Genomic DNA, 57,671 nt, shown 5'->3' on the forward strand with positions numbered 1-57,671 from the left:
AAAATATAATTAGCAATTGGTATGAAGTACAAAGGAATCTGTTTACTTCTGTTGTCCGTGAGCATATTTTTGCCAACCTTCGCAAGGATGCCATTATCTAGACTACATAGATGATATTTTTTGTCAATGCGTAAGTCCTAATATCTTTCTATTATATTTAGATGAAATAGAATCCCTGGCTCATAAAGCAGGATTAACACTTATTGAAACCAGAATATTCAATAATTCACTAACAAAGGGGGCATTAAACTTAGAATCTCTGCTCAATTTACTACCGCGTAACTGGGTTGATGCTATTGAACTATTCACTCAATCTCTTCCTCTACCTGTCAAAAAGAAGCTAAACGTTGCTCTAATTTCTTTATTAAATCGTCCATTGGGTTAAATTACAGCAGATTGCAGGTAAATGAGGTATAAATATGAATTATAAAACTCTTGTGGTGTGGGCCGGACAGCCCGCTACAGGTGTACCTCACTCAGATGAAATCCGCTGTATTTCCAAGATATTTTTCGCCATATTATCCCAACTATAACCTCGTAATTCTTGGGAAAAAGACAATACTAACTGACTATAATCATCTTGATGCGATTGCCATTTTAGCAGCAGTGTTGCTAAATTAACAGCATCATTAGGATTAAGAAGCAACAAGTCTTGTAACTCCTCTGGATAGCGTTCAGCCACCCCGGCATTAGCACTGACTATAGCAGGTATTCCACAACACAAGGCTTCATGCACCCCTAAACCATAAGCTTCATAACGAGTTGGAGCAACTAAACAATCAGCAGCTTGCAACAATTTCGGCACATCAGCACGAAAACCCAAAAAATGAATATTAGAAATACCAGCATCAGCAGCGCGACGTTGCCATAGTGGTAGTTCTGCACCAACTCCAATCACTACCAATTCAGCATCCCAATTAGGGGATTTACATAACTGTTGCCATGCTGCAAATAGAGTATCAAATCCTTTGCGGCGATCGCTCAAGGCACCAATAAATACTACAATTGCTTTATCTTCTGGCCATCCTAGCTGCTGACGTAGTGCTATTCTTTCTTCTGGAGTTGCTGGATAAAAGATTTGCGGTTCGATTCCATAGTATACTGTGTGCAGTTTTTGCTCAGGAATCGCTAATTTCTCAATCAAATCTTGTTTAGTACGGTCTGAATTCACAATAATTACCCGCGCAGAGTTTAATGCTTTTTTTTCTGCATCTAAAAACATTTGACGTGAAACCGAACCTTTCAACTGACGCAATAACCCAGCTTTATTATCAGGTTGGTAAGCTGCATGAACATAATGCACCCAGTTCACATCTGGCCATTGACAATTACCACCATTGACCAAAACTCTACCACCATTTGCAGCTAATCGCTGTGCTAAGATGCGTCCCCTTCTATTCAGTAAAGGACTGCTGAGTAGATAAGAATTCCTTAGCTTTGGTACTCGATGGAATTTAACATTAGGATAAGCTAACAACTCACTAGCTACCCGATGAGCTACTAAATGTACTTGTTCACCTTGCCTTGCTAAGTAGTCAGCCAAAGCAAAATTGGCTCTGTCCATGCCACCAGTTTTAACAAAGTCACCTGTTACGAGCAAATAAGACTTCATAGACCAATCCTTTCAGGAATTCTTTGACATTGAATTGGCGATCAGTATTGCAGTGGAATTGATCAACTTTCAGAAAGGTCACTTTTCTTCTCTGCTACAATTAATACATTATAGGCTAATCCCATACCCCAATCACAAGACATATCCCATTGGTGTAGCTCACTGATTGTTTTATATAAAATATTATTCATGCGATTCATTCGATAGAAAGGCCACTCTAGCCAATTACAAATTGGGCTAAAAAAGCAGCCTCTACCTCGAATATGATAAATATTAAATAGCGGTTCGAGTAAAGCTTTAAGTTCAGGTATGGTGAAGTGATGATGCCATACTATATCGTGTTTCTGTTCAGCATATCCTAACTCTCTTCCACTTCCGCCCACAAGCTTGCTCACAGTGTTAAAAAGGGACGGAAACATCAGTCGAAAATTTGCTGGGTCTAAGAAATGAAAAAGACCCCTTGCGGGTACAGTTATGAGCAATTTTCCATTATTTGCAAGAACTCTGTGAATTTCTTCTATCAGACAAGGACGAAGATCAAAGGGAATATGCTCTAAGACTTCAGTACAATTAACTGCGTCAACACTTGCATCTCTAATGGGCAGTCTATCAGCTGAATGATGATACAATTCAACTTCATCAATATCTTTGAGATTATCTTTTGCTAACTCAATTGCGTGGGGATTGATATCGATACCATAAAGTTTTTTAACCCCCAACTCGCTGGCAAACTTGAGACCCAGCCCTACATTACACCCTACATCAAGGATACTTTCTGTATGTTCTGGCAAATAGTGCATTGTCAGATGAGGAGGTAGATCTGCAGAACGGGAATTTGTATTGGTGTGCTTTTTGAATTTGAACATATATCCAGGATTTTGTGTGATTATATAAATGTTTAGCTACTACAATTCTGGACTAATCAAAGGCAAAATGACAATTTACCCAATCAATGCCACCAGTTTTGACAAAGTCACCTGTTACGAGCAAATAAGACTTCATTACTGCACATCTAAGGGTTTTTGATCCAAAACATGATTAGCAGCTACAAATAATGCTGTATTCAGTAACCAAAACTCCATACCGCCCTGACTCATAAAAATAGGGTAGTTGAAAGTTAGCGCCACCACCCCAATATCATATGCAAAAATTAACCCTCCCCACAGTGCAAAATCTCCCAATTTGCGATTGATAGCAATATTCCATGCTGTCTGACAAGCCCAATAAAGGGTAAAAATGTAAGCAAATATTAGTGGCACTCCCCCATCTAGCAACCATGCTGTCCACTGAATCTCTACCCAAATGGGTTGAGATACCAGGTCGGCATTGTCACCGAAATAGCCATTTATCATCCCCCAACGCCCCAAACCTGCGCCCAAAGGATATTTAGGTAATAAAATCTCAAAAGTATTTTGCAAAAACCCCCCTCTGTTTTGTTGGTAAATTTCTTGAGGAGAAGCAGCAAATAAGCTATTTATGCGTTTTAGTGTTGATTGTCCCCCAATGGCTATTGCCCAAAAAAATGTCCCTGCAAACAAGCCCGTCACGCCTGATATCATCGCTGTGGCACGGGCAACTTGACCTGTTCTGATTAAGACCATTGCCAAAACAACCATAGAAATAGCAGCCAATACCAAAATAGAACGAATTTGTGTTAAGTAGATACAAAATAAACCAATACCAGCACTACTAATACCAGCAATTCTTAAAATCGGGTTTTTATTTCTGAGCGCAAATGCAACCCCGAATAAAAGAGCATATAAACCTGAATTGGCTGCACCTCCCGGTATATCAGTTAAACCCATTGGTCTATATACCTGTGCGCCATTAGCTAACGTGATTAATAAGTCCTCTCCACCAAAGGCGTTGTTTGTAATCCCAGTGGAAACAGCTAACTGAAATTTATCCGGATAGTATACCTGTAACACCCCAACAATGGTACTCAATGTGTTAATTCCCCACATCAAAAACATTAAGCTTTCAAAAGCCTTGGGTGTAATTTTTAACCCTCTGACCCAAAAAAGAGGACTGAGAATAGCAAGATACATCGCTCCTTGAGCTAATCCTGCCGTTACCGAATTAATATAAGGATTTAGGCAGAACTGTAGCAGCATGATTGCTAGGACTATAATTGCTGGCTCAGTTGCTGGATGTTTTTGTTTTTCTGCTGTAGGTAGCCGCACTAATAAAAACAAACCAAGGGAAAAAGAAGCAATTCGCACGAGTACTCGGAAAACCCCGATTGGCGGAAATAAGAGTAATATTTGCAGGGAAAACTGTAACAAGATGAAGGTGTGCGCCCATGTCCAGTTTAGTTTTGCAATTATAGGAGATGAAAGGGGTAAGTGCTGATCTGTTTTTAGAGCCATGTAATTAAGTAAAGTTATTTACTTTCTGAGGTAAAACAGGCATTGGTTTACGGCGAAGTTGTTTGAATAACTTCAAAGTCTGGTTTTTTTACAGGGAGATGATTGGATAATGCAAAAGGTAAAATAGGATTAGTCAAACTGCATAATAATCCAAAAAAAACCTGCCCAATCGTTAGCTATTCTGCCAAATTTTATAACTCAGAATTAATTTGACATTCATAAATTATGGTATCGCATAAATATTCAGGAGCTAATCCAATTTTTGCACCTAATTTCTTAATCAACTTCCCTTTCCAAGTTCTGAGCGGGACTAAAACTCCTCTATATCTAACCAAAGCCAAATCATTACGCTCCGCTAGTTCAGCAATACCAGAAGGAAAATGATAACAAACATGATCTACATTTTCATTTTGCTGATTTTTCCAAAATGAATATATTCTTTGAAAATAAAATGGATTAGGCGTGGTTAAAATTAAATAACCTTCTGGAGTTAGATGCTGTTTGGCAAATCTAAATATAGCTCCAATATCTTCTAAATGTTCAATCACCTCACCAGCAACAATCAAATTAAATTTTTGCTCAAGTGAATTCTTTGTGATGTCACAAATTTCCACGTTATAACCTGCTGCTTTTAATTTTTTTACCTCTTCTGCAAGTATATCAATACCCAAACAAGAAGCTGATGCATGACTAAGATTTTTATGTAACCAATTTGGTTCGCTTTCACTTTCAAGCGTATGGTTAACAACTCCAATATCTAATATATCCTTACCAGATGCAGCTGCAACTAAGTAAGCAATTCTATCTTCAATTGGTTCATGCCAAGCATTTTTAAGTGTCTGTGTTCTCAACAGATGCGCTTCCGCTGAATTGGGATCTTTAGCATAGTCCTGCCAATGTTTCATATAATATGTCCTCACTACTAAATTATATTGTTCTCACTAACGCGCAATATAGAGCTTCAAATTCTTCAACCAATCTTTGGGAATTAAATTTTGTTAAAACCGTTTCCTTTGCAGCTAATCTCATTTCTGAAAGGATTGAATTTTGCAAAATAGCCTTAGTGATTACCCCAGCTAAATTTTTACTACTAGTAGGGTCTTCTATGAATCCATTATTACCAGAGGTAATCATCTCTGTAACTCCTCCACTATTGGAGCCAATAACAATTTTTTCCTTAGCCATTGATTCCAGAATAACTACTGGAAAAGGATCATTTTCAGCACAATGTACAACAATATCCATTGCTTCTAAAAATGACTCAGATTCTACATAACCAAGAATTTTGATGCGTTCTCGATCAGGATGGATTTCATGCATTTGTTTTAGTTGATGAAAATATTCCTGTCCCCTGCCTAAAGATGGTTCACCAGCTATAAAAAAGTGAGAATTAGCTATAATATCTGGTGGCAGGTAGGATATAGCATCTAAAAAACAGTGCTGTCTTTTCCATTCTTCAATCCGTCCTAAAATACCAATAGCGAATTCCGTATCAGCCAATCCCAATTCAGCACGTTTTGCAGTTCTTAAGTCTGGACGTTTCTCAAACCAATAATTTTCCAGCCCTAAAGCTATTGTGTGTGGCTTGGGGCTGAAAGTGAAGCCTTTATGTTGTTCAGCAATGAATTTTCCTTCCACAACAACCGCATCTGCGGGAAAAGTATGTGCTACACCTTTCCACCAACGCGCTGAACAGGGACCGTGATTAAACCAGAGGCATTTTACACCAAGACCACGGCTCGCCAACCAAGCAAATTGATGGTAGTGAGCCATAGTAGTATGTATCAGACGGATTTTGTTCGCTTGAAGATATAGCCGTAGCCATGCAACGCTAGAAAAAAGCGACCTAAGACGCATTTGATGAATTTCTACAGGAATACTATCTGTCCTTAGCCCTTGACTAAATTTGCCATCAGTCCCACAAATTACCTTAGGCTGAAAGCAAACTGTCTCTGTCTTTAAGTGTCCTCGAATCAAGGCATCAAGCATCCTCTCAGCACCAGCCCTATCACCATGAGGACATAAATATAGTATGGGGATTGGGTTATGAATTTCACTAATCATAAAATTAAATCATGAAAAAATGACCACAAATTAACAACACAAATAAATTTCAAAGCCCTGAACAATAATTAGATAAATTCATGCTGCTACCTCCTGCTTAACAACTTGAGAAAGCAAACTATACAGCCGATTTAATTGCTGTTGCGGATTGCAAAGATACTCAGCCCGTGCTTTACTCCCAGATGCTAAAGAGGCTCTTTCATGAGGACTAGAGATCAGTGTCCCTACAACCTGACTCAAAGCATCAATATCATTGGCTGCAACCAAACGCCCACAGGAATCATCAACAATATCCAAAGGTCCACCCAAAGCAGTTGTCACCACTGGCAAACCTGCATAAAGGGCTTCTATAAAAGCAATACCAAATGGTTCTGCTCCCGTATTCGGTTGACAGTGAATATCAGCAGCAGCTAACAAGTTTGGTACATCAGATCGTTGTCCTAAAAATAGCACACGGTCGGCAATACCAAGTTCCTGTACTTGTACCTTTAGTTCTTCTAAATATTCAGCCTCATGGGAGCGTTGTACTCCCCCAGCTATCCAACATATCCAGCCAGGGATGTCACGTAATTGCCCCAAAGCTGAGAGTAACATACTTTGTCCCTTCCAGCGTTCCAAACGAGAGACTTGGATAATCACTATCGCATCTTCAGGTGTATTGAGTTCGGCTCTCACCGCATGACGATTTGAGGCATGATTATCAATATTTGGACAGGCTACAGGGTAGTAAAGGATATCGCTATAGGTTGAATAGAGTTTCGGCACAGATGCTTGAGTGTAACAACTATTCGCAATTACTAAATCTGGCGGTACTAACTTTGCCCAACGTTCCAGAGGGTGTTCACCATTAGGCACATCATGACACCAAAAGACTAATGGTAAATTGTTAGCTCTGACAACGGACCCAAAAATCGCTTGCGGCCAGCAAGAATGACAAATAACTAGATCAAATCCTTCTTGCTTCAATAGTTGCTGGAGTTGCTCCCTAGCTCGCCACACCGTCCAAGGACGACTTATTCGGACTTTGCCCAACAGATGCACCTTTGCACCTAAATTTTGCAATTCCTTGGCCAATCTCCCCTCAAAGCATAGTGCAAAGTGATGCTGCATCTGTGAACATAAACTTTGCTCTTTTGCTAATGTCACCAGCAGCGTTTCTATCCCGCCAAATAAATTTCCCGCATAAACGTGCAGAACTTTCATAACAAATTCACTGATTTTGGTATACCTGCATAGTTGCGTTCTTGATGCAAAACTTCTTCATAAAATTTAAAACTGCGTTGTGCCATAGTTGTGTGGTTAAAATATTCTGCTCGTTTGCGGCTTGCTGCTGCTAATCGATTACGCAAACCAGGTTCAGAAAGCAGACGTTGTGAAGCTTCAGCTAAAGCTATTGGGGTGTTAATGGGTACAGTTAAACCTTCTTGTTCATGCCTACTCACCCAAGGTACTCCACTACAGGGAATATTGGCATTAATTACCGGACAACCACTAGCCATTGCTTCTACTTGCACTAATCCAAAACCCTCACTGCGGACATTAGAAGGAAACCAAAGACTGGTTGCAGCATGATAAGCACCGACAAGTTCATCCTCGTTTACATGACCTAACCAAACAATACGCTTGTCTACTCCCAATTTCTTAGCCAGACTTTTTAGTTCTTGCTCTAAAGACCCAACACCAATTATTACTAGTGTTCCTGCTACCATAGTGAGAGCTTCAATTGCTACGTGGAATGCTTTGTAATAGACTAATCTACCAACTGCCAACCAAATTGGCCCAGGATATTGTTTCTTGAGATTGTGACTAAATGCGATCGCTCTTTGATTCGGCTGACTATAATTATAACCATCTAAACCAAGCGGCAGATAACTCAATTTATCACGATAAAAACGTAAAAATTTTGAGCCTTGAATATAGGGTGAACTGGTGGTTAAAACCTGAGAGCTTCTACTGTAAACTAGATGTTCAAATGGACGTAATCCATATTTCAAAACTTTCTGTTTAATAACGTCGCTGTGGTGGGTAATTACCAAAGGTACACGCCTATGCAACATTGTTAAAGCCATCAGCATTGTCGGATTGGGTGTATGCAGATGCAGTAAGGTATTTGGTTGTTTAGCTAGTTGACATACTTTTTTGGGAAGTTCTGGACAGACATCAAATCTGGCTAATGATAACAGCCTACCCATCCTTGTCACACTAACATTACCATCCATCTCCTTTACAGTCTGGGTGCTGCTAGATAACTGTCCTTGCTGATTAAAAGCATTCACACAAACTACATGGACTTCTGCACCTAAAGCAGCCTGAGTTTGCGCTAGAGTTTGTACGTGTGTTTCTATCCCACCTCGGTCTGGAGGATAATATTTAGACAAATGGATAATCCGATAATTTGCTGTTTTCGGCATGGTTTTAACATTAAAAGCAAAACGCCTGGTTAATAAAGGAAACACGATCACGAGTCACTCTAGTGGAGTCCAGATAAACTGATTTATACTCTTCTGTATTTATGGAAATTCTTTAATGAGCAGCTAATGATTTTTGAAAAAGTATAAATAAGATTGTCGTACTTTGATAAAGTATCGACTTTCCACCCTGAAATTTACACAATCTGATAATTTATGAATTTGAACAGATTGATATGACGTAGAGATAGACAGACTAGTACCGCAGGGCGGAAGTCAAAAGTCAAAAGTCAAAAGTCAAAACGAAGACAGCATAAGATTGTTGGAGATTTAGAATGGTTGGTTTATTTACGCCGTGCTGTACTAGCCTACGTAAGTCGGATGATCAGTATTTTGTCATAAATAGGGTTTGCCAGGTAGCATAATTATCATTCCAAACCGATTCTAACACCGTATAAATATCAGTGGCAAGTAATCCATTCAAGGGAACAGATAATTGCGTCCATATACAGCGGTCATCTCTGAGAACGTCCTGACCCAAAACCCAAGGTAGTAAACGGTTTAAGGTAAGATCGTATTTATACCGATTCTGCATAAATTGAGATGAAGTCAAAGTACTACCTCCACGGGGATTAATACAGGCTGTCAAATAAGCTTGTTTGCTGTCACTATAAAGTGCATAGTAACCAACTCCTTTTAGCTGTCTCCGGTTGTTCTGACTATCTTTAATTAAGTCTGGACTTAGCTGGAGCAAAAAGGGGTTTTGATCACCTCTAGTATTGATCACATAACGCATCTGCAATTCCAATTTCTGACCATTTTTGAGATAACTATAGTCTGTTGCAGATTCCACCAATACGAACTTATCAGTCATCGCAATTTGATATTTCTGCTGACCCAGAGGCTTAATTTTGACTTGTTGCCAGTTATTCAGAGGAATTGCATCTGGAAAAATAGCAGCACTTAGGGGTCTTCTGCTGGCTATTAAATAAATAGCAGTCAATATAATTCCCACCCAGGTAGCAGCAAGTAGAAAGCGTCTTTTTGGCTCTAGGGGAACCGTGGTAGTTAATGGGGTTTCTGTCGAAACTAAAACATCTACTGGCAGTATCCAGTTACATAAGGCGGCAAAAGTAATAGTTGCAAATCCCATAAAAATAGTTCCCCCAGACTGTCCGTGCCAATAGTCAAACTGGTTGCGGTTATTCACCACCACAGCTAACAAAGCTACACGAATACAGCCAACTAAAAATCCCGTACCGACAGCAGATATAACTAATCCCCATCTCTGTTTCCAAGATAGGGTAACAACTACTATCATAATCAGTAGAGTTAGCTGTATTAGCCACAAAATTAATGCTCCACCAGTGCAGGCATAAAGAACTTCAACTTGGCCTGTTGGCAGTTTTACTAAAGTTCCAGAGTGAGTAGCACCAAAGCCTAGATAGTGGAGTAAGAAAGCGGCTATAGTTGCCGTGACTCCATTAAAATTTAACCGGGAATCGAAAATTCCATTGATAAAATTAAAGGGAAAAAGCATTAAGCACAATAACAAAAATAAGCGCCAATAATGCCTGATTCCTAAAAAGCCAAAAGATAGTAAACCTAAACCCAAGCCAGCTAAAATCGGACCGAATCTAAATAGCATTAGGTCTAAATGCCATAGATTTAGCGGTCTAATTATGACTACAAATAGCAATCCTAAACCTAAGCAGCCAGAGAACAATGTTGGAGTTGTTTCTTGTTGCTGGTTTTGCCAAAGTAAATATAAAATACCTCCCCAGTAAACTGCATAAAATGTAATTTGTTCACCTTCAAGGGGGTGGTTTCTAATTATATCTAAATGCAAAACAGCCAAGGTTGTAAAAATACCAAGCAAGTAAAATCGCTGGGTTTGCATTAAAGGTTTAAATCGGAGCAAAAATGCTTGTTTAGCTTGGTTCAGTTTTTGGCTACTGATGAACATTTTTATCTCCATTCTTATCCAAGATTTTTATCGATAATGCGTATCCAACGAGTCAGAAATATAAATGTTAATCCCAGCAAGATAGACCAGACGTGATCTACCATTTGTCCAATGGCTTGAAATTCCCATGCTGGCTCTGTCAAGCGTGGGGGTATGAGGATAGCCAGGTAGTCAATGAGAGAAAATATGAGCAGAATATAGCCAAGCAACTGCAACAAGGAGAAAGACAGATTTTCAATACTGTCTGTTATTTCTATGGGCTTTTTTGGCAGTCTTTCTTGTTTCTGTTTTTTCATTTCCTATTATTATAGAACTTCTGTGTTTGAAGGAGATATCTGAATGTATAGTACAGTGAGTAGTCTGTAACTATAATTTATACAGCTTTATTGCGCTCATTGTGTTTTTTCTAAGCACGTACTTAATATTACTAAGTTATAAGCGAACCTTTACTTATAAGCAAGATTAGATAAACAATTAACCATGACAAAAGATTACACAAGTGTTATCTCTTATTACCAATTTTGCATTTGAGACAACTTATGTCAATGATCTTTATCTAAATTTTACGTATTTATCCTGATAATAAAGAAATAGTTCACAAATTTCTGCCTAAATCCCGTTGTAAAGTTTAATGGAGTAATCTTGACTAGTGTATTGACAAACACATTGATTTTAGGCAAACTAAACATCTATACTATGGGATGTATCTATCAAAAAGCTGTGATATTTTTTACTTGGCTTTGTTTTTTTCTGTAAAGTGGGCATAATTGGTCAAATTAAAGATTTACTCTAAAACGCAATTTGGCGCTGCTTCACAAAGAAACGGTATAAGATTCAATATGGGACTTTGTAAAAGATAGTCTTTGCTGAGTCTATAAGAATAGAGAAATCAAAATCTGAGAACCAAGATCATAAAATTCAAACTCGATAGAAAAGAATATGGAAGAATATTTGCGCTATTGGTCAATACTTAAGCGACGTTGGTTGCCCACTTCTATAGTTTTTATAAGCCTTTTGGCATTAAGTGTAGTCAAGACGGTACTAGAAACGCCTATTTATCAGGCAGGAGGCCAGTTAGTACTGAAAAAGAACTCTACCTCCACCCTCACAGGAGTAGGTAACCAATTAGGACAATTAGAGAATTCAGTCAGTGGTAGACCATTAGGAACAGAAGTAGCCGTTTTGCGTTCTCTGCCCTTAGCGGAAAAGACAATCAATGCCATTCGCCTCAATATTAACCCTCTAGTGTTTTTGAAAGACCTGCAAGTAAAAAATATTGAAAATACAGATATTCTGGAAGTATATTATACAAGTACAAATCCCAGAATAGCGGCTTCAGTTGTAAACACTTTAATGAAAGTCTATATAGAAAATGATATCAATGCGAACCGCGCACAAACCAGGTCTGCTAGAGACTTTATTGCCCAACAGTTGCCCGTGAGGAAAGCTGCATTACAAGCATCTGAACGCAGACTACAATTTTTTAAACAGCAGAATCGAGTTTTAGACTTGAAAGCTGAAGCCACGGCCAGCGTGGGAATTTTGACTGATTTAGATAGACAAGTAGCTACAACTAAATCCGATCTATCTTCGCAAACTGCCCGAATGGAATCAATCCAGAAACTGTTTGGTGTTAGTTCCCAAGAGGCTGTGATTGCAGGTTTTGTGGGTGAATCGCCATCAACAGTTGCAGTTCTGGGACAATTGCAAGATGTCCAGCAAAAGATACAAGTTGTCGGTTTGCGGTTGACAGATACTCATCCCACAATGGTTGACTTGAAAAAAGAGGAAGTGATTCTCAGAAAAGAACTAAAGAAGCGAATAGAACAAAGTTTTATCGGTAAAGCAGGGCGTTTAAATACAACCGTAGAACCTGAAAGAATTGTGCAACTAAGAGGTCAAGGTTTACAACAAGGAATTTTGAGTACTTTTGCCAACGCCGAAGCAGAACGCCTGAGTTTACAGGTACGACTGAAATCTTTAGCTGGAGTGATTGAATTTTACAGACAAAGGGCTAATACCTTACCGCAGCTAGAATTGCAGCAACGCCAGTTAGAACGGGAAATATCTGCAACTGATTTGAGCTATCAAAATCTGTTGGCTCGGTATCAAGAATTGCAAGTGGCGGAAAATCTCCAAGTCAGTAATGCTAGGATTGTTACACCTGCCTTAATTCCAGGAGTACCAATCAGGAGCCGTCAGTATATAAACTTACTGCAAGGATTAATTGGTGGGATTGTGTTGGGGGTAGCTACTGCCTTTGTTTTAGAAAAATTGGACAAAACTATCAAAACCTCCAAATCTGCCAAAGAGTTATTGGGTTACAACTTACTGGGCTATATTCCACCTTTTCCCAATGGCAATTTTATCCCTGAAGTCATCGTCAAAAACCAACCTGATTCCCCTGTCAGCGAGGCTTTTCGGATGCTGCAAACTAATCTGAGATTTTTTAATTCTGAACAATCAATTAAGGTGATTGTAGTCTCTAGTTCTGTACCTAAAGAAGGTAAATCAACAATTGCTGCCAATTTAGCCTTCTCGATATCTCAATTAGGGCGCAACGTCTTACTAGTAGATGCCGATTTGCGTAATCCCAGTCAACACAAAATTTGGGAAATTCCCAATGAAGTGGGTTTAAGTAACGTTCTCAAATGTCAGTTGGATTTAGACAAGGGTGTGACTGAAATTGTCCCTAATTTAGAAGTTCTCACGGCTGGTGAACTCAATCATAACCCAGCGTCACTACTTGATTCTAGTCAAATGGCTGTGTTTGTGGCACAAGTCGCCCAAAAGTATGATTTTGTCATCATTGACACTTCACCATTAACTGTAGCTGCGGATGCAACGATTTTAGGAAAACTAGTGAATGGAATTTTGTTTGTAGTACGTCCAGGTGTAGCTGATTCTCATAGTGTTTCTCTCTCTAAAGAAATGTTGGAGAAAGCAGAGCAAAATGTTCTAGGTGTAGCGATGAATGGCATCAATGCTAATCAGCCAGATTCTAGTTATTATGCCGTTAGTAGAGCTTAATGATTAGAATATAGTGCTTATCATTTAAATAAAGTATTGTGTTGTAAGAATTGCTAAGAGGGTATTTGAAAAGTTTCCGGCGATTATAAAGATGCCTCCGGCACGCTGACGCGAACGCTACTACACAAGCAAAGTCCACCTCCGTGGACTAACCAAAATTAAGGTTTTCAAACCCACGCAGGTGGGTTTCGCCTGTGTAGCCGCGACTTCTAGTCGCTAGGGCTGTAATAATTTAGACTTTTCAAACACCCTCTAAGGCTATTTTTGAACATGAGTTTATTAAAATTAAATGATAAGTCCTATACATTCATTACATAGGGGTTGCTGAAAAAGTCTTGTCGTGGAGACAGGGAACAGGGAACAGGGAACAGGGAACAGTTTCAAGAGTTGGATGGAAGCGATTTTTCCTTTACATCAAACTTAAATGCAAGGTTTTCGAGTTCCCATGTCATAAAATCTTGCACTTTTTGAAAGTCAAAATGGCTAAAACCATTTACCTGTAATGTTTTGAGATTTATTCAGCATACCCTACATAGACTTTCATAAGTTGCTTACCTAAACGTTCGTGACTGAAACGCTCTGTAACTGTATGTCTCGCATTTTCTGAGATGATTTGACGTTTTTCTGGGTTGTTGAGTAAATCTAGAATAGCTGCGGCTAAAGCCTTTGGTTCTCCTGGTGGGACACCAATTGCATCATAGTTATGGGTAAATAACTCAGCCGCACCACCGGCTTGGGATACTATCACCGGTTTACCACAAGCCATTGCTTCTACTATTGCTAAACCAAATGGTTCTGGTTGAGTACTGGCGTGAACTACAATATCTAAATCACGGTAAATTGCGGCTATATTTTCTTGGAAGCCGAGAAAATCAACTTTGTTTGCAATATCTAAATCTGCGGCTTTGTCTTTTAATTCCTGTTCAGAAAATTGGGAACCACGAGTTTTATAAATTGCTCCACCCACAATACAGAAACGCACGTTTAAATGAGGATGCTTTTTGATAATTTCTGATGCTGCTTCTAGAAAAATATCATGCCCTTTCCAACGTGCAAAAGTCGCAACTAGTCCTACTTGCAGAGTCAAATGTAAAGTTGGAGAAGTTGGGGAAAAGTAATTGACATCTACGGCATTATAAATTACTTCTATTGGTAAGTTTGGGAGTGTGGTTTGAGCATCTTGGGCGACAGCTTGGGAAATAGCAATTCCCTGTTTAACACCATAGCTCACCCGTTTTAAGTTTAAAATCTTTGCCATGAATGGACGTGAGCCATAGAAGTCATGGATGTGCCAAACTACAGGTATATCCTTGATTCCAGCCAATGCAGTTAGTAGATGAGTTTTAATGCCGTTGGAGTGAATTAAGTCTGGTTTGAGTTCCCGGAGCGATCGCTTGAATTCTCCCAAATATGTACCGAAACTTGGTAAAATTTTTACTAGTCTTAATAGTAATGTCAATCCGGCTATGGCTTGATTACTACCTTTGAAAGCACTATCTCCCAGTTGATTTAATTCTGCTGGTAGTTTCAGTAATTTGACTTGCACTCCCAATTTTTCTGCTTGTTCTATCAATGGTCCATCAGTACCTACAATTAGATGTAGTTGAATATCGGGCTGTGTATTCAAAAGTGCCGCACAAATAGTTAGTAAAACTCTCTCAGCACCACCAATTACTCCCACTGGGTTGACAAATACAATTTTCATATATTTTCAACACCCGCTAATTTTATATAAGATTTCGCAATAATTTGAGTATGATGAGACCAAGAATATTTCTGTGCTTGATTGAGACGGACATTGATCATAGGTGCGCTCGTTGGGTTTGATAATAGTTGCGCTATCTTTTTTACCCACGCTGATACATCCGCAGTTGGACAGTATATCACACCTTCTCCACCAACTTCGCGCAACACAGGAATATCACTAGCAACTACTATCGCCCCACAAGCTAAGGCTTCAATTACAGGTAATCCAAAGCCCTCTGCGTCACTTGTTAATAACACTGCTGAGGCTCGTTGGTAAAGGGTTGCTATAGTAGAGCGTTGTAAATCCTGGAGGTGAATTATCGACTTGCTGAGATTCAATTGAGCAATTTGCTGTTGTTGGCTTTGTGTCCACTCACCACTGACTTTAACTAGTTGCAACTCTGGATGAATAAGTTGGACTCGTGCAAATACTTCTAATAGAATATCAATACGTTTACGGGGAATGCAACTACCAACGTGTAAAAGAAAAGGTGTAGTACCTATTTTTGCTATTTCTAATATTTCTTGGTCAATATTACTTGCTTGATCAGTATTAATACTAAATTCTGAGGCGATACCATAGGGGGCGTGAACTAGACGTGATGCTTCTACGAGTTGGTAATGCTCAATTTGTTTTCTAACTTCTGCAGTAGAATAAAAGACAACTGCACAGGATTGTAAGCCGTGTAAAATTCTGCGAGACATAGTTTGATACCAAGCCGGTCTTGGTTCTTTTTCTGGCTCTACAAGAGAGCGAAAGGCATCAATATCATGACAATATACTCCCGTCCGTTCTGGGGGTAAAACATGGGCTAAATGGGCGTAGGAGTGGTCAGATATGTGATAAAAATCGAAATCTGTTACCCTTGGTTTGAGATACTGGGGATAATCCCAAAATCGATTGAGTAGACGATCTGCATTATAGGCAAATTGCTTTTTACCAATCCAGGGGATTTGTTGACAACGACTATTAAATTTTGGCAGAACTTTTATAGCTTGAATAGATGCAGTGTGTTCAGCTTGCAATTGTTTAATTAGCATCTGAGCGCATAAATCCATACTATACCAGTTCTCTTCTGGGTAATCGCAGATAATAGCGAGACGCATTTGAGTCATATCATTAATTTTAATTTTCTCTATAGGAATCCGGTTTGGTTTCTGTTCGCGGTAGCGTGCCGTAGGCATATTTACTCGTAGAGGTAGGGAACAGGGAACAGGGAACAGAAAAGAAGGAATCCAATACTGTTCGGTTAAGGATTTTTGTAGGTTGGGTTGAACAAAGTGAAACCCAACAAATGCCTGTAAATGTTGGGTTTCGTGCCTTAACCCAACCTACGTAATTTCATTTTTTTGAGCTTAACCGACAAGTATTGAGAAGGAATCAAGCTATACGGAGTTCTGTAAGCGCAAAGCGCAGGAGTCCTATATATTGCCAGATAGTTCTTCCTTATCAAAATTTATTATATCAGGTTTCTAGGTTGCCGTCAACCCTCTTACTTCATAAATTTGGCAACCATCAACAACAATTTTGTGATTCTGACTTGAGTGAAACGGAAAGAAGAAGCTCCATTTTCCTTTATGAGATGCTGAACACATTCAAAGTGATCACGAAAAGACTTTTATGGCTGACGCTACGCTATCAGCAAGCCCTATTTAATCACAATATCTCCAATCATTCCTGCTTCTGTGTGTCCAGCTATGGTACAGCGTAAACCATATTTTCCCGGTTTGAGTGGTACAAACACCCATTCAGCTTCCGCAGCAGGTTTTAGTTCTAGTTCGTGAATAGCACCTTTAATTTCGACATTACCTGCTTCAACTTTTTGTGTCCAAATGGCCCTTTCTGTTCTATTTCTTGATGCCAAGATGGACTTTTGAGCAAATGTGAAATAGCTGCAACCCAATCATTTTCATCTTTTGCGCCAACCACTACTCCCGCATTATTACCCAATATCAGGAATTTCGCTACTACTGCCAATTACAGGAATACCACAAGCAAATGCCTAAATTAGTACATTTACAAACTGTTCGCAGCAATTGGATACTGTATAGTATATCACTAATATAAATTTACTTACTTGAGAAAATTCAGATGACAAACGTTAAGATTTTAGTCTTTGCTACCAAAGGCGCTGGTTCAAATGATGAAGCTCGAATATTAAAACTTTTACAAAACTTTAGTGTTGAGATTGTACCATTTGATCGCTCTAATAAATTCAAAAGCTTTATAAATATAATTCAACAAGCTGTGCAAACAAAGCCTAGCCTAGTTGTGATGGAAGGAACTGGAGCTTTAGGGGGTATGGCTTGTTTATGGCTGCGATGGTTTTTTGGTATTCCCTATATTTTTAGTAGCGGGGATGCGATCGCACCTTTTATTAATTTAAAATATCCCATTCTCGCACCAATTGTAAATCTATATGAGCGAATGCTCTGTCGCTTTTGCGCTGGGTTTATTGGCTGGACACCTTACTTAGTTGGTAGAGCATTAACCTTTGGAGCGCCAAAAGCGGTCACAGCGGCAGGTTGGTCATATTATGATCGGACTATGGAACAGTTGGCCGATAGTCGCGTACAAATTCGTCAACAACTAGGAATTGCAGATAATTCCCTTGTGTTTGGGTTACTGGGTTCACTAGCTTGGATTCAAAGTGTTCAATATTGCTATGGTTATGAATTATTAAAAGCGTTCCAGAAAATTAACCGCCAAGATGTCAGTATTCTAGTGGTTGGGGATGGAAATGGACTGGCTTATTTACAGAAATTAGCAGGAGAGGATTTAGGAAAGCGCATTTTTCTACCAGGTAATGTCCCTGTTGAGCAGGTGCTTGATTACATGGCAGCAATGGATGTTGCTAGTTTACCTCAAAGTGTGGATGGAGTTGGCAGTTTTCGCTATACCACAAAAATCAGTGAGTATTTAGCAGCAAAATTACCAGTGGTTACGAGTCAAATTCCTATGGCCTATGATATTTGTGGAGATTGGGTTTGGAAGTTACCAGGTACTAAACCGTGGGAAGATATTTATATCAACTCTCTGGCTAATTTAATGCAAGAGATGACAGTTGCAGAAATCAAAATTAAGAAAAAAGCAATTCCAAATCAAATATCAGATTTTGACCTAGAGCAACAAGTTTTTAGGGTAACAAATTTTATCAATGATATCGCCAAGCAATCGATATGAATAATTTAGACCAGATGACTGTAATTGTTCCCCGTCTACCTCCTGCGGTAGATGGAGTGGGAGACTATGGGCTAAATTTAGCGAAACAAATGCGTCAAGATTTTGGAGTGGTAACTGAGTTTATCATTGGAGATGCAAATTGGTCTGGGGAAGATTTTGTAGAAGGATTTACGGTTAAGCAGGTAGAATATAGATCACAAAATGCTTTGTTAGATTTATTACCTAATGACCAGAACTCAGAACAAACTATACTACTGCATTATGTGGGCTATGGTTACGCTAGGAGAGGTTGTCCTGTTTGGTTGGTGGAAGGTTTAGAAAAATGGCGAAAAGCTGGAAATAACCGCCGTTTAGTGACGATGTTTCATGAAATCTATGCTTTTGGTCCAATTTGGAATAGTCAGTTCTGGACATCACCACTCCAAAGAAATTTAGCAGCGCGTTTGGTAAAATTGAGCGATCGCTGTATTACCAGCAAACAAGGATATGCTGAGATTATCAGTAAATTCAGCAACGGAAAACACTCTGATATTCCTACTTTACCAGTTTTTTCTAATGTGGGTGAACCTGAATATCTCACACCTTTATCAGAACGTTCTCGGCGTTTGGTAGTATTTGGTGGTGGTGGTCCCCGTTCTCGTGTTTATCAACAATCATTATTAGCATTAAAGCGGACTTGTCAAGAGTTGGAAATTGAGGAAATATTAGATATTGGCCCGGCTCTAAAGTTTGCAATTGAGCCAGTGAATAATATCCCAGTTACTTGCTTGGGAGTTAAGTCTGCTCAAGAAATCAGTGATATATTATCAACTTCCTTGGTAGGGTTTTTTAATTACTCACTTGAACACTTGACAAAATCAACAATCTTTGCTGCTTACTGCGCTCACAAATTGTTGCCCGTCGGAATATGGTATGAAGGTAAAGATGTAGATGGTCTAGAAGCAGGTAAGCATTACTGGCTGGCGGATAAGTATCAAAATAGTATGAACTTATCAGCAGGACAGACGGTTGCAGATCATGCTTATGCTTGGTATCAAAACCACAGGCTATCAGCCCAAGCTCAGACTTTTGTAAAGTATCTAAAATGAAGAAAGATTAAGCTGTATTCATCAACCTGAAAATGAGCCAAACTGCAATCAATCTCGTTGCTATTTCTGTCTTTCTCATAACTCTCTCAACTCTGTTGGGACCATTAGTACATCTGTCACCAACAATACCCGCTTTAGTGACTGTGGCGTTTTTGGGTATTGCGACTTTGGATAATTTCAGTTTTCAAGGAAAGGGAGGGACGATAGTATTAGATGTGCTGGCGCGATTTTCTCCAAAATATAAAGAACGGATTATACATCATGAAGCCGGTCATTTTCTTGTTGCTCACCTGTTAGGAATTTCTGTGACTGGCTATACTCTCAGCGCTTGGGAAGCTTGGAAACAAGGACAACCAGGACAAGGTGGGATATGTTTGGAAGATAGCGAGTTAGCAGCGCAGTTGGAAACGGGGAAGATTAGCGCCCAAATGTTAGACCGTTATTGTACTATTTGGATGGCGGGAATTGCTGCGGAAACTTTGGTTTTTGACTCTGCTGAAGGTGGAGATGATGATAAAAGTAAGTTAACTGAAGTTTTGCGAGTTCTCGGTTTTCAGGAAGCGGTTTATCAGCAAAAGCAACGGTTTCATATTCTCCAGTCTAAAAACCTGATCCAGGAAAATTGGTCGAGTTATGAAGCTTTAGTTGCGGCTATGAAAAAACGGGCTACTGTGTCTGAATGTCAACAAGTTATTCTTAGTTAAGAAGAAACAGCATTTACAGGGGAAATATGATGATTATTACAAATTACCACTTTATTTCTACCAGTTTCTTTGGCTTTTAATAAGCATTGATCAGCACGATGTAATAAACTGATTCCAGTCTCATCGTCCTCCGATTCTAAAGTAGCTACACCTAAGCTAATAGTAATATTAATAGAGAGTTTATTGCTAATCACAAATGAGCTTTCATGAACTACTCGATTGAGACGATGACCGATATTTAGTGCTTCTTCAATGCTTGTATTCGTCAACAAAACTACAAATTCTTCTCCTCCATAGCGGAAGGGAATTTCTTGGGAACGCAGATTATTTTGCAACCTTTTACAAAGTAATTGTAAAATGCGATCACCTACTAAATGCCCGTGAGTATCGTTAACTTTTTTGAAAAAGTCTACATCTAACATAATGAGACTGAAGGGATTTTTTAACGCTCTGGCTTGTTGAACTTGTCTAGGTAAGTCCCATTCTAAAGCCCGACGATTATTTAATTCTGTTAATGAATCCGCTAGGGCAATTGCTGATAGTAAGGCATTTTTCTCCAGCAAATCCCGATATTTTTGTGCTTTCCGTAAACCCACCGTAAATTGAGCTATTATTATTTGATAATTAGCAGCAAAATTTGCTAAACTATATGTGGTTTGATTTTCAGGAATTTGCCAAACATAAGCATCCGCACCTTGTTCTAGTGCAGCAGCATTTACTAATAATTCCCACTCCCAATTTTCCTGACTTCTCAGAGTAAGTAACTCAGGACGATCCTCAAACAAAATACAGTACACACAAGATAACTTAGTTTGTTCTTTTAACCAAGAACATAATCCCATACTTCCATCTAGACTTGCTTGCACCAAGATTATATCTATGGGCGTAATGTGAATGCAAGACTGAGCCTGATTGAGATTGGTAACAATATCTATATTAAAGATATTTGTATCAAGAATTTGATCGGGAAGTGTAGCCAGAAAATTATTAGTTCCAAAAACTAAAATTGAACTTTTCATTGTTTTGCATTTTCTCTATTTCCAAGTCAAATAAACATCTGGTGAAATTAAATATAGGTTATCCCAAACCCTTGTAGAGACTTTCCAGGGATGTTCGGATCTACATTCTTTTGTGGAGATGTTTACTTGTATAAATTATTCCCACAAACAGCCTTGTACAACTATTTTTTACAAGCAAATATCATACATATAGGACTTACACAATTGTTATATTACAAGGGTACGTCAAAATTAATAATTAGATAATAATTAACAAATTTTCGATATTTGATGCACCCTACAGGAGAAACCCTAATTTATTTAAACCTCCTACGGTAATTGCTAATTTTCATTTTTCCTCTTTTCTTAATAACTTGTAAATTTATTTGATACATACAGTAGGATGTTTGCAATTGCGCTCAATGATGTATAAACACGGAATAATATCTTTGCCTAAATAAAGATACATTTCCATAATTTAAGTTTTGTTAAAAGTAATCTAGAGAAATGTCAAGCAAAAAAAAGTTTTTTATTCAAAGCGGCTTTGATAACTGGGTTTTAAAAAGATTTTGACTACTGAATTATGCAAACGGTAGCCATCTAAAATCCAAAATGAAGTAATAGAATATCTGATCTGCTGATGTTATAACGGCGTTTACGTGTATTTTTTATTTGTATCCTTATTCATATCCCTATACCGTTTTTTCACAAGTATTTCTTAAGAATCCCGTGTTATAGTTGCTATATAAGGTTTTTTTGCTAAAGTCAGAGAAGTTCATCAATAGTCAAAATTATGCTTAATATGTGGTTTTTGAGCCTAGTTTATGTCAATTAGTCATTAAATCTGGCATTTATATAAAATGACAGAATTTTGTAAATTTGCTGTAATAACTATAACAAACACGTAGTAACAGGTAACAGGTCAAGATTTTACTCATCACCAATTAGCGATTACCAGCCTAAACTAGATAACTAGCAACTTAAATTATTATTTTTTTGTAATCTCTCATGTCTTCAACTCCCCAGTATCTTAGCGGTAACGATATTCGCGCTTTATTCCTCGACTTCTACACCCAACGGGGACACCAACCGCTTCCGAGTGCGTCCCTTGTACCAGAAGATCCTACAGTGCTGCTGACGATCGCAGGTATGTTACCATTTAAGCCTATATTTCTGGGACAGCGCACGCCGGAATTTAAACGCGCTACGACTTCGCAAAAGTGTATCCGTACCAATGATATCGAAAATGTGGGACGGACTAAGCGCCATCATACATTTTTTGAGATGTTGGGTAATTTTAGCTTTGGTGATTATTTTAAACCACAGGCGATCGCATGGGGTTGGGAATTATCCACTCAAGTCTTTGGTATTTCTCCTGAAAATCTCGTTGTTAGCGTGTTTGAGGAAGACGACGAAGCTTTTGCAATTTGGCGAGATACCATTGGTGTAAGCGAAAAACGCATCAAGCGCATGGGTGCAGATGATAACTTCTGGGTATCAGGAATCACTGGACCATGTGGACCATGTTCGGAAATTTATTATGATTTTCACCCAGAACGCGGTGAGGATAATATTGATTTAGAAGATGATACCCGATTTATCGAGTTTTATAACTTGGTATTTATGCAATATAATCGGGATGCTACTGGTAATTTAACCCCGTTGCAAAATAAGAATATTGACACGGGAATGGGTTTGGAAAGAATGGCGCAAATCCTGCAAAAGAAGCCAAATAATTATGAAACAGATTTGATTTTTCCGATTATTGAAACAGCAGCAAAAATTGCCAAAATTGATTATTACGAAAGTGATGAAAATACGAAAGTTTCTTTAAAGGTAATTGGTGATCATGTCCGTTCTGTGGTTCACATGATTGCTGATGAAATTCGCGCTTCTAATGTGGGAAGAGGTTATGTTTTACGGCGTTTGATTCGTCGTGTTGTCAGACATGGGAGATTAATCGGAATTTCGGGAGAATTTATTAACCAAGTTGCAGAAACAGCAATTTCTCTTTCAGAATCAATTTACCCAAATTTGCGGCAAAGAGCAACTGCTATTAAAGCCGAATTACAAAGAGAAGAAGTTAATTTTCTCAAAACTTTAGATAGAGGAGAAAAGCTGTTAGCAGAAATTATCGAAACTGTAAAACAGCAAGGACAAAGTTCTATTAGTGGAGAAAGTGCTTTTACTCTCTATGATACCTACGGTTTCCCATTAGAATTAACCCAAGAAGTCGCAGAAGAAAATAACATTACTGTTGATGTTGATGGTTTCAATGCAGAAATGCAAAAACAAGTAGAACGTGCAAAAGCTGCACATGAAACTATTGATTTAACTGTTCAAGGTTCTTTAGATAAACTTGCAGAACATATTCACTCTACACAATTCATTGGTTATACCCAATTAGCAACAACTGCAAAAATCGAAGTTTTATTAGTTGCTGGTGTTTCCGAAGAAGCAGCAGAAGCAGGAACAGAAGTACAAATTGTTCTTGATAAAACTCCATTTTATGCTGAATCTGGTGGACAAATTGGAGATAAAGGATATATTAGCGGTGATGGTATTTTAGTCAGAATTGAAGATGTGAAAAAAGAATCTGATTTCTTTATTCATTTCGGACGCATTGAAAGGGGAACAATTAGAATTGGTGATGAAATTACCGCCCAAATAGATCGCGGTTGTCGTCGTCGTTCTCAAACTAATCATACAGCAACTCATTTATTGCAAGCTGCATTAAAGAAAGTTGTAGATGAAGGAATTTCTCAAGCTGGTTCTTTGGTTTCTTTTGATAGATTGCGCTTTGATTTTAACTGTCCCCGCGCTTTAACTGTGGAAGAAGTTCAGCAAATTGAAGAATTAGTAAATAGTTGGATTTCTGAAGCGCATTCTGCTACAATAGAAGAGGTGCCTATAGCCGAAGCTAAAGCTAAAGGTGCAGTAGCGATGTTTGGGGAAAAATACGGTGATCAAGTCCGCGTGATTGATTTCCCTGGTGTTTCAATGGAACTGTGCGGGGGAACTCATGTTAATAATACGGCGGAAATTGGCGTTTTTAAGATTATTTCCGAAGCCGGAGTTGCGTCTGGAGTCAGAAGAATAGAAGCAGTTTCTGGTGCGGCAGTATTGGATTATTTGAATGTGCGTGATATAGTAACTAAAGATTTGTGCGATCGCTTTAAAGTCAAACCCGAAGAAATACCCGACAGAATCACAACTCTACAAACCGAACTCCGCAACAGTGAAAAAGAAATTCAAAGCCTGAAATCACAAATAGCAATTGTTAAATCTGACAGCTTATTACAGACTGCGGAAATCATCGGAGAACACAAAATTATTATCGCCCAAATGGAAGATATTGACGCAGAATCATTAAAAGCTGCTGCGGAAAGATTGCTGCAAAAAATCGGTAATGGTGCAGTGGTTTTAGGTTCTATTCCCGAAGCCGGAAAAGTGAGTATCGTTGCTGCTTTTAGTTCTGAAGTTAATAAAAAAGGAATACAAGCAGGAAAATTTGTGGGAACTATAGCGAAAATCTGTGGAGGTGGAGGTGGTGGAAAACCCAATCTCGCGCAAGCTGGGGGAAGAGATGCGAGTAAGTTACCAGAAGCTTTAGAAACTGCGAAAAGTGATTTGTTAGCAGCGTTGAAATAGGAGTTTGTGGGGTAGGTTCTTGCCTACCCAAATTTTTGCATTGATTAATATATTTTTAATATAGCAATTCCCATTCAAGTGAGGTACAAGCAGTAATAATTAAACGCAGATAAACACAGATAAACGCAGATATTTTTGTACTTCATTAGACTAGGAAATGCTATATTAGGCTTTTTGCTAGTAAATATTGGCAGTTTAAGATATTGTCTGTTGACAGTCTAAACTGTCCTTGTTTTTTTCCCTTAGTAATGATAACATCCCAGAGTGAAATCATGTTTTAATAGACAAGAAGGAAAATTTATGTCTGACATCAAAAAACTTGGTCAATCTTGGATATTTAATTGGTTTTTTGGATTTAGCGAGATCCCTACAGATGAAGATTGTTGCATTTATATCAAATCAGTTTTATGTTGCGCTAAGGGAGATGGAGTTCTCTCACAGGAAGAAAAAGATTGGGCTATTGGATTCTGTGCATCCTGGGGAGTAGCAGACTGGGTAATTGAAGAGCTAAAAGCATACGAAGCAGATGAAGATATACAAGAGGTAATTGCTCGCTCTCCTCAAGTATCTATCGCACAAAGAGATTTACTTCTCACAGCAATTAGAGCTTCTGCTGCTGATGGAGAACTTGATGAAGGTGAAAAGGGAAAAATTCTACAAATGGCTGCTATTATAGGGGTAAAAGAAGAGATAGTAGAGCAGTTAGAGCAGCTGCACAAAGAAGAATTAGCATTACGTCAAAAGCGTATTAACCTCCTATATCCGGAGAAAAGCCCTTATTAATAACCTACAGGTAAGTAAATATATTCAACTCCAACCCTAAACAATTCAAAATTTACTTATCTGCTTCTTAAAAATTTAAGAAAATTTAGAAGTAATAACTTTGAATTAAAGCAAAGTGCATGGGGTGGCAATTTTGGGTGTTGTATAAATATGGCATCTGTCAATTCAAAGGTAGCGTCTTTAGCTCTACATAGATGTTTGTAGGCTGCTTGACGGAATTCTTCTAATCTGGCAAGTTTCATATTGGCGAGTCAGAGTTAGCCCGGATTTCTCTCAGTTCCTGTCAAAAGGGAGACTGTATTCAATCAGACTCCTTTTTTTTCTTGAATATAACCAATTTAGTCTAAACTTTAGTCAATTATTCTTTCTTTCATAAATCTACCGCCAATTCATGCAAATTTTTATTAATTAACAAATTTTTAAAATATATCCCCAGCTTTTTTAATAAGTCAGGGATTAAAAATACATATCGAAATCTACCAGAAGCAAAGATAGAGATGAAAAATTTGCCGCTTATCGCACCATTCCCACTTTACAAGAATATATTTTAATTGATCAATACACAATGCACATTGAGCAATATTTTAGAACTGATAATAATAAATGGATATTTTCAGAATTTGTAGATGCAGATGAAAATGTAAATTTAGCCTCTATTCCCTGCCAAATCTTGTTATCAGACATTTATGATAAAGTTGAATTTAACACAGAAGAATAAAAAACTCCCAACTCAATCTTCCTCTTTGCGTCTGGAGCGCCTCTGCGTGAGACTATAATAATTACAAATACCAAAGGAGTCAATAAAAATGGGACGCATCAATCCTTACACATTGCAAATGAAAATTACCCAAATGTTCGCCCAAGGACAATCATTTTTTGCCCTTACCAAAGTCCAAGATTGGTTAAAAGAACATAATCAAAACCCCCTAGAGTATGAGATCATTTTTCACCAAAAACCCGCACCTCCTGGTTCTAAAGAAGTCATGGTAATAGAAATAGAACTCAAACGCAAAGATGGACAACCTGTGGATTCTTGGTTACAAGAACAAGCCAACCTTCATGCATAAGATAACCAAAAAGAAATTGAAACTATCTGTAGTGAAAAAGCAGTTCACTCCCTCTTTACCAAACAAAAAAGAAGGAAATAAATTTTCCTTTCTAAGTTATCACTATTGCAGAAGCTTTACTAATTTGCTGCTAGGTGAGTAGCTACTTCTTCTAATGTTTTAACCAAGTTTTCTAAAGTATAGATATGTTGAACTTGTTGGCTAGAATTATTGGTATTGGTAGAAACTTGAGTTGATTCTTGAGTCGAACTACGATTGCGTTGCATCTCTTTTAATCCCAAACTAGCTAACATCATTTATTCCTAGATACTAATATATAGCGTATCCTGATAAAAATACGTAAGTACTGAGATTTTTCATATACTCTTTAAAATGTAACCAAAGTTCTTCATTCTTACTTGACATCACGGTGTACAGTCATCGACACATAGTGCATTTACTTGCATTTAAGTAGATATACACAGTTAAATATAAGACGGGTGGGCAGGATAAGTCCCCTTTTTACAAGTCAGTCAAAACTCTGCGTCACTTTGCGTTTACCTCAGCGAACCTCTGCGTTTAAAAGTAAAGTTTCCAACCGTTTTTAGTATATCTTCAGTACTTTCTCTTTTTTGTTGAATGATGCGATACAGCACTTCCCGGTGTTATGAGGTACAAGAACCCCACCCCCAACCCCCTCCCCGCAAGCGATGAGGGGGCTAAGATGCACCTCATAAGAGCGGAAACCGCTGTAAATCAATTTATCAAACTTTTGTACTGCTTTATCCAAGATTACCCTGTAACCCACCTGTATGTACTAAAAGTAAAGAATCCGACTTTAAAAACCCTTTTGCTATTAAATCCATAACTCCATAAAACATTTTTCCTGTATATACATAATCTAAAGGTATGCCATATTCTTGTTGAAAATTTTGACAAAATAGCCTTAATTCATTATTTACCTTAGCGTAACCACCAAAATGATAATTACAAATTAATTCCCAAGGTGCGGGACAATTAACAGGTGCTGGTAAGCCAGAATCCAGATAATTTGTTAATAGGTTATTGATATCTTCTTTGAGAAAATCACCACCTTTTAATATAGGAAATCCCATCACTTTTTGTTGTTGATTTAATGATAGTGTCATACCTGCCAGTGTTGTTCCTGTACCGCAAGCTAGACAGATAGTGTTAAATTCTTTAACCGTTTCTAATATCTCTATACAACCACGCATACCATTTAAGTTACAACCACCTTCAGGAATAATGAATACTTCCCCAAATTGCAGTTTTAATTGGTTTTTTAATTCATCTGTATGACGTTGTTTATATGTCCGACGATCAATATATAGTAATTGCATACCCTGTGCTACTGCAAATTGTAAAGTAGGATTTAGAGGGATATTTTCTTCTCCACGAATTACCCCAATCGTGCGGAAACCAAATATTTTACCTGCTGCTGCGGTAGCATAAATATGGTTAGAATATGCACCACCAAAGGTAAGGATGGTTGAGAAATTTTTCTCTTTAGCTTCGGACAGGTTATACTTTAGCTTAAACCATTTATTACCGTTAATTTCGGGATGCATGAGATCAAGACGCAAAATAGATAACTTAACACCTGCATTAGCCGATATTTCACTATTAATTTTTTGAATAGGTGGAGGCAAAAGAATTGACGACATATTAAGTAAAAGTTAAACTTTAATGGAATATAATAAAATCAAAAAATTGCTAAAATCATCACATCGGTTATGTCTAAACTTTTTGATTGTATTACAGAAGAACTGCAAAACTTTATTGCAGCCCAAAACCTGTTTTTTGTAGGTTCTGCACCCTTGAGTTCTACCGGTCATGTTAACCTTTCTCCCAAGGGTTTAGAAAGTTTTCGCATTCTCTCCCCCCACCGAGTTGGTTATTTGGATGTCACAGGTAGTGGTAACGAAACATCCGCTCATTTGCAGGAAAATGGACGAATAACCTTTATGTTTTGTGCTTTTCAAGAACCTGCTTGTATTCTCCGTCTTTATGGTCAGGGAAAAACAATTTTACCAGATTCTCCTGAATGGAATTCTCTCTATCCTCTATTTTATCCTGTTTCTGGAATTAGACAAATTATTGTTGCAGATATTGAACGAGTTCAAACTTCTTGTGGTTTTGGTGTGCCGCTGTATGAATATCAAGGACAAAGAGAAACTTTAGTTAAATGGGCTAGTAAAAAAGGGGAAGAGGGAATTAAAGAATATCAACAGCAGAAAAATATTATTAGTATCGATGGTTTATCAACGCCATTGAGTAAAATACAGAATTAGTTTGATTAATAAAACTTTCCTCAATAATTTATGAATTATAAAGTCGTTAACCAGTTAACTGAAACCCAAGTTTATGAACTTGTAGAATTATACAAAAATGAATTCTGGAGCAAAGGCCGGACTTATGAGCGTGTTGTCAAGATGTTAAAGGGATCAGATATAATAATTGCTTTGGTAGGTGATAACGAAGAATTAATTGGTTTTTGTCGAGTTCTCACCGACTTTGTTTATCGAGGAACACTTTATGACGTAATTATTAAATCTAACTATAGAGAAATGGGTTTTGGTGCTAAATTGTTAGATGAAGTAATTAATCATCCACAGTTGCAAGAAGTTGAAAATATCGCCCTTTATTGTTTATCAGAGATGATTCCCTTTTATGAAAAATGGGGTTTCCAATATGATGTAGATGGACTTAAACTAATGCGACGTTATAACCCATTATTTGCGGAATATAATCATGATTATTAATCCAGACAATGTACCTCGTCGAACAACTTCTGTTTATCCAGATGTATTTAAATCTCGAATTGCAGGACGAGTCAAACAAGCTTTAGGAAATGCAGCCGGACTAAAAAATTTTGGTGTGAACTTAGTCACTCTGACTCCAGGAAGCTGTTCAGCATTGAGACATTGGCATACTCAACAAGATGAGTTTATTTATATTATTCAAGGGGAAGCAACTTTAATTACTAAAAATTTCACGAGTTTGTATTTATGATCGAGCCGGATATAGTTCGAGTCAATCAATTAAAAAACCGCTTGTTTGGATAGATCAGCAGGAAATAATTTTGGCAGCAGTTATAAAAATTTTAAACAAAGTTGAAAAACTTGATTATTAACTATACTCATATCTTGCACCATAATCTTCGCCGCGAAAATAAAAGTCCAAAAACCTAATTATTTCCTGTTAAAGGGCAATGCCAACCAACCTTTATTGAGAAGGTGCAAGATGTGAATATAATAGCCTGAATATTATTGACCAAAATTTGTCACTAATTATTTTTTTGTTCGTGTCCTTTGCAGTTTAATACTTCCACTATGTTCACCCAACCTATAATTCAAAGCATATATACAGATGGTGCTTGCACCGGCAACCCTGGCCCTGGTGGTTGGGCTGTTGTTGTCTACTTTAATGATGGCTCAATTCACGAAATGGGCGATGCCTCACGCCATACCACCAATAATAAAATGGAAATGCAAGCAGCGATCGCAGCCCTGCAATTCCTGAAAACATCTGGACAAACCGAACCTATTACCCTCTACACCGATAGCGAATATCTGATCAACTCCGTTACCAAATGGATGCAAGGCTGGAAAAAGAAAGGCTGGAAAAAGTCAGATGGGAACCCAGTCCAAAACCAAGACCTTTTAGAAACCCTTGATGAACTTAACAGCCGACTCGTAAAATGGCAACACGTGCGCGGACATTCTGGTAACATAGGTAACGAACGTTGTGATGTGATTGCTCGCTCCTTTGCCAGCGGCAAAATCCCATCTCTTCAACAATTATCCTCTGGAAATGCTGACCAAACCTTACCCAATACGAACGAAATCAATGTAGCAAAAGTATCTGATTCTCCATTAAACTCTACAAAAATTAACGAAAACATCCCGGAAAGCAGTACTTTTCCATTAGACATAACTATTATGGAACCATCTACAGCGTCCGCTGCGACGACAAACGACGAAAAACCATCTGAGATGAGGGTTTCGCAACTCCGTAACTTGGTTGAAACTCTGCGGGTAGCTGACGAAATTGCTGAAAAAGGCTACTTAATAACTAGTTCAGAACTAGCAGACCTCATGGATGTCCACGCCAGCGCTGTCACCAGTCGGGGAGACCAGTGGCGTTGGCGGAACTGGATAGTTTCACGAGTACGAAGAGAAGGTAATCAAATTCTCTGGGAATTAGAACGAGGTGATCAAGTAGGAACTGAAACTGACTGAAAATAAATCATTACCATTGCGGTGCAGACGCAAGCAGATCCAAAACTGATTTGGCTGCTAACGGTTGAGAAAACAGATAACCCTGACCAAAATCACAGCCTCAATTTCGCAGTTTCTCTAGCTGAATTGGGGTTTTTATCCCTTCAGCTATTGCTCTCATCTCACTTGTATAGCCGTGGATAGGGTGGTTAGGACATCAATTGATAATGAAACTCCCACTATCAAGAGGGTTTTACTCCTGTACGGGCGAACGGCCGTTCGCCCCTCCTGACTCCTGCTATATAGCGGTATGAACTTGCGATACATCATAGTCCCCTCATCGCTTGCGGGGAGGGGGTTGGGGGTGGGGTGATTGTATCTCACTCAACCGAGAACCGCTATATGAGGCTAATACTTTCTTCCGCGCCACTCTCGCGGAGTATGAAACGCAGATAAGAAAATTCGCAGCACAGCCAAGGGATCAGCCAAGGGGGAAAGCCAGAATAACCAGCCACCTTTAGCACTGTTGCGATCATAGGATGGAGCGATCGCTAATAATAAAGCAAAGCGAATTAGCAATAAAAATATATTTAGTCCCCATAACAGGTGCAGGGGAAGCAGGGAAGGCAGTGGGAGCCAGGGAAGAAAACCAAGTAAGATCAATATGGGCATACCTTGAACGGCTGACAACAGCCATAAATCTCCCCAAATCTGAGCGCGGGAAGAAGCATCCTTCAAATCAAGACTGCGCCCCCACTCTTTCCAAGTTTCCATTGCGCCCTCATACATCCGTACCTTCAGCACTTTTGCGCCATCGAAAAAGCCCACTTTAAAGCCTTGAGCCGCAATATGCCGCGCCAAAGTCACATCATCACAAAAAGAACCCTTAGCGCTGTTATAACCACTCACAGCCCCTAAAACTGAGCGCCGACACAAAAAACACTGACCATTAGCCATCACCCTTTCTGGTTGTTCTGTGTAAATGCCAGTGGGATCAAATCTATATAGCAGCGTCATCAACAAAGCCGGTTGTAACCAGCACTCCCCTGGATACTTGAGAATAAATTGAGGCGAAAGAGAAACCAAATCATAGCCTTCTGCTTGGGCTGTTTTCACCAAACTCGCTACCAAGCCAGGATGGGGCTGGATATCCGCATCCATTCCCAAAAACCACTCACTCCACTCAGAACTAAATAAAAAGCCGTTATGTAACGCCCAAGGACGACCCACCCAACCAGAAGGTAAAGGATCATCAGTCATCAGACGAAAACGGGGATCTTTTTGCTGTGCAGCTTTTACTAAGTCGGGAGTGCCATCTTGGGACTTACTATCAACTACAATAATTTCTCGGACTTCATAGCTTTGCCGAGTTAACCCAGCTAACAGAGGACTAATCCGCAGTGCTTCATTGAGTGTGGGAACAACAACACTTACACTACCCAAAATATCCAGCGTTGGTTGTTCAGGTTCCAGGGGCGGATGTCGTCTTGGGCCTTTCAGCAGACGTGACAGTAAAATTGCCGTTGCTGGTACTTGGATAAGTAGTAATAGAAGGGAAATAGCGCTTTGTATAATCAAGATTTTTAGTAGTTGCTCTGTATAACTATATAGCGGTATGCACTTGAATTATATACATCTTAGTCCCCTCCTCGCTTGCGGGGAGGGGGTTATCCAGATGTATTTAAATCTCGAATTGCAGGACGAGTCAAACAAGCTTTAGGAAATGCAGCCGGACTAAAAAATTTTGGTGTGAACTTAGTCACTCTGACTCCAGGAAGCTGTTCAGCATTGAGACATTGGCATACTCAACAAGATGAGTTTATTTATATTATTCAAGGGGAAGCAACTTTAATTACTAAAAATTTCACGAGTTTGTATTTATGATCGAGCCGGATATAGTTCGAGTCAATCAATTAAAAAACCGCTTGTTTGGATAGATCAGCAGGAAATAATTTTGGCAGCAGTTATAAAAATTTTAAACAAAGTTGAAAAACTTGATTATTAACTATACTCATATCTTGCACCATAATCTTCGCCGCGAAAATAAAAGTCCAAAAACCTAATTATTTCCTGTTAAAGGGCAATGCCAACCAACCTTTATTGAGAAGGTGCAAGATGTGAATATAATAGCCTGAATATTATTGACCAAAATTTGTCACTAATTATTTTTTTGTTCGTGTCCTTTGCAGTTTAATACTTCCACTATGTTCACCCAACCTATAATTCAAAGCATATATACAGATGGTGCTTGCACCGGCAACCCTGGCCCTGGTGGTTGGGCTGTTGTTGTCTACTTTAATGATGGCTCAATTCACGAAATGGGCGATGCCTCACGCCATACCACCAGAGAACCGCTATAAATTATTAAATTTTCCCACAATTTATGTAAACTAGTACCGCCGTGAATTAAAAATTAAAATAATTCGTAATTCCTAATTCGTAATTCCTATTTAAATTTTGAATTTTGAATCTTTCAATCCAAAATTCAAAATTTAAAATCTCAAATTCGGTCAGCTTACTTGAAAGCGACTTTAACGCTGGCAACGGAAACTTCCTTGGTGGTTGGTTCAACAGCAGCAGATGCACTCGGACCTCTCAACCAAAGTGCCACAGCAGGAGCAACACCAAGTGCCACACCTAGCAATACAGGAATGGAAAAACCAGCAGCCAAACTCATAACTGTGGCAAAACCAAAGTTAGCCAAATATACAACCAAAGGAATATTGAGTTGCGATCGCTCTAACTTCAGTGGGTTGTTTCTCCATAACAGCGCCGCTACTGTCATAAATAAGCAACCTGTACCCATCCAACCAGCAAAGTTTTGGTAAGGCATTCCAAAGAAAGCCCCTGGTTGTTGCCAATACCAGAAGGGAAGAGAAGTTTGACTCATGGCTGGGTCAAGCACAAAATCCCAAGAAGTCAGTAATAAAGCGCCGAGTGCGATCGCACTAAGATGACGTAATAAGCTCGGTTTTTTATCTACTTCTAAACCAACACGCGCCAACAGGTAAGACACACATCCCACATAAAACCAGGACAAGGGAATTGTGAATGGTACTAAACCCGCAATTTTATAACCCAAACCACTCAGGTAGCTGTAGTGACCAAAAGGAAAGCCTGTGCTAGTTCCCAGTAATTCGCTGGTCAAAGAAATTCCGAGTGATGGGATCAGAAACCCCAAGGTGCGACCTAAACCCAAAGTCCGGTAAGCATACAGGAAAACACCTACCGCACCCAAAATCATATAAGCTACGCCGCCACCAGCCATACTCCACTGCATGACTGTCTGTCCAACCTCAGATAAATTGAAAATTACTTCGGCATTAGGAACAACTAGTAATATCCCTACTAGTCCAAATACCATAGACACGATATGTCCAATCAGGCATACGCGCTCAACGATAGCAAGTTTTCTCATGATTAGTCCTTAACCTTAATAAAATGTGACACGCGGCTACTCGACTGCTAACAGTTTACAAATGTTTAAGATCATAATTTAACTAATTTTTACAAAAAAAGTCCGAGAAGCTTGATACTTTACTAATTAAATTTGTTGGTGATAGCATAAGCGCCTAGTGATTGGGGCTGCAAAAAACATGATTATAGACTTAGAGTTTAAGGGAAGATATTCAAAAAATAAATACAATCTCAGGTTTTTTTGAACATCCCAGGGATTTTCAGCCTGCTATTCTATAAAATAAAGCCTTTGGTTTTTCTACATAATCTTGGCAATAATATTTGCACCCAGTACTGGAAATACCAATCTATGTTAAGTTTGAAACAATTTCCTTGGTTTTCCCTGGCACTAGTACTACTGAGTTACAGTACTTTGGGCTGGGTAATATCTCAAACAAAAGCACCTTGGTTTGTGTGGTTAATCGTTGTAGTTGCTATCTTACTTTTACTAGTTAGCTTGACTACTCCTTGGTCAAAACTAACAGAGTATTACAATATCTTGTTTCAATCAAATGCGAGGTCTTTTTGTGTAGCTGTTTTAGCAGCTTTGCTATTTTTCATGATGATCGCTTGGTTTCGGATATTTCTTGATACCTTACTTATTCTTTCCGCAACTATCTTAGTCAAGATAGACTTTCAAGCCGCTGGTTTCCAGGAAAGTCTAGCTTTTTTGTTCACCTCTATCTTTTCACTGGCAGGTTTAGCCATAGGTGTCCTACTTCATAGGTTAATTTAAATTAGTAGCCAGTAGCCAATTTAAAAACAACTAGCACTGCTTTCTCGGAATTAAAAAATTAAAAATTTAACAAGCAGATTCCACCAGCTTTTTAGGAATTTTTAATAGTAGCTTTATTTCCGCTGCAGTCTACTAGATAGACATCGACCTTTCTTTAAATATGCATTATCTAGAAACCTGATAGAGACGTTACATGGAACGTCTCTACTTTTTCACAGCTATATTTAACTTGCTAATGCTTCAGCAGCAACGGCTGGATAAACGCTCACTTTTTTCCGGGTTTTGCCCTTTCTTTCAAAAGTAACTACACCATCAACTAAAGCAAACAAGGTGTCATCGTTGCCAATACCAACGTTGTTACCAGGATGAAATTTTGTACCACGTTGACGCACCAGAATGTTTCCTGCACGTACAACTTGACCACCAAATCGCTTTACGCCCAGACGTTGAGCATTAGAATCGCGTCCGTTACGCGTACTACCCGTACCTTTCTTATGAGCCATAATTTCCTCTTATGTATTTACTTGTTGTTTATTATTCAGCAGCGATTTCTTCAGCGGGAGCGCTATCAACCACATTGGGAGTTTCAATAGTAGTTGGGGCTTCTTCATAAGCCAACACCTCACCATTGAGATTGATGGAGTTAATCAAAAGTCTGGTGATTTCCTGGCGATGTCCCCGTTTTTTGCGGGTTTTCTTTTTCGGCTTCATTTTGTAAACCAGGACTTTACGACCTCTAAAGTGTCGCATCACCGTCCCTTCTACAGTCGCACCTGCCACTAGTGGCTGCCCAATAGAGACTCCACCCTCGTGCTGTACCAGTAATACTTCGTCTATTGTCACTTTTTCGTCTGGTTCGGCAGTCAGCAGTTCAATGTCATAGAATCGACCTGCCTCGACTTTTATTTGTTTGCCACCAGTTTCAATAATTGCGTAAGTCATGAAATTGTCCTTGAAGTTGCCGTACAGGTAGCTGGCTTTTATCTCCTGTAGAGACACGATTTATAGCTTTTGCCAGCTTTTGCAGTATGTCTACCTGATCCGAGCAGGAATTAGACAGACAATCCAAAATTATAATTTATTCATTGTCTTTAAGTCAACAAGATGATACGGTGATGGGGACGCGGAGGGTCTGAGTCCCGCCACAAAATATGCATCCTCACGTGTCTTTGTGACCGATTGAAAATTTGGTCTGAGAAAATTGGACTTGATTACCGGAATGGCGATGCTTGTTTGTGTAGTTAACTGAGACACAGACAGAACTAAACTAAATCAATCTGGGCAGCAGTTAGAGTTGCTCAGATTTTTTACTTTTTTGCCTTAAAACAAGATCCCCCTAGCTGCTTTTTACTCCAAGCTAGGGGGATCACATATTTGGTAGTCTATAAATCTTTCGGTATAAGGCGTTGAATAAAATATATAACATTTATTTTCTTTTGCCTAGTCTTACGATTATAATTTACAGAATTTTTATATTTTCTTTATTAATTGCCGACACGATACGGTGACGCGTACAGTCTTTTTGATTAGCAATTAGCCGGATTTGATATCATTCACAAATCAATACTTGTCGGTTAAGCTCAAAAAATTAAATTATGTAGGTTGGGTTGAGGAACGAAACCCAACATTTACAGGTATTTGTTGGGTTTCACTTTGTTCAACCCAACCTACAAAAATTCTTAACCGAACAGTATTGATTCACAAATGGACTAATAACAAAAAAGCTCGCCTCAACTTTTATTTTCAAAGTCTCAGCGAGCGTCTTTTGCTTAAAAATGGGTCGCCCGGGATTCGAACCCGGAACTAATCGGTTAAAAGCCGAGTACTCTACCGTTGAGTTAGCGACCCTTTTGCTGCAATTTGCAACTTTCCCAATATACCATCAACAACCATAGTTTTGTCAAGGGGTTTTAGAAAAAATTTCCCGTTAACCGGAAAGAAGCAGTGCAACTAGCTCCAGGTGCTAACACAGTCAAGTTTTCACCAGTATTTAGAGCATTGCGGGTGGCGCTCCAAGGCTCTAGACAATAGAATTCTTTGCCCTTCACCGTCCAGAAAACCAACCAGGTAGAGAAATCATCATAATCTAACGTCAGCTTTAACCTGCGGCTGTTATCTGTCACAGAGGCAGATTGACTAGTTAGCCCTCCAAAGGCAAAATCAATTTCATCCTGGTTAAAGTCGAATTTGCCGTTAAAGGCGTGGAATTCCTTGGTTTTATTGTCTTGATACTGTCCAGAGGGAATTTCCACCTCTAGCTGATTTTTATCACCACAGAGAAAATAGGGATGGAAACCAGCCGAAAATGGCATTGGTGTCGATGACAAATTTTTATATTCCTGACGCACTACTAAGGTATTACCCTGTAATTCGTAGGTGAAAGCCAGTTCAAAGTCAAAAGGATAAACTGCCTTGGTTTCCTCATTGCTCTTGAGAACAACAGTCAGACTAGCTTTACCGTCAGTTTTTTGCTCAGTTGCTTCCCAAGGTAATTCACGAGCAAAACCATGTTGTTTGATAGTGTATTGTTTACCGCTAACGGTATAAGTATTATCCGGTAAATTACCGCAAAGAGGAAACAAAATCGGATTTCCACCTCTGACGCTCAAATCAGGATGGGTAAAGCGTTCAGTATCTAAATAAAAGACTTCTTGACCTTGAATACGCCAACGGGTAATGATACCGCCACGTTCTGGTACTACTTCTATTTGTGTACCAGCATTATCATCAGAAAGAATGTAGGTTTTGTATTGTTGCTGTTCAATGGCAATTGAAAACATGATTTTTGGTGATTGGTAATTGGTGATTGATAATTGGTGTTGGCGGTAGCCTGCCGTTAGGCATATGGTGATTGGTGATTGGTAATTGGTAAAATTTACCTCTGTCACCTGTCACCTGTCACCTGTTCCCTAGTTACACGTCTTCTGCAAAAATGAAGCGATATAACTCGCTTGGGTCTGGTTCGGGGCTGCTTTCGGCGAATTTTACGGCTTCATCGATGATATCCTGAATTTTCTTCTCTATGGCTTTTAATTCTGATTCATCTGCTAGATTTTTCTCTAGCAAATAAGCAGCTAATTTTTTGATGGGGTCACGGGCAAACCAGAATTCTTTTTCGGCTTTGCTGCGGAGTTCGTCTGGGTCGGCAAGGGAATGACCACGGAAGCGATAGGTCATAGCTTCGATTAAGGTGGGGCCTTCTCCGGCACGGGCGCGGGCTACGGCTTCTTGAGCCACTTGTCGCACTGCTAAAACATCCATTCCGTCTACTTCCACGCCCACCATGTTAAACACACTGGCTTTTTTGTAAATCTCTGGTTGGGAGGTGGCGCGGTCGTGAGCCATACCAATCGCCCATTTATTATTTTCTACCACAAACAGGATTGGCAGTTTCCATAAAGCTGCCATATTCAATGTTTCAAAAAATTGACCGTTGTTGGAAGCACCGTCACCAAAAAAGCAAGCGGTTACTTGGTCGGCATTTTTGTCTCCTAAGACTTCCCGACGATATTTAGTTTGGAAAGCTGCCCCAGACGCGACGGGAATACCTTCAGCTACGAAAGCATAGCCACCTAATAAACGGTGTTCAGCAGAAAACATATGCATGGAACCACCGCGCCCTTTGCTGCAACCTGTGGCTTTACCAAATAATTCTGCCATTACCTCGTTTGCTGGAACTCCGGCGCTCAAAGCATGAACGTGGTCGCGGTAGGTGCTGGAAACGTAGTCTTCACCCGGTCGCATTGCTCCTCTGATAATACCGCTGGCAACAGCTTCTTGACCGTTGTACAGGTGGACAAAACCAAACATTTTGCCCCTGTAATACATTTCGGCACATTTATCTTCAAAGAAGCGACCTAATGTCATGTCTTCGTATAAAGCCAAGCCTTCTTCTTTAGTAATCTGGACTGTGGCAGCATCAAATGGGGGTAACGTGCGTTCTTGAAGCATTATTGTCAAATATTCCTGTTGTACAAATTAAAGCTACGGTTTTTAATCTAAGTTGGTCTTATATTACGTCAGCTATTAACAAGCCAACGTTGACAAGAATCAACATCTCACAATCAAATCTTAATTTATGCACTAAAACAATCCTGTAGGGAATGGGTAAGTTGTAATTTTTCCATTTTTAATCTTTATGACCTCTTTATGACCTATTCTTGCTCCTCAAGGCAAATAGCTGTTTTTAATTTTCCCTACTCATTTTCTTAATTATTAAGGTAGCAATCTGAATAGCTGGCTTTCTGCATAGCTATTAACAGTTTTCGAGAATTTAGATGAAATTACGCAAAAATACTTATATTTGGTAAAATGGTTGTCATTAAAGTCTAACTATGGTATTGTTTATTTCCTAGTTATCAGGATCAAATAATGCTAGGGCGTGTTAATATCACACATTAACTGGGAATAGCCCAATTTGATATTAAGGAAGAGACACGGAAACAGGGGGAGAAGGTGAAGGTTGCAGCAAATATACTAAGGATAAAAATAGAAGGCTAAGGCTCGCTAGGCAAGTGCATACGGTACTCCGCTGAGTGAGATATCTTCGGTGGGCTACACCAAAGCCCAACATAAATTCTTAGGATATGAATTAATTCTCCGAAAGGAAGAAAAATGGCTGTGGCAATATACACTTTAAGTGTATATTTGACACGGTATTACTAAAGCTATTATTATGGCACGGTTTTACATACCTGGAATAATCTGGGTGAACTATGTCGATCTCTAGTAGAGACTACGCGAACACGGTGCAGGGGAAGTAGGCTGTGCGAATTCCGCTCGATTACTACCGGATTTTAGGATTACCGTTAGCGGCAAGTGAGGAACAATTGCGGCAAGCGTATAGCGATCGCATTGTTCAATTGCCACGACGGGAGTATTCGATTACAGCCATATCTTCTCGTAAACAACTCATAGAAGAAGCTTACGTGGTTTTATCAGATTCCAAAGAACGCAGCGCCTACAATCATCAGTATCTTGCCCACGCCTATGATCCTGATAGGTCATCTGTGACATTGGGATCGGAAAATCGCGCCCAAAGCAACAAGACCGAAGCAGATACCCAAAGTCTCAGCATCGAAATTGCTCCAGAGGAATTAGTAGGGGCTTTATTAATCCTCCAAGAGTTAGGCGAATACGAACTGGTACTCAAACTAGGTCGCCCGTATCTAGTCAATAAAAATCGTAGCGTCGCCGTAAAAGTCGGCAATCGTCTGACTAGTGAGGAATTTTTCACAAGTCCTGAACTACCAGATATTATTCTCACTGTCGCCTTAGCCTGCCTAGAACTGGGACGGGAACAATGGCAGCAAGGTCACTACGAAAATGCCGCCATATCTCTAGAAACTGGCGAGGAATTACTATTACGCGAAGGGATATTCCCCAGCGTACAAGAGGAAATTGCAGCGGATTTGTGTAAGCTGCGACCATATCGAATCTTAGAATTACTGGCATTACCTCAAGAAAAAACCAAAGAACGCCGTCAGGGATTGGGATTATTGCAGGGGATTTTAGAAGATCGGGGCGGAATGGATGGAAATGGCAATGACCAATCTGGTTTAAACATAGACGACTTTCTCAGATTTATCCAACAGTTACGCAACCACTTAACCGTTGCAGAACAGCACAAACTCTTTGAAGCTGAAAGCAAGCGACCCTCTGCCGTGTCCACATATTTAGCAGTTTATGCCTTGATAGCCAGGGGTTTTACCCAACGCCAACCTGCTTTAATTCGTCAAGCCAAGCAAATGTTAATCCGTCTGGGTAAGCGCCAAGATGTGCATTTAGAACAGTCTTTATGTGCTTTGTTATTAGGACAAACTGAAGAAGCAACCCGCGTTTTAGAACTGAGTCAGGAATATGAAGCTTTAGCTATTATTCGAGAAAAATCTCAAGACTCACCAGACTTGCTGCCAGGATTGTGTTTATATGGTGAGTTGTGGTTACAACAAGAGGTATTTCCCCACTTTCGTGATTTGGCAAAACAAAAAGCTTCTTTGAAAGATTACTTTGCTGATGCACAGGTACAAGCTTATTTAGAGGCTTTACCAACAGATGCTCAAACCACTAATGAATGGGACACAATTAACCGCCAGCCTTTTCCTGCGCCCCCTAATAGTCCCCATCATCGCAGTCATGAGACTGGTAATGGTCGCCAGGTGCATCACAACCGTACACCTGATGTAGAGTTCCCAGCAACACCAGTTAGAGAAATATCTGAATCTCCTCAGTTCTCCTCACCTCAAGTACCTATTTCCGAAAGTCACACACCAGCGATACCTGTACATTCGCCATCTGAAGAAATAGGGACAGCAGGAAATCACCAGCACATGAATGGTGCTGCTCATTCTACTGCACCCAGTCACACCAAAAAGCGTCGCCGACGCAAGCCAACTTCCCCTAACAGTCGAGATCGTGTTTGGGAATATCGCCCATCTCATGCTCGACAACGGCGCACTTTTGCTCATACCTTAGATGCCAAAACCCGTGTAGTGTGGATGGTTTTCTTATCTTTGGGGGGTTTATTAGTTTTTTGGTTATTAGCTTCTACAGCTTGGGGATGGTTAAACAATATGTTTTTCCCGAAAGCAACTTTACAGGGAGAACCTTTGGCTATAGAACTCAATCAACCAGTAATCAAGATCCCTGACCCCAAAAGCAAACCAGAAGTGGGGTTAGGTCAACTAACAACAGCGACAGCAGAGGAAGTGATTAAAACTTGGTTATCTACTAAGGCCGCAGCTTTAGGCCCAAATCATGAAATTAATCGTTTAGATGAGATTTTGACTGGTTCTGCTCTATCACAATGGCGGTTAATTGTCAAGCAAGATATAGGAGATAGCCGCTATCGTAAGTACGAGCATGATGTGAAGGTGGAATTTGTCAATCAGAAGGAGACGGTTGCAGATAACGCTGTGGTAGAAGCTACAGTTAAGGAAGTTACCCACTTTTATGAACAGGGTGAAAGTAAAAAGTCTTCTGAAGATCGGTTACGAGTTCGTTATGATTTGATTCGCAAACAAGGTGTGTGGCGAATTCAAAGTATGACAGTTGTTAAATAATTCGTAATTCGTAAACAGGGAACAGGGAACAGGGAACAGGGAACAGGGAACAGGGAACAGGGAACAGGGAACAGGGAACAGGGAACAGGGAACAGGGAACAGGGAACAGGGAACAGGGAACAGGGAACAGGGAACAGGGAACAGGGAACAGGGAACAGGGAACAGGGAACAGGGAACAGGGAACAGGGAACAGGGAACAGGGAACAGGGAACAGGGAACAGGGAACAGGGAACAGGGAACAGGGAACAGGGAACAGGGAACAGGGAACAGGGAACAGGGAACAGGGAACAGGGAACAGGGAATTCTTAGTTTTCCTCGCGTCTCCCCATCTCCCCATCTCCGCGTCCCCGTGTCTTGAGCGTCAGCCCTAATGATAAGTCTTTAACCGGACATGATATGACGCTAGAATGGTCGAGCGTTTGGGAATATCCTAATTTTCAGCAGCCCATAGCATCTTCGACACAGATAATATTTGAATATGAACGCTACACAAGAACAACTTAAACTGAAATTAGCACAGGCTTTGGTGGCTGCGTTTGGCGCTGACTACACCGGGGTAGATCCGATTTTGGTGACTGCGAGTAATCCTAAGTTTGGGGATTTTCAAGCGAATGTGGCTTTATCCTTGAGTAAGAAGTTGGGAATGCAACCGAGAGCGATCGCATCTGCTATTGTAGAAAAACTAGATATATCTGATATTTGCGAACCACCAGAAATCGCTGGGCCTGGTTTTATTAATTTAAAATTGCAAACATCCTACCTGGAAGCACAACTCAACGCAATTAAAGCAGATTCTCGGTTAGGAGTTCCCACAGCGAAAAATCCCCAAAAGGAAATTGTCGATTTTTCCAGTCCGAATATTGCTAAAGAAATGCACGTCGGACATTTGCGTTCTACAATTATTGGTGATTGCATAGCCCGGATTTTAGAATTTCGTGGACATGATGTATTGCGGTTAAATCATGTTGGTGATTGGGGTACGCAATTTGGGATGTTAATCACCTACTTGCGGGAAGTTTACCCAGAAGCACTTACCACCGCTGACGCTTTAGATATTGGAGATTTAGTTAATTTTTATCGTCAAGCTAAACAACGGTTTGATGCAGATGAATCTTTTCAAGAAACAGCACGTCAAGAAGTTGTCAGATTACAAGCAGGTGCTGAAGATACCCTTCATGCTTGGAAGCTTTTGTGTGAACAGTCACGAAAAGAATTTCAGATAATTTATGATTTGCTGGATATCAAATTAAATGAAAGGGGAGAATCTTTTTACAATTCTTTTCTTCCAGCAGTAGTAGAAGATTTAGAAACAGCAGGATTAGTAGAAGAAAACCAAGGCGCAAAATGTGTTTTCTTAGATGGTTTTACAAATAGAGAAGGTGAACCTTTACCTTTAATTGTCCAGAAATCTGATGGTGGTTATAACTACGCTACTACAGATTTAGCAGCACTGCGTTACCGGATTCAAGAAGATCAAGCCAAGCGGATTATTTATGTTACAGATGAAGGACAAGCTAATCACTTTTCTCAATTTCTCCAAGTAGCAAAAAAAGCCAATTGGATACCTGATAATGTGAAAATTGTTCACGTTCCTTTTGGTTTGGTTTTAGGTGAAGATGGGAAGAAATTCAAAACTCGTTCTGGGGATACTGTCCGGTTAAGAGATTTGTTAGATGAAGCAGTTTCTCGCACTCGTGCAGATTTGGAAGCGAGATTAAAAGAAGAAGGTAGAGAAGAAACTGAAGAATTTATTAATAACGTTGCTAATGTAGTTGGTATTAGTGCGGTAAAATATGCCGATTTAAGCCAAAATCGCACTAGTAATTATGTTTTCAGTTATGATAAGATGCTTTCCCTCAAAGGGAATACAGCGCCTTATATGATTTATGCTTATGTGAGGACTCAAGGTATTAGTCGAGAAGGTAATATTGACTTTGCTAATTTGGGAGATAATGCCAAAATAATTTTGAGAGAAGATACAGAATTTACTTTAGCAAAACATTTGTTACAACTCGATGAAGTGATTGGTGAAGTTGAACAAGATTTACTCCCAAATCGTTTGTGTGATTATTTATATAATCTCAGCGATAAGTTTAATAAGTTTTATGAAAATTGTCCGGTGCTGAAATCTGAGGAACCTGTAAGAACATCGCGGTTGATGTTATGTGATTTAACTGCGAGAACGTTGAAGTTAGGATTAGATATGTTGGGAATTAGGGTTTTGGAGAGGATGTAGAGGTAAGAGTTTTTAACGCAGAGGAACGCAGAGAGGTAGGTTTCTGGCTTTGCGTCTTTTCTGTTTTCAGGCACTTAGTTTAGGTAAAATACGTCATGATTGTTTATTGTGGCAAATAGTGAGGTGAAAAAAAATGAAATCAGTAGTTTTTATGAAAATACTTATCACATCGCTGGGTTTATTAGTTTTATTTACCCCTAATCAAGCATCAGCACAAATTGTACCCCAACCTTGGATTTCTGTGGGTGAAAAAGATGGTGAAGTTACCTATGCTGTCGGTGCTAGGGCGTTGAGTTTAGGGGTTGAAATCGGCACTGGTGCCGATAGTTCTACAGGTGTAGATATCTTAAAATTTGTGAATTTACCTGTGATTTCTCCTTATGTAGGTGTTGGTTTATATTCCAAAGATCAGGGTGTGGCATTTTCTGGTGGTGTGCAAGCAAACGCTACTAAAAACGTTTTTCTTGGTGCTGGATATCATTCTATACGTGGTTTCAATGGACAGTTAGGGGTAAAATTCTGATTTTTGATGAGTTCAGAGGGAACTCTTAACGGGCAACTCTTAACAGAAAAAACTCATGTTTGAAAACATGAGATTGAAATAATGACCTTTTTTTAATTGGAGCGTTCGCGCAGCGTCTCGTAGAGAAGCGACTTGAATGAGCTTTAAACTCAGAACTAAAGTTTCTTATCTATTCCCTGTTCCCTGTTCCCTGTTCCCTTTTTTTGTGATTTTAGCCAATTGGATAAACTAACTCTCTGACGCTGGTTGCGGAATCTTGCTGTAATGCCACAGATGCGATCGCTTGGGCTTCAGTTATAGTTAAATGTGAGATTGCCTGTTTGAGTGGGGCTATAGCTTGGGGATTGACACTCAATTCATCCAAACCTAAACCTAATAAAATTGGTGCAACGAAAACGTCTGCTGCGACTTCTCCACATAATCCTACCCAAATACTCTCTTTATGAGCAGCTTGTACTGTTTGCTGGATCATTCGCAAAACAGCGGGGTGCATGGCATCTGCTAAAGTTGCTACTCTAGGATTAGTGCGATCGCCTGCCATGACATACTGGCTTAAATCATTTGTGCCAATACTGAAGAAATCAACTTCCCTCGCTAATTGATCAGCTATAGCAACGGCTGCGGGTGTTTCAATCATCATTCCCACTTCCATTTTCTCATCAAAAGCTATACCCGCTTCCCGCAGTTCCCTTTGTACCTCAGTCAAAATTGCCTTTGCGGCTCTGACTTCTGTTAAAGTGACAATCATCGGCCACATGACTTTGATCATATTGCCGGCACTAGCACGTAAAATTGCTCGTAATTGGGTTTTCAATAATTGCGGATTTGCTAAACAGAAACGAATTCCCCGCACACCTAAAAAGGGATTAGCTTCTGCAACTCCTGTACTTAGATAAGGGAGTGGTTTATCTCCACCTACATCTAAAGTGCGAATAATTAAAGGTCGATTTTCGAGAACTTGAGCGATCGCTTGATAAACTGCTAATTGTTCTTCTTCTCCAGGCGCACTTGTCCGATCAAGATACAAAAATTCAGTCCGTAGTAATCCCACTCCCTCTGCACCATTAGCGACAGCGACTTGAACATCTGCAAGGCTACCAATATTCGCAAAAACCTGAATTTGTCGCCCATCACGGGTAATTGCTGGCTGATGTGCCTTTTTTCTTGCTTCTTCTTGGGCTGTTCGCCAGACTCGCTGTTTGGTTTCTAATCTAGCTAAGGTAGCCGCTGTTGGTGCTATCCAAGCCCTGCCAATTTCCCCATCTAGTCCGAGCAAAGTGCCGCTTTCCAAGTTTAACACCTGAGCATCGATACCCAAAACCGCAGGAATCCCCAATGTCCGGGCGATAATTGCAGTATGGGAAGTAGCACTACCCGAAGTCATACAAATACCCAAAACCTTGGTGGGATCAAGCTTGGCTGTATCTGAAGGAGTTAAATCACTGGCAATGATAATTGATGGTTCTGTCAAGTCTAAGTCAGAGGGTGAGTTTCCCAGTAATATTCTTAACACCCTCCGCCCCACATCGACAACATCATCCACTCGTTCTTGCAAATAAGCATCTTCAAGTCTGCGGTAGGAATTTGCTACTTCGTCTACTACAGCTTGCCAAGCTGCTTCTGCATTGAGGCGTTTTTCAAAAATACTCTTTTTGACGGCTTCTAGTAATACAGGATCTGCTAAAAATAATAAATGGGCATCAAAAATAGCTGCGTCTGCGTCCCCAATTTGAATAGAGGCGTGGGAGAGCAAAGTTTGAATTTCCTGTTTAGCTATTTGCATAGCTGATTGTAATCTTTGCCACTCTATTTCTACATTTTCTATATGATATTCGGTAATTGCAATAGTGGCAGATTGATAATGAACTATTGGTGCGATCGCTATTCCTGGAGAAGCCGCAATACCGATAATTTCCCCTTGCTGAGGCGGTGTCTCTTCTTGCGGGACAGCGGGTGGTAATTCGACAATAGTATTATCTTCGCCAAAGTTGTTGGTAATTAAAGCTTGCAATGCCGTCAGCACTTCTTGGGCATCAACACCAGTAGCAGTAATCAGCAATTCATGTCCTTGACGCACTCCCAAAGTTGTGACCTGATTTATACTGTCACCCCGAACTGCTTCCGTATTTCTGGTTAAATTTTGGACTCTAATTTGGGATTTAAACCGGGATGCAGTTCCTACAAATTGAGCCGCAGGACGAGCGTGTAAACCTAAGCGATTATTAACTGTAAGTCTAATTTCTCTCGTAGGAATTTCTTCATTGAGGATAGGTTGGCTACTTACTGATAAGGGCATTGCTGGTTTTCCGTCTATTGATTGGTTAAATCCAGCCCTACTAATAAAACCTAACTGCGTGGCTTTTGATACTAATGCGCCCTGTGCTTCGGCGATAACTTGGTGTATGTCTTTTCCCGCAGCCGCAGCTACAGCAGCCACCACAGCCCCTTCTACCAGAGGTGCGGCACACAAATATACTTTTTCTCGCTGTTCTGGGGATAGAAACTCTAGCGCCATTTCCGCGCTCATCAAAGCACTACCCAAATCCATCAGTACTAGAACACCATCATCACACAATACAGATGAGATCGCTTCATAAACCTGTATGGCATCTGTACCTAGTGGATTTGCAGGATCATCAATCCCCGCTGCAACAGCAAGAGGAACTTGTCCTTGAACCATCTGTGCGGCTAGTTCCCGCACTCCCAGCGCTAATTGTTTACTGTGAGAAACGATAACAATGCCAACCACTGTAATACCTTAGCCAGTTAGTTACCCATTCTATTATTCCTTGTCCACATCCTAAAACCCGCATTTATTTAGCTTGTATTTAGGTTTTGACATACTGAAAAAACATTTCGTGAGGTGGCTGAAAAAATGAATTTTAAAGTGCTTGAATTCAATGGTGAAGGAAATCACGTCCATGCACTGATTGAATATCCTCCTAAATTATCCGTTTCTCAAATAGTAAATGCTCTAAAAGGGGTATCCAGCCGCAGATATGGACAAGCCGGATATAAAAAACCCCACGAAGAATCTCTATGGAGTCCCAGTTATTTTGCTATTTCAGTCGGGGGTGCGCCACTAGAAATATTAAAAGAGTATATTAAGAATCAAGAAAAGCCGTCCTAGAAGGACGGGGCTTGTGTCCCGTCTTTTCAGTCAGATGTCCTCTTCTTTCCCCGCGTCACCGCGTCCCCCCTTCTCCGCGTCACCGTGTCCCCGCGTCACCGCGTCCCCTGCCTGATCCCCTCGTACCTTCTACCACCTCCAATAAACTCCGCAACATCCAATAAGCAGAAGTACCTCCAGGATCTTGATGTCCCAAACTTCGCTCACCTAGATAACTCGCCCTGCCTTTTTTAGCTAACATGGGGATAGTTGCCTTTAACCCTTGTTCTGCCGCAGTAACCGCCATCTGCAAGGCTTCTACAGTCCCTAAACCCTCGCTGACAGCTTGCTCAAAAGCACCTACAGCCGGAGACATCACATCTACCATAGTTTTATCTCCTAACTGCGCCTTACCACGTTCTAGCAAACCATCTAAACCAGCCTGAAGGACTTTGAGGGTATCTTCTGTTGTTAATTCCTGCTTACCATTTGTTGCGGAACTAGCCCTTAAAAACCAAGTTCCATAGAGGGGTCCACTTGCACCACCAATACTGGAAATTAAAGTCATGCTGACAGCTTTGAAAATGCTGCTGATGTCTTTACCTGTAAAACTCCCTAACTGACTGCTGATTTTTTTTAACCCGCGATCCATATTGATACCATGATCACCATCACCTATGGCCGCATCTAATTCTGTCAAATCTTCTTTATGATGCTCAATGACAGAAGCGAAAACCTGTAACCATTCGACAATTTGCACCTGAGTAATCATCTCACATTCCCCAGCGTAAACTTGGCGTTTTTACTGGTGCATCCCATAACCGCAGCATCTCATCATCCAACTTTAGCAGGGTAATTGAGCAGCCTTGCATTTCCAAAGATGTGATGTAGGGGCCAATTAAGTTTCGGACAATTTGTAGTCCTTCCTGCTCACAGATTTCTGCTAGTTTGCGATAGACAAGATAAAGTTCAGAAATGGGAGTCCCACCCATACTGTTAACAAATGCTAGAATGCGATCGCCTTTTTGCAGGGGTTTATTTAACAGTTCCACATCTACCCATCCCTCTGTGGCTTCGTTCCACTCCCGCACTGTGCGACTATAGGCGGTATCATCAGTGAGCGATTCCACTAAAATCTCTGTAATCTCATCGACTGATTTCATGGCAACTCTCTCTCTACCAGGTTCCCCATGAATCCCAATCCCTAATTCTATTTCATCATCTCCCAAAGCAAAAGTCGGTGTACCCTTCATCGGCACTGTACAAGAACTGAGGGCAACTCCCACACTCCGTCCATGCAAATTTACCTTTCTACACAAGGAAGCTACTTGCTGCAAATCATAACCTTGTTTTGCGGCTGCACCACAAATTTTTTCCGCCAGCACGGTTGTTCCTACACCTCTTCTGCCTTGGGTATACAAACTATCTTTTACAGCTACATCATCATCAATGATAATATTTAGGGTACGGATGCCTTCACTTCTGGCTAATTCCGTCGCCATTTCAAAATTCATCAAATCGCCACTATAATTTTTGACAATATAAAGAATACCAGCACCACCATCTACCTGTTGCGCTGCGGCTAACATTTGGTCAGGTGTGGGTGAGGTGAAAACTTCCCCAGGACAAGCAGCATCAAGCATTCCGTCACCAACAAAGCCAGCGTGCATTGGTTCGTGACCACTTCCACCCCCAGAAATAATTGCTACCTTTCCCTGAATAGGTGCATCGGCACGATAGACAAAAGTTGGCTCATAATTTACCTTTATTAAATCACCATGAGCCACAGCCATTCCTTCTAGACTTTCCCTAACAAAGTTTTCCGGTTGATTAATCAGCTTTTTCATAATTCATATTCAAAGGGGCTAAAAATCAGAATAACCGTTCATAGCACCACTATTCAGCATTTTTGCTGATGTTTACCCTTGAGGTAAATAATTAGGGTTTGCTGATCCTGTCACCTGTCACCTGTCAACTGTCACCTCTCACCTGCTATACCAATTATCTGCTTTTGATATTCTGCCTCTGTTAGCAAGTCATAGGTAGATTCTACCCTATCTAAAAACACTTTTCCTTCCAAATGATCATATTCATGTTGAAAAATTCGCGCTACAAAATCAGTTAATTCTTGTTTTTGCAAATTCCCATTTCTATCTGTATATTCAATTTTAATTTTTTGATATCTAGGAACTAAACCCCTAATTCCCGGAACACTTAAACAACCTTCCCAACCTTTGACAACTTCAGTTGAATGAGAAATGATTTGGGGATTAATCATTGCTGTTGGTTCCATTTCCGGCGCATGGGGATACCGAGCATTAGGTCGGGAAGCGACAATAAATAAACGATAAGATTCTGCTACTTGGGGAGATGCAATTCCTACGCCGTTAGCTTGGGCAACAGTGGCGATTAAATCGTCGATGAGTTGTTGGATATGCTCATCTTGAATATTTTCAATCTCCACAGCTTTTTGGCGTAATATCGGATTACCTAATTGAATAATTGGCGCTAATTCAGTCATGAAATAAACTCCTATAAATTGGGATTTAATCTTGATAAATATCTAAAATCAACTTTCATTCCTAATGGGTAAAGGTGCAGGTTTAACTGTAACTTGAATTGTTTGCCCATTTCGCTCTACTTGGATTGGTAATGGACTACCAATTTTACTATTTTCCACTAGCTTTTGTACTTCCTCTACTTTACTAACAGGTTGGTTATTAATGCTTTTGATTACATCACCTGGGCGGAGTCTACCAATTGCTGCTGGTGAGTTAGGGGCAATTCTTAATAATAAAACTCCTTGATCTGCGACTAAATTCACGCGATCGCCAAATGTACTAATAACTTTTTCCTTAACTTCAGGTGTTAGCGTCACCATTTGAATACCCAAATATGGATGATCTGCCCTACCTTTAGTAATTAATTCCTGAGATATTTTCTGCACTGTATTAATAGGAATTGCAAATCCTAAACCTTGAGCGCCTTGGATAATTGCTGTATTCATTCCTATCACTTCACCACGAGCATTTAGTAGTGGTCCGCCAGAATTACCAGGATTAATTGCTGCATCTGTTTGTAAATAATCTACACGTTTATCAGTAGCGCCAATTTCACTACCAGAACGACCCATAGCACTGATAATTCCAGAGGTGACAGTATTATTTAAACCTAAAGGATTACCAATGGCAATCACAGGTTCTCCGGGTTGTAAAATATCGGAATTACCTAGAGCTAAGGTGGGTAGATTATTAGCGTCAATTTGAATCATCGCTACATCTGTTACTGGATCTTCACCCAAGACTTTACCGTTAAAAGTACGTCCATCTTTGAGTGTAACTGTTACTCTATCCGCGCCGTCTACTACGTGGGAATTAGTCAAAATTTGCCCAGAGGAATTAATTATAAATCCTGATCCGCTACCTCTTTCTACTCTTTCTCTTGGTTGTGGGACTCTATCGCTGAAAAACCGCTGGAAAAATGGATCGCCAAATTCTTCTGCTGGTTGAGATGTGATGGTTCGGGTAGAATCAATGCGAACCACAGCACCACCAACATTTTGTACTACTTTAACTATAAAGTTAGGATCTCCAGAGGAGGAAATCATGGCAGGAGGAGCCACTACTGGAGTATTCTGACTTTGAGGAATATTTTGTTCGGCTTCTAAAGTCTTGCTATTCATACGAGAACAGCCACCAATAAGCACAATTGCTAAACCAGTTAATATCCAGCCTCTTTTTTTGGTTCCCAATGTGTGGAACAAAAACTTGGTATCCATATTTTTGGCTGTTAGGTTGTGATTATTTGTCTTCATGTGTAGTTTAGTCTCCGTGTTAGTCCCTGAGTGGTAGGATATTGGCTACTTGGTGTAGACCAGATTAATTAGAGTTTAAAGTTAAATGATTGCTTGCTCTTTCTTCTATTGTGGCAATTAGCAGCTATCTCGTCCCACCTGTGAAACTTGGATTAAAATAATTCGTAATTCGTAATACTCCAAGCCTTGTTAAATAAAGGTTTCAGATTTTGCTCTCCTGAGTGTGATGAATTTCTGATTAAGCCTAGTCTCACGCAAAGGCGCAAAGGCGCAAAGGGATTTTTGAGTGTTTTTACGTTTTTAGAGATTTTTGCAAGTTAAGTTAAGAAAATGGTAGGTTGAGTTAAGCAACAGCACAACCTAACAAAAACTCTGATAATGTTGATTTTTGGATTTAACTGGACTGTATTACCCCATAATTGAGGAAAACTGATGACGATAAGCCAGGAGAGCAGTGTATGAAAGTAAGACAAGAAATTTTTGATACCTATTGGCGATTTTCTGCTATGCGCCAAGAAGTATTTTTCAACAAAATTAAAAATGTACCTCCACCTTGGACGAGTGATCCTATTCTTAATACTTATAAATTTTGTAATGCTTATCGAGTCAGTGATCGGGTTTCTCAATATCTGATCAAAAATGTAATTTACAATGGGAATAGGAGTCAAAATGAAGAGGAAGTATTATTTAGGATTTTGCTATTTAAAATTTTTAATAAAATAGAAACTTGGGAATATTTAGAAAACAAAATAGGAGATTATATTACACTGTCTAATTTTGATTTAGACATATATTCAAACATATTACAAGATGCTATGGATCTTGGCTATGTGATTTATACAAGTGCATATATGTCTTGTGCTAGTAAAGAGTTCGGTTATGATAAAAAACACCAAAATCATTTGGCATTAATTGATAAAATGGTTTTCCAAGATAAGGTAATTAATCCCATAGTCAAAGCTAAAAGTTTTGAGGAGATTTTTCATATTATTGAAGGATATCCATTGTTAGGTAAGTTTATGGCTTACCAATTAGCAACAGATATTAACTATAGTGAAGTTATTAATTTTGATGAAAATAGTTTTACCATAGCAGGACCAGGAGCAGAACGCGGTATAAACAAATGTTTTATTGATATTGAGGGAAAAAGTTATGCTGATGTCATTCATTGGATGACAGAAAATCAAGAAAATGAATTTCAACGTTTGGGATTAAATTTTCAATCGCTCTGGGGTCGTCCGCTACAAGCTATAGACTGTCAAAATCTTTTTTGTGAAACTGATAAATACTGTCGAGCCGCATTTCCTGATTTAAAAAGTAATCGCAAAAAGATAAAAGCCAAATTTACTCCAACTCCTCAACCAATTGATTATTTTTATCCACCTAAATGGTGTATTAATGATAAAGTTAAAGAAACTTTAGCAGAGAGATTGCCACCATTAGAAATTCCTAACTTGCAAGATAATTGTCAGCAGTTATCTTTAGAGTTAGATTCTTTCGTGAAACCTACATCTAAGATATCGGATAATTTATCAAAATTGCATAAAAAATCTCAGCAGAATACTCAGAATAAAAAATTAAAAGCTGTGCAAAATGCAGATACAGAAAAATCTCATCAGTTGTGTTTGTTTTGATATGTCTTAATAATTAGAAATTTTGATTCATGAACAGGAAAGTATGGTCAAATGGAAAAATATGCAAAGATTGATGGAAATTACCGCTACGTACTGGGACGTAAATGGGATAAAAATTTACAGCAAGTTACTTTTGTCATGCTTAACCCAAGCATCGCTGACCAAGAAAAAGATGATCCCACACTTCGTAAATGTATTAACTTTGCTAAATCTTGGGGTTATGGTTCTCTTGAAGTGGTGAATTTGTTTGCTTATATTGCTACAAACCCGCGTGAACTTCGTCAGGTAGATGAACCTGTAGGAAAAGAAAATAATTACTATCTAGAATTAGCAATAAATAATACATCTAAAATTATTTTAGCATGGGGTACAAAAGGCAACTTAAAAAAACGAGATCAAGAAGTTATCAATCTTATTTCTGTCCAAAAACCTCTTTACTGTTTAGGGTTAACAAAATATGGATATCCACGCCATCCTTTATATCTTAAAAAGAATACGCAAGCAATTATTTTTCCTCAAAATTAACTAAATATTATTATCCATAAAGTCAAATTTTTTAATAGAAGGAATTGCATTATGAATTTTTCTGAATATCAAACACAAGCACTAAATACAGATCAAATTCCTGCTGTAGAAGGTAGTGAATTAATCATCCCGCTATTAGGTTTAGTTGGTGAAGTTGGTTCATTGATGACAGAATATAAAAAACATTTACGAGACGGTGATGCACACAAATTATTTGAAGAAGGAATCTCTGAAGAATTAGGAGATATGCTTTGGTATATTTCCAATATAGCCAGTAAATTTAACCTGAATTTACAAGAAATTGCAGAAGATAATTTAACAAAGTGCAATGACCGTTGGGGATGGAGAAATTCACCTGAAACAGATAATAAAAATACAAGTTACATCTTTGATAATGACTTTCCCGAACATGAAAGTTTACCACGACAATTTGAAGTAGAAATTACAGAGATAAGCCGAGATAATTCAGTCAAAATGAAGGCATTTATAAACAAAGAACAGATTGGAAATGACCTCACTGATAATTCTTATAAAAGTGATGGCTACCGCTTTCATGACATTTTTCATTTTTCCTACGCCGCAGTTTTGGGTTGGTCGGTGGTTACTCGTAGTATGCTTAAACGTAAGCGTAAAAGTAATCATCTTATTGACGAAGTAGAAGATGGAGGTCGTGCGGTAGCTATTGAAGAAGGTATAGCAGCACTTGTATTTAGTTATGCTAAAGATCATGGTTTCTTAGAAGGTGTTTCAACATTAGATTATCAACTATTGAAGACTATTAAAAATATGACATCTCATTTAGAAGTTTCTTGTTGTTCGCTAGGAGATTGGGAGAGGGCTATTCTCATGGGTTATGATGTCTGGCGACAGGTAGAAAAAAATCGGGGAGGAACGGTAGTTATTGATATTGATGCAGGTTTAATAACTTATCAAATTGGTGTAATTTAAAGTAAGAAGTCTAGTTGGTATTTCGCCTCTATTAATAGAAAACTTTCATTTAATCATATCTTGAGGAAATAAAAATGAGTTTTTGGTCATCACAGACTTTGCGTTCTCGTCTTCCTAGTTTAATTGAACCATTTAATGATGATCAAATTGAGTCTGCATCATACCAATTGTGTTTAGGGGAAGAAGTTTATATTTCACCCCTTCCTGATACACCTCTGAAAGAACGAAAAAAAATTCCTCTTAGTGAGAAAGATACTGTTCCTATCCCTCCAGGACAGTTTGCATTTCTAATAACTTCTGAAGAAATCAAAATTCCTAACAATGCACTTGCATTTATTTCAATTAGATTTAAATTTAAATCAAAGGGCTTGATTAATGTTTCAGGTCTTCATGTAGATCCTGGTCATTGTGGCAAACTAATTTTTGCTGTTTATAATGCTGGACCTCTTCACCTTCATATAGAAAGAGGTGAAAGGGTTTTTTCTATATGGTATGCAGACTTAGATAAAGAAGATGATAATCCACGAAATAAGATCGGTTATAGTTCAATTCCCTCTGACTTAATGAATAGTCCTGATTTAGTTTCTTCTCTTCCTTATTTAAAAACACGTTTGGATGATCTAGAGAAAAAAGTAGAGAAATATTCTATTCAACAGGCTATTTTTTTTGGAATTGCTATTTCGGTTTTAGTTGCTTTTGCCAAGCCAATAGTAGAGATATTTATACAGCCATTACTAAATATGATTAAATCTTTTATTACCATCTATTAATTTCAAATTAGCGAAATAAATCTAAGCTATTGCTAAGATGATATAATTAACGCAATAAACGAGGTGAAGTCATGACAGTAAAAGAAGAACTAATCAAAGAAATTTCTCAAACCCCTGACTTTTTAATCCAAGAAGTATTAAATTTCTTACTGTTCATTAAAAACAGGTTTAAGCAAAGAGTTTCCGAAAATAGAACTGGAGATTTTACCGATACCTTAGCATCACAATCTTTTTTTAATTTCATTGATGATGTCAGTAGCCAAATTCCTCAATCAGAATGGGAAAAGCTACCATCTGATATGTCAAAAAATTTAGATCACTATCTATATGGTTCACCCAAGAGTGAAGAATGAAAAAAGTATTTGCTGACACAGGTTACTGGATTGCTCTACTAAATCCTAACGATGAATTGCATCTTAAAGCTAGAAGTGTGACTGCATCTTTATTGCCTAATGTCCGCATAGTTACCAGTGAAATGGTATTCACTGAATTGTTGAATGCTTTTTCTAAACAAGGAAGTAATTTTAAGAGAGCAGCAATTAGTCTAATTAATCAATCTTTTAGCAATTCTAATATTGAGATTGTTCCTCAAACGAGTGAACTGTTTATCAGCGCACTCGAATTATATAACCAACGTCTAGATCAAGGTTGGAGTCATACAGATTGTGCGTCATTTAAAATTATGGAGATGCAAAATATTTTAGAGGCTCTTGCTTATGATAAACACTTTGAACAAGCAGGTTTCATAGCTTTGCTGCGTCATTGAATATTTATATGCTTTCGGATATCGAATTGTATTTCAATCCCCAGTCCAAAATTTGTTACCATTATCCTTCACCAGCTGTATCTCAGATTTATGAAATTAGTTTGCGCTCAAAGCGATCTCAGTACCAACCTATCACTCGTCAGTCGTGCAGTACCATCAAGGCCAACTCATCCCGTACTTGCTAACGTACTGCTGCAAGCGGACGCTCAAACTAACCAAGTCAGCTTAACAGCCTTTGATCTCAGCTTGGGTATCCGCACCAGTTTTAGTGCTGAAGTATTAGAAGGGGGAGCGATCGCACTTCCTGCTAAACTACTTGTAGATATCACCTCTCGCTTACCAGAAGGTGAAATCACCCTAGACGATGAATCAGGGGACAACACCGGAGAAGGTATCATTGTCACTCTCAAACCCAAAAGCGGTAAGTATCAAGTCCGCGCTATGGGAGCAGAAGAATTTCCCGAATTACCCATAATTGAAAATTCAGAAGCAATTCACCTCACCACGGCTGCTTTAATTGAAGGATTAAGAGGTTCATTATTTGCTACTAGTGCTGATGAAACCAAACAAGTTCTCACGGGTGTGCATTTAACAGTTAAACAAGACACCTTAGAATTTGCAGCGACTGACGGACACCGTTTAGCTGTGCTAGAAACAACTAATGAGCGTCCGCTGGAGGGTAGCAGTCAACTTGAGGTAACAGTACCCGCAAGAGCATTACGGGAACTACAACGGATGTTAGCTCATAGCTCCTCAGAAGAAACTGTAGCCTTATATTTTGATCAAGGTCAAATAGTGTTTGCTTGGCAAAATCAACGCCTAACCAGCCGAACTTTAGAAGGACAATATCCCGCGTATCGGCAATTAATTCCCCGCCAATTTGAGCGACAAGTTACTATTGAACGGCGGCAATTTATTAGCACTTTAGAGCGAATTGCTGTGTTAGCAGATCAGAAAAATAATATTGTCAAAGTTAGCATTGATAACGCCAATCAAGAAATTACTTTATCTTGTGAAGCCCAAGATGTGGGTAGTGGTACAGAATCAATGCCGGCACAAATATCTGGGGAAGATATAGATATTGCCTTTAATGTCAAATATTTAATGGAAGGCTTGAAAGAGTTACCATCTTCAGAAATTCAAATGCATTTAAATCAAAGTCTCACGCCAGTAATTTTTACACCTTTGGGCGGTTTAAAAATG

47 protein-coding genes, 1 tRNA gene and 6 pseudogenes (1 of these 54 only partly in view) are annotated in these 57,671 nt (G+C 39.2%); 26 read left to right on the forward strand and 28 right to left on the reverse strand.

Annotated elements, in window-relative coordinates; genetic code table 11:
* Positions 1-472: 472 nt before the first annotated feature.
* The 9 genes from A9Y75_RS19335 to A9Y75_RS19375 all read right to left on the reverse strand — a co-directional run bounded on the left by A9Y75_RS19335 (position 473) and on the right by A9Y75_RS19375 (position 10,715).
* Positions 473-1,612 carry a glycosyltransferase family 4 protein gene (locus A9Y75_RS19335; RefSeq protein ID WP_071191164.1) on the reverse strand — a complete coding sequence of 380 codons (1,140 nt, stop codon included), beginning with the start codon at positions 1,610-1,612 and terminating at the stop codon, positions 473-475.
* A gap of 62 nt (positions 1,613-1,674) precedes the next feature.
* Positions 1,675-2,478, reverse strand: coding sequence for a class I SAM-dependent methyltransferase (locus A9Y75_RS19340; protein WP_071191165.1), 804 nt, complete (start codon positions 2,476-2,478; stop codon positions 1,675-1,677).
* A 135-nt stretch (positions 2,479-2,613) separates the two neighbouring features.
* Positions 2,614-3,834 carry a hypothetical protein gene (locus tag A9Y75_RS19345; protein ID WP_236721468.1) on the reverse strand — a complete coding sequence of 407 codons (1,221 nt, stop codon included), beginning with the start codon at positions 3,832-3,834 and terminating at the stop codon, positions 2,614-2,616.
* A 338-nt stretch (positions 3,835-4,172) separates the two neighbouring features.
* Positions 4,173-4,886: a class I SAM-dependent methyltransferase gene (locus A9Y75_RS19350; RefSeq protein ID WP_071191167.1), complete on the reverse strand. Its 714-nt coding sequence runs from the start codon at positions 4,884-4,886 to the stop codon at positions 4,173-4,175.
* Between the two features lie 22 nt (positions 4,887-4,908).
* The gene (locus A9Y75_RS19355) at positions 4,909-6,045 is read right to left on the reverse strand and encodes a glycosyltransferase (protein WP_083389673.1); all 1,137 of its coding nucleotides are present in this window, start codon (positions 6,043-6,045) and stop codon (positions 4,909-4,911) included.
* A 78-nt stretch (positions 6,046-6,123) separates the two neighbouring features.
* Positions 6,124-7,248, reverse strand: coding sequence for a glycosyltransferase (locus A9Y75_RS19360; RefSeq protein ID WP_071191169.1), 1,125 nt, complete (start codon positions 7,246-7,248; stop codon positions 6,124-6,126).
* Positions 7,245-8,456 (reverse strand): glycosyltransferase, encoded by a 1,212-nt coding sequence (locus tag A9Y75_RS19365; protein WP_071191236.1) that lies wholly within the window; start codon positions 8,454-8,456, stop codon positions 7,245-7,247. The genes A9Y75_RS19360 and A9Y75_RS19365 overlap by 4 nt, the downstream gene beginning before the upstream one ends.
* A 382-nt stretch (positions 8,457-8,838) precedes the next feature.
* On the reverse strand, positions 8,839-10,419 hold the full coding sequence (locus A9Y75_RS19370) for a cyanoexosortase A system-associated protein (RefSeq protein ID WP_071191170.1): 1,581 nt from the start codon (positions 10,417-10,419) through the stop codon (positions 8,839-8,841).
* A 14-nt stretch (positions 10,420-10,433) separates the two neighbouring features.
* Positions 10,434-10,715 (reverse strand): HpsJ family protein, encoded by a 282-nt coding sequence (locus tag A9Y75_RS19375; protein ID WP_071191171.1) that lies wholly within the window; start codon positions 10,713-10,715, stop codon positions 10,434-10,436.
* Between the two features lie 643 nt (positions 10,716-11,358).
* On the opposite strand from A9Y75_RS19375, the gene A9Y75_RS19380 reads away from it, so the two are divergent.
* Complete coding sequence (locus A9Y75_RS19380; RefSeq protein ID WP_071191172.1) at positions 11,359-13,449, forward strand: polysaccharide biosynthesis tyrosine autokinase; 2,091 nt, start codon at positions 11,359-11,361, stop codon at positions 13,447-13,449.
* 514 nt (positions 13,450-13,963) lie between these two features.
* On the opposite strand, the gene A9Y75_RS19385 is transcribed toward A9Y75_RS19380, so the two are convergent.
* From A9Y75_RS19385 to A9Y75_RS19395, 3 genes and pseudogenes are all read right to left on the reverse strand, one after another.
* A complete protein-coding gene (locus A9Y75_RS19385; protein ID WP_071191173.1) occupies positions 13,964-15,154 on the reverse strand; it encodes a glycosyltransferase family 4 protein in 1,191 nt (396 codons plus the stop codon).
* The gene (locus A9Y75_RS19390) at positions 15,151-16,380 is read right to left on the reverse strand and encodes a glycosyltransferase (RefSeq protein WP_236721469.1); all 1,230 of its coding nucleotides are present in this window, start codon (positions 16,378-16,380) and stop codon (positions 15,151-15,153) included. The genes A9Y75_RS19385 and A9Y75_RS19390 overlap by 4 nt, the downstream gene beginning before the upstream one ends.
* Before the next feature lie 464 nt (positions 16,381-16,844).
* Positions 16,845-17,030: pseudogene (locus tag A9Y75_RS19395) on the reverse strand (sulfocyanin-like copper-binding protein); the annotation flags it as partial.
* Between the two features lie 257 nt (positions 17,031-17,287).
* On the opposite strand from A9Y75_RS19395, the gene A9Y75_RS19400 reads away from it, so the two are divergent.
* From A9Y75_RS19400 to A9Y75_RS19410, 3 genes are read left to right on the forward strand one after another with little or no spacing between them, the layout of a single operon-like run.
* The gene (locus tag A9Y75_RS19400; RefSeq protein WP_071191174.1) at positions 17,288-18,379 is read left to right on the forward strand and encodes a glycosyltransferase; all 1,092 of its coding nucleotides are present in this window, start codon (positions 17,288-17,290) and stop codon (positions 18,377-18,379) included.
* Entirely contained in the window at positions 18,376-19,467 is a 1,092-nt protein-coding gene (locus A9Y75_RS19405) for a hypothetical protein (RefSeq protein WP_071191175.1), read from the forward strand. Before A9Y75_RS19400 ends, A9Y75_RS19405 begins: the two co-directional genes overlap by 4 nt.
* Positions 19,468-19,499: 32 nt before the next feature.
* A complete protein-coding gene (locus A9Y75_RS19410) occupies positions 19,500-20,171 on the forward strand; it encodes an ATP-dependent Zn protease (protein ID WP_071191176.1) in 672 nt (223 codons plus the stop codon).
* Here A9Y75_RS19410 and A9Y75_RS19415 read toward each other — a convergent pair.
* Positions 20,168-21,190 (reverse strand): GGDEF domain-containing protein, encoded by a 1,023-nt coding sequence (locus A9Y75_RS19415; protein WP_071191177.1) that lies wholly within the window; start codon positions 21,188-21,190, stop codon positions 20,168-20,170. The two genes, A9Y75_RS19410 and A9Y75_RS19415, sit on opposite strands and share 4 nt — an antisense overlap.
* Positions 21,191-22,177: 987 nt before the next feature.
* Between A9Y75_RS19415 and alaS the strand changes: the two genes are divergently transcribed.
* The 4 genes and pseudogenes from alaS to A9Y75_RS19435 all read left to right on the forward strand — a co-directional run bounded on the left by alaS (position 22,178) and on the right by A9Y75_RS19435 (position 26,670).
* A complete protein-coding gene (gene alaS, locus A9Y75_RS19420) occupies positions 22,178-24,820 on the forward strand; it encodes an alanine--tRNA ligase (RefSeq protein ID WP_071191178.1) in 2,643 nt (880 codons plus the stop codon).
* Between the two features lie 300 nt (positions 24,821-25,120).
* Entirely contained in the window at positions 25,121-25,603 is a 483-nt protein-coding gene (locus A9Y75_RS19425) for a hypothetical protein (protein ID WP_071191179.1), read from the forward strand.
* A gap of 466 nt (positions 25,604-26,069) precedes the next feature.
* Positions 26,070-26,321: pseudogene (locus A9Y75_RS19430) on the forward strand (Uma2 family endonuclease); the annotation flags it as partial.
* Positions 26,322-26,409: 88 nt separating this feature from the next.
* Positions 26,410-26,670 carry a hypothetical protein gene (locus tag A9Y75_RS19435; protein WP_071191180.1) on the forward strand — a complete coding sequence of 87 codons (261 nt, stop codon included), beginning with the start codon at positions 26,410-26,412 and terminating at the stop codon, positions 26,668-26,670.
* A 119-nt stretch (positions 26,671-26,789) separates the two neighbouring features.
* On the opposite strand, the gene A9Y75_RS19440 is transcribed toward A9Y75_RS19435, so the two are convergent.
* A complete protein-coding gene (locus A9Y75_RS19440; RefSeq protein ID WP_236721470.1) occupies positions 26,790-26,963 on the reverse strand; it encodes a serine dehydratase in 174 nt (57 codons plus the stop codon).
* Between the two features lie 468 nt (positions 26,964-27,431).
* Complete coding sequence (locus A9Y75_RS19445; protein ID WP_071191182.1) at positions 27,432-28,334, reverse strand: pyridoxal-phosphate dependent enzyme; 903 nt, start codon at positions 28,332-28,334, stop codon at positions 27,432-27,434.
* A 69-nt stretch (positions 28,335-28,403) separates the two neighbouring features.
* On the opposite strand from A9Y75_RS19445, the gene A9Y75_RS19450 reads away from it, so the two are divergent.
* The 4 genes and pseudogenes from A9Y75_RS19450 (at position 28,404) to rnhA (ending at position 30,911) form a co-directional block, all read left to right on the forward strand.
* A complete protein-coding gene (locus tag A9Y75_RS19450) occupies positions 28,404-28,961 on the forward strand; it encodes a pyridoxamine 5'-phosphate oxidase family protein (protein ID WP_071191183.1) in 558 nt (185 codons plus the stop codon).
* Between the two features lie 30 nt (positions 28,962-28,991).
* On the forward strand, positions 28,992-29,432 hold the full coding sequence (locus A9Y75_RS19455; RefSeq protein ID WP_071191184.1) for a GNAT family N-acetyltransferase: 441 nt from the start codon (positions 28,992-28,994) through the stop codon (positions 29,430-29,432).
* Positions 29,422-29,655: pseudogene (locus A9Y75_RS19460) on the forward strand (cupin domain-containing protein); the annotation flags it as partial. The gene A9Y75_RS19455 and the pseudogene A9Y75_RS19460, both read left to right, overlap by 11 nt.
* Before the next feature lie 347 nt (positions 29,656-30,002).
* The gene (gene rnhA / locus A9Y75_RS19465) at positions 30,003-30,911 is read left to right on the forward strand and encodes a ribonuclease HI (RefSeq protein ID WP_071191185.1); all 909 of its coding nucleotides are present in this window, start codon (positions 30,003-30,005) and stop codon (positions 30,909-30,911) included.
* 387 nt (positions 30,912-31,298) lie between these two features.
* Here rnhA and cruG read toward each other — a convergent pair whose 3' ends face one another.
* Positions 31,299-32,468 (reverse strand): 2'-O-glycosyltransferase CruG, encoded by a 1,170-nt coding sequence (cruG, locus tag A9Y75_RS19470; RefSeq protein WP_071191186.1) that lies wholly within the window; start codon positions 32,466-32,468, stop codon positions 31,299-31,301.
* Between the two features lie 75 nt (positions 32,469-32,543).
* Between cruG and A9Y75_RS19475 the strand changes: the two are divergent.
* A pseudogene (locus A9Y75_RS19475) lies at positions 32,544-32,747 on the forward strand (cupin domain-containing protein); the annotation flags it as partial.
* Between the two features lie 347 nt (positions 32,748-33,094).
* Positions 33,095-33,235, forward strand: a pseudogene (locus A9Y75_RS27820) (RNase H family protein); the annotation flags it as partial.
* A 170-nt stretch (positions 33,236-33,405) separates the two neighbouring features.
* On the opposite strand, the gene cruF reads toward A9Y75_RS27820, so the two are convergent.
* Positions 33,406-34,308 carry a gamma-carotene 1'-hydroxylase CruF gene (cruF, locus tag A9Y75_RS19480; protein WP_071191187.1) on the reverse strand — a complete coding sequence of 301 codons (903 nt, stop codon included), beginning with the start codon at positions 34,306-34,308 and terminating at the stop codon, positions 33,406-33,408.
* A gap of 348 nt (positions 34,309-34,656) precedes the next feature.
* Between cruF and A9Y75_RS19485 the strand changes: the two genes are divergently transcribed.
* A complete protein-coding gene (locus tag A9Y75_RS19485) occupies positions 34,657-35,082 on the forward strand; it encodes a hypothetical protein (RefSeq protein ID WP_071191188.1) in 426 nt (141 codons plus the stop codon).
* Positions 35,083-35,306: 224 nt separating this feature from the next.
* Here the strand turns inward: A9Y75_RS19485 and rpmA are convergent, their stop codons facing one another.
* The 6 genes from rpmA to pdhA form a co-directional block, all read right to left on the reverse strand.
* Entirely contained in the window at positions 35,307-35,585 is a 279-nt protein-coding gene (gene rpmA / locus A9Y75_RS19490; protein WP_071191189.1) for a 50S ribosomal protein L27, read from the reverse strand.
* Positions 35,586-35,616: 31 nt separating this feature from the next.
* Positions 35,617-36,024: a 50S ribosomal protein L21 gene (gene rplU, locus A9Y75_RS19495; RefSeq protein WP_071191190.1), complete on the reverse strand. Its 408-nt coding sequence runs from the start codon at positions 36,022-36,024 to the stop codon at positions 35,617-35,619.
* A gap of 834 nt (positions 36,025-36,858) precedes the next feature.
* Positions 36,859-36,930: transfer RNA gene (locus A9Y75_RS19500), tRNA-Lys, on the reverse strand.
* A 62-nt stretch (positions 36,931-36,992) separates the two neighbouring features.
* Positions 36,993-37,862 carry an aldose epimerase gene (locus tag A9Y75_RS19505; RefSeq protein WP_071191238.1) on the reverse strand — a complete coding sequence of 290 codons (870 nt, stop codon included), beginning with the start codon at positions 37,860-37,862 and terminating at the stop codon, positions 36,993-36,995.
* Positions 37,843-37,977 (reverse strand): hypothetical protein, encoded by a 135-nt coding sequence (locus A9Y75_RS30240; RefSeq protein WP_269086315.1) that lies wholly within the window; start codon positions 37,975-37,977, stop codon positions 37,843-37,845. Before A9Y75_RS30240 ends, A9Y75_RS19505 begins: the two co-directional genes overlap by 20 nt.
* A gap of 18 nt (positions 37,978-37,995) precedes the next feature.
* Positions 37,996-39,033, reverse strand: coding sequence for a pyruvate dehydrogenase (acetyl-transferring) E1 component subunit alpha (gene pdhA, locus A9Y75_RS19510; protein ID WP_071191191.1), 1,038 nt, complete (start codon positions 39,031-39,033; stop codon positions 37,996-37,998).
* A gap of 815 nt (positions 39,034-39,848) precedes the next feature.
* Between pdhA and A9Y75_RS19515 the strand changes: the two genes are divergently transcribed.
* The 3 genes from A9Y75_RS19515 to A9Y75_RS19525 all read left to right on the forward strand — a co-directional run bounded on the left by A9Y75_RS19515 (position 39,849) and on the right by A9Y75_RS19525 (position 44,902).
* Complete coding sequence (locus tag A9Y75_RS19515) at positions 39,849-42,143, forward strand: IMS domain-containing protein (RefSeq protein WP_071191192.1); 2,295 nt, start codon at positions 39,849-39,851, stop codon at positions 42,141-42,143.
* A 478-nt stretch (positions 42,144-42,621) separates the two neighbouring features.
* Positions 42,622-44,379, forward strand: a complete 1,758-nt coding sequence (gene argS, locus A9Y75_RS19520; RefSeq protein WP_071191193.1) for an arginine--tRNA ligase — start codon at positions 42,622-42,624, stop codon at positions 44,377-44,379.
* 133 nt (positions 44,380-44,512) lie between these two features.
* The gene (locus A9Y75_RS19525; protein ID WP_071191194.1) at positions 44,513-44,902 is read left to right on the forward strand and encodes a hypothetical protein; all 390 of its coding nucleotides are present in this window, start codon (positions 44,513-44,515) and stop codon (positions 44,900-44,902) included.
* Positions 44,903-45,113: 211 nt separating this feature from the next.
* Here the strand turns inward: A9Y75_RS19525 and ptsP are convergent, their stop codons facing one another.
* Positions 45,114-47,651 carry a phosphoenolpyruvate--protein phosphotransferase gene (ptsP, locus tag A9Y75_RS19530; RefSeq protein ID WP_177176247.1) on the reverse strand — a complete coding sequence of 846 codons (2,538 nt, stop codon included), beginning with the start codon at positions 47,649-47,651 and terminating at the stop codon, positions 45,114-45,116.
* 96 nt (positions 47,652-47,747) lie between these two features.
* Here ptsP and tnpA point away from each other — a divergent pair.
* Positions 47,748-48,032: pseudogene (gene tnpA, locus A9Y75_RS19535) on the forward strand (IS200/IS605 family transposase); the annotation flags it as partial.
* A gap of 79 nt (positions 48,033-48,111) precedes the next feature.
* Here the strand turns inward: tnpA and dhaL are convergent.
* From dhaL to A9Y75_RS19555, 4 genes are all read right to left on the reverse strand, one after another.
* On the reverse strand, positions 48,112-48,783 hold the full coding sequence (gene dhaL, locus A9Y75_RS19540) for a dihydroxyacetone kinase subunit DhaL (protein ID WP_071191197.1): 672 nt from the start codon (positions 48,781-48,783) through the stop codon (positions 48,112-48,114).
* Between the two features lies 1 nt (position 48,784).
* On the reverse strand, positions 48,785-49,858 hold the full coding sequence (dhaK, locus tag A9Y75_RS19545; protein WP_071191198.1) for a dihydroxyacetone kinase subunit DhaK: 1,074 nt from the start codon (positions 49,856-49,858) through the stop codon (positions 48,785-48,787).
* A 131-nt stretch (positions 49,859-49,989) separates the two neighbouring features.
* Positions 49,990-50,532 (reverse strand): peptide deformylase, encoded by a 543-nt coding sequence (gene def, locus A9Y75_RS19550; RefSeq protein WP_071191199.1) that lies wholly within the window; start codon positions 50,530-50,532, stop codon positions 49,990-49,992.
* Between the two features lie 48 nt (positions 50,533-50,580).
* Positions 50,581-51,825, reverse strand: a complete 1,245-nt coding sequence (locus tag A9Y75_RS19555; RefSeq protein ID WP_071191200.1) for an HhoA/HhoB/HtrA family serine endopeptidase — start codon at positions 51,823-51,825, stop codon at positions 50,581-50,583.
* 458 nt (positions 51,826-52,283) lie between these two features.
* Here A9Y75_RS19555 and A9Y75_RS19560 point away from each other — a divergent pair, with 458 nt between their 5' ends.
* From A9Y75_RS19560 to dnaN, 7 genes are all read left to right on the forward strand, one after another.
* Complete coding sequence (locus A9Y75_RS19560) at positions 52,284-53,459, forward strand: nucleotide kinase domain-containing protein (RefSeq protein WP_071191201.1); 1,176 nt, start codon at positions 52,284-52,286, stop codon at positions 53,457-53,459.
* 51 nt (positions 53,460-53,510) lie between these two features.
* Positions 53,511-53,984, forward strand: a complete 474-nt coding sequence (locus tag A9Y75_RS19565; RefSeq protein ID WP_071191202.1) for a DUF1643 domain-containing protein — start codon at positions 53,511-53,513, stop codon at positions 53,982-53,984.
* Between the two features lie 51 nt (positions 53,985-54,035).
* Positions 54,036-54,932, forward strand: coding sequence for a nucleoside triphosphate pyrophosphohydrolase family protein (locus tag A9Y75_RS19570; protein WP_071191203.1), 897 nt, complete (start codon positions 54,036-54,038; stop codon positions 54,930-54,932).
* A gap of 74 nt (positions 54,933-55,006) precedes the next feature.
* A complete protein-coding gene (locus tag A9Y75_RS19575; RefSeq protein ID WP_071191204.1) occupies positions 55,007-55,702 on the forward strand; it encodes a hypothetical protein in 696 nt (231 codons plus the stop codon).
* Positions 55,703-55,773: 71 nt separating this feature from the next.
* Positions 55,774-56,055, forward strand: coding sequence for a hypothetical protein (locus A9Y75_RS19580; RefSeq protein WP_071191205.1), 282 nt, complete (start codon positions 55,774-55,776; stop codon positions 56,053-56,055).
* Entirely contained in the window at positions 56,052-56,468 is a 417-nt protein-coding gene (locus A9Y75_RS19585) for a PIN domain-containing protein (RefSeq protein WP_071191206.1), read from the forward strand. Before A9Y75_RS19580 ends, A9Y75_RS19585 begins: the two co-directional genes overlap by 4 nt.
* Positions 56,469-56,558: 90 nt before the next feature.
* A protein-coding gene (gene dnaN, locus A9Y75_RS19590) for a DNA polymerase III subunit beta (protein ID WP_071191207.1) crosses the window boundary here: on the forward strand, positions 56,559-57,671 show its 5' portion. It continues 36 nt past the right edge of the window; the window shows 1,113 of its 1,149 coding nt (coding positions 1-1,113); its start codon is at positions 56,559-56,561; the stop codon falls past the right edge of the window.

The sequence above is a fragment of the Trichormus sp. NMC-1 genome, assembly GCF_001858025.1.
Taxonomy (GTDB): Bacteria; Cyanobacteriota; Cyanobacteriia; order Cyanobacteriales; family Nostocaceae; genus Anabaena.

Bases quoted from the DNA above. Each gene is read 5' to 3' on its own strand.
- A9Y75_RS19335 (WP_071191164.1), bottom strand. From the start codon at position 1,612: ATGAAGTCTTATTTGCTCGTAACAGGTGACTTTGTTAAAACTGGTGGC.
- A9Y75_RS19340 (WP_071191165.1), bottom strand. From the start codon at position 2,478: ATGTTCAAATTCAAAAAGCACACCAATACAAATTCCCGTTCTGCAGAT.
- A9Y75_RS19350 (WP_071191167.1), bottom strand. From the start codon at position 4,886: ATGAAACATTGGCAGGACTATGCTAAAGATCCCAATTCAGCGGAAGCG.
- A9Y75_RS19355 (WP_083389673.1), bottom strand. From the start codon at position 6,045: ATGATTAGTGAAATTCATAACCCAATCCCCATACTATATTTATGTCCT.
- A9Y75_RS19360 (WP_071191169.1), bottom strand. From the start codon at position 7,248: ATGAAAGTTCTGCACGTTTATGCGGGAAATTTATTTGGCGGGATAGAA.
- A9Y75_RS19365 (WP_071191236.1), bottom strand. From the start codon at position 8,456: ATGCCGAAAACAGCAAATTATCGGATTATCCATTTGTCTAAATATTAT.
- A9Y75_RS19370 (WP_071191170.1), bottom strand. From the start codon at position 10,419: ATGTTCATCAGTAGCCAAAAACTGAACCAAGCTAAACAAGCATTTTTG.
- A9Y75_RS19375 (WP_071191171.1), bottom strand. From the start codon at position 10,715: ATGAAAAAACAGAAACAAGAAAGACTGCCAAAAAAGCCCATAGAAATA.
- A9Y75_RS19380 (WP_071191172.1), top strand. From the start codon at position 11,359: ATGGAAGAATATTTGCGCTATTGGTCAATACTTAAGCGACGTTGGTTG.
- A9Y75_RS19385 (WP_071191173.1), bottom strand. From the start codon at position 15,154: ATGAAAATTGTATTTGTCAACCCAGTGGGAGTAATTGGTGGTGCTGAG.
- A9Y75_RS19390 (WP_236721469.1), bottom strand. From the start codon at position 16,380: ATGCCTACGGCACGCTACCGCGAACAGAAACCAAACCGGATTCCTATA.
- A9Y75_RS19400 (WP_071191174.1), top strand. From the start codon at position 17,288: ATGACAAACGTTAAGATTTTAGTCTTTGCTACCAAAGGCGCTGGTTCA.
- A9Y75_RS19405 (WP_071191175.1), top strand. From the start codon at position 18,376: ATGAATAATTTAGACCAGATGACTGTAATTGTTCCCCGTCTACCTCCT.
- A9Y75_RS19410 (WP_071191176.1), top strand. From the start codon at position 19,500: ATGAGCCAAACTGCAATCAATCTCGTTGCTATTTCTGTCTTTCTCATA.
- A9Y75_RS19415 (WP_071191177.1), bottom strand. From the start codon at position 21,190: ATGAAAAGTTCAATTTTAGTTTTTGGAACTAATAATTTTCTGGCTACA.
- alaS (WP_071191178.1), top strand. From the start codon at position 22,178: ATGTCTTCAACTCCCCAGTATCTTAGCGGTAACGATATTCGCGCTTTA.
- A9Y75_RS19425 (WP_071191179.1), top strand. From the start codon at position 25,121: ATGTCTGACATCAAAAAACTTGGTCAATCTTGGATATTTAATTGGTTT.
- A9Y75_RS19435 (WP_071191180.1), top strand. From the start codon at position 26,410: ATGGGACGCATCAATCCTTACACATTGCAAATGAAAATTACCCAAATG.
- A9Y75_RS19440 (WP_236721470.1), bottom strand. From the start codon at position 26,963: ATGTTAGCTAGTTTGGGATTAAAAGAGATGCAACGCAATCGTAGTTCG.
- A9Y75_RS19445 (WP_071191182.1), bottom strand. From the start codon at position 28,334: ATGTCGTCAATTCTTTTGCCTCCACCTATTCAAAAAATTAATAGTGAA.
- A9Y75_RS19450 (WP_071191183.1), top strand. From the start codon at position 28,404: ATGTCTAAACTTTTTGATTGTATTACAGAAGAACTGCAAAACTTTATT.
- A9Y75_RS19455 (WP_071191184.1), top strand. From the start codon at position 28,992: ATGAATTATAAAGTCGTTAACCAGTTAACTGAAACCCAAGTTTATGAA.
- rnhA (WP_071191185.1), top strand. From the start codon at position 30,003: ATGTTCACCCAACCTATAATTCAAAGCATATATACAGATGGTGCTTGC.
- cruF (WP_071191187.1), bottom strand. From the start codon at position 34,308: ATGAGAAAACTTGCTATCGTTGAGCGCGTATGCCTGATTGGACATATC.
- A9Y75_RS19485 (WP_071191188.1), top strand. From the start codon at position 34,657: ATGTTAAGTTTGAAACAATTTCCTTGGTTTTCCCTGGCACTAGTACTA.
- rpmA (WP_071191189.1), bottom strand. From the start codon at position 35,585: ATGGCTCATAAGAAAGGTACGGGTAGTACGCGTAACGGACGCGATTCT.
- rplU (WP_071191190.1), bottom strand. From the start codon at position 36,024: ATGACTTACGCAATTATTGAAACTGGTGGCAAACAAATAAAAGTCGAG.
- A9Y75_RS19505 (WP_071191238.1), bottom strand. From the start codon at position 37,862: ATGTTTTCAATTGCCATTGAACAGCAACAATACAAAACCTACATTCTT.
- pdhA (WP_071191191.1), bottom strand. From the start codon at position 39,033: ATGCTTCAAGAACGCACGTTACCCCCATTTGATGCTGCCACAGTCCAG.
- argS (WP_071191193.1), top strand. From the start codon at position 42,622: ATGAACGCTACACAAGAACAACTTAAACTGAAATTAGCACAGGCTTTG.
- A9Y75_RS19525 (WP_071191194.1), top strand. From the start codon at position 44,513: ATGAAATCAGTAGTTTTTATGAAAATACTTATCACATCGCTGGGTTTA.
- dhaL (WP_071191197.1), bottom strand. From the start codon at position 48,783: ATGATTACTCAGGTGCAAATTGTCGAATGGTTACAGGTTTTCGCTTCT.
- dhaK (WP_071191198.1), bottom strand. From the start codon at position 49,858: ATGAAAAAGCTGATTAATCAACCGGAAAACTTTGTTAGGGAAAGTCTA.
- def (WP_071191199.1), bottom strand. From the start codon at position 50,532: ATGACTGAATTAGCGCCAATTATTCAATTAGGTAATCCGATATTACGC.
- A9Y75_RS19555 (WP_071191200.1), bottom strand. From the start codon at position 51,825: ATGAAGACAAATAATCACAACCTAACAGCCAAAAATATGGATACCAAG.
- A9Y75_RS19560 (WP_071191201.1), top strand. From the start codon at position 52,284: ATGAAAGTAAGACAAGAAATTTTTGATACCTATTGGCGATTTTCTGCT.
- A9Y75_RS19565 (WP_071191202.1), top strand. From the start codon at position 53,511: ATGGAAAAATATGCAAAGATTGATGGAAATTACCGCTACGTACTGGGA.
- A9Y75_RS19570 (WP_071191203.1), top strand. From the start codon at position 54,036: ATGAATTTTTCTGAATATCAAACACAAGCACTAAATACAGATCAAATT.
- A9Y75_RS19575 (WP_071191204.1), top strand. From the start codon at position 55,007: ATGAGTTTTTGGTCATCACAGACTTTGCGTTCTCGTCTTCCTAGTTTA.
- A9Y75_RS19580 (WP_071191205.1), top strand. From the start codon at position 55,774: ATGACAGTAAAAGAAGAACTAATCAAAGAAATTTCTCAAACCCCTGAC.
- A9Y75_RS19585 (WP_071191206.1), top strand. From the start codon at position 56,052: ATGAAAAAAGTATTTGCTGACACAGGTTACTGGATTGCTCTACTAAAT.